The sequence below is a fragment of the Thermomonas sp. genome, from assembly GCF_041905325.1.
Taxonomy (GTDB): Bacteria; Pseudomonadota; Gammaproteobacteria; order Xanthomonadales; family Xanthomonadaceae; genus Thermomonas.
In genome coordinates this window covers 56,576-112,251 of sequence record NZ_JAYRLK010000002.1, presented here as the reverse complement: position 1 = coordinate 112,251, position 55,676 = coordinate 56,576, and the positions used below count along the sequence as shown (strand labels likewise).

Genomic DNA, 55,676 nt, shown 5'->3' with positions numbered 1-55,676 from the left:
TTGATGGTGGCCACCGCATTGATCAGCAGGTTGTTGAGCTCGTAGGTTTCGATCAGGTCCGAGTTCCACACCAGCGAGCGATCGGACACTTTCACGTCTTGGAACGAGTCGAACACCCGCGCCATCTTCTGGCAGCCTTCCTTCAGCGTCTGGCTGGTGCGGAACACCGCCGCATCGGCTTGCATGGTGCGCTGCATGTTGTCGCGGATGACCGCGGTGGGGGTGTCGCCGTTGGCGTGGCGCAGCTTGTCCAGCAGGCCCAGCGCCTTGTCGCAGGCATCACTGGCCAGCGTCTTGTGCGGCGCACCGGGCTTGATGGTGTCGGCGCAGCGGTTGGCCACCGCGCGGCCAAACACCACCAGGTCCAGCAGCGAATTGGAGCCGAGGCGGTTGCCGCCGTGCACCGACACGCAGGCCGCTTCGCCGATCGCGTACAGGCCCGGCACCACGGCGTCGTTGTCGCCGCCGACCTTGCGCACCACTTCGCCGTGGTAATTGGTGGGGATGCCACCCATGTTGTAGTGGACGGTGGGGATGACCGGGATCGGCTGCTTGTGCACGTCCACGCCGGCGAAGATCTTCGCGCTTTCGGCGATGCCGGGCAGGCGTTCGTCGATCACGCCGGGGCCGAGGTGGGTCAGGTCCAGCAGGATGTGGTCCTTGTGCTCGCCGACGCCGCGACCCTCACGGATTTCGATGGTCATCGAACGCGACACCACGTCGCGCGAAGCCAAATCCTTGTAATGCGGGGCGTAGCGTTCCATGAAGCGCTCGCCATTGCTGTTGCGCAGGATGCCGCCCTCGCCGCGCACGCCCTCGGTGATCAAACAACCCGCGCCATAGATGCCGGTGGGGTGGAACTGCACGAATTCCATGTCCTGCAACGGCAGGCCCGCACGCGCCACCAAACCGCCACCGTCGCCGGTGCAGGTGTGCGCCGAAGTGGCACTGAAATATGCGCGGCCGTAACCGCCGGTGGCCAGCACCACGCCATGGGCGCGGAACAGGTGCAGGGTGCCTTCGGCCATGTCCAGCGCCAGCACGCCGCGGCAGGCGCCTTCCTCGTCGAAGATCAGGTCCAGCGCGAAGTACTCGATCATGAACCGCGCATCGTGCGCCAGCGCCTGCTGGTACAGGGTGTGCAGCATGGCGTGGCCGGTGCGGTCGGCGGCCGCGCAGGTGCGTTGCGCCGACGGGCCCTCGCCGTACTTGGTGGTCATGCCGCCGAACGGGCGCTGGTAGATCCTGCCGTCCTCGGTGCGCGAGAACGGTACGCCGTAGTGCTCCAGCTCGATCACCGCCGGGATGGCCTCGCGGCACATGTACTCGATGGCGTCCTGGTCGCCCAGCCAGTCGCCACCCTTGACGGTGTCGTAGAAGTGGTAGCGCCAGTCGTCTTCGCCCATGTTGGCCAGCGCCGCCGCGATCCCGCCCTGCGCGGCCACGGTGTGGCTGCGGGTGGGGAAGACCTTGGTGATGCACGCGGTTTGCAGGCCTTTGGCGGCCAGGCCGAAGGTGGCGCGCAGGCCGGCACCGCCGGCACCGACCACGATCATGTCGAATTTGTGTTCCTGGATCTTGTAAGCGGCCATCGCGGATCAGCTCCCGAGTGCGATGCGCAGCACCGCAAGCACGCCGGCCACGGCCGCCAGCGCGCAAATGAAAAGATTGGCCAGATGCGCCACGAGGGCCGTCATCGGCGTGTGGATGTAGTCTTCGATGATGACCTGCAAGCCCAGCCGCGCATGCCAGAACATGCCGCAGAGGAACACCACCAGCACCGCGGCATTGACCGGGTCGGCCACCAGCCCGTGGATGATGGCGAACTCCGCGGTGCGCAAAGACAGCAACATCCCCAGCAGCCACAGCCCGGACAGGCCGGTGGCCACCGCGGTGACCCGCTGCCAGATGAAATGCTGGGTGCCGTCCTTCGCGCTGCCCAGCCCCAGCGCGCGCTTCATCGGCGTGCGCAGATCGTTCCCGTTGCCGCTCATACCTGCCCCCAATGCATCAGCACGATGCCCCAGCCCAGCGCGGTCAGCAGCACGCTGCCGATGACCGAGACCCAGCTGCTGCGCACGAAATCGGGAATGGCAAAACCATGCCCGGTGTCCTGCACCAGATGGCGGATGCCATTGACGAGGTGGTAGGCCAGCGCCCAGCTGACACCCAGCAACAGCAGCCGGCCCAACGGGCCGCCGAGGCAGGCGGTGAAGCCGTCCCAGCGCGTCTGCCCGGCCGCCAGTGCCGCCAAGCCGTAAACGAAGGCCAAGGCGCCGCCGGCGAGGATCACGCCGGTGATGCGGTGGGTGATGGACGTCATCATCTGCACCTGCTTGCGGTAGACCTGCAGGTGCGGTGACAGCGGACGTTCGCGAACGCGTGATTCAGGAGCAGCCATAAGCGGTGCGCTCTCCGGGAGTGGGCGGCTTGCGCCGGGGGACAACGACGGGGGAACTCAAAAATCGATGCAGCGGCCGTTCTTTTCCCAATCGCCGTAGCGGGTGGGATCCGGGCCTTCGCGCCCGCCGTATTCGGGCGCACGCGGTGCCGGCGATACCGGGGGCTGCCCGCTGTCGGCCGCGGGGCCGGAGGGCGGGGCCGGTTCCGGGGGCACGCCGGGTTGGCCTATCATCGACACGTTCATGATCCGGCAAGTTTACGACCCTCAAGCAATGCACGACAACCCGCACACCGCGCCCATGCACGAATTCCACCTGCCCGGGCACGCCGTGCTGGCCCTGCGCGGGCGCGATTCGGTCTCATTCGCGCAATCGCAATTCATGAATGACGTCACCGCCCTGGCCGACGGCCAGTGGCAATGGAATGGCTGGCTGAACGCCAAGGGCCGCGTGATCGCACTGTTTGCCCTGCTGCGGCTGGCCCCGGAGACCCTGTGGCTGCTGCTGCCGGATGCCGATGCCGCCACCCTGTCGGCACAACTCCAGCGCTATGTGTTTCGCAGCAAGGTGGCGCTGGAAGTGCTGCCGCAACGCATCCATGGGCGTTTCGGCCCGCCCGGCCATGCCGGCGGCGCAACGCTTGCCGTACTTGCCGACGGCACGGTGGAGCTGGACATGACCGCGAACGGCGGCCCGCGCACGCTCACGATCGGCAGCTCCTGCTGCTCCGATGACGCCGACGCCGTCGCACGCTGGCAGGCCTGCGACCTCCGGCACGGCCTGCCGCACCTGCCCGCGCCCCAGGTGGAACGCTGGACCCCGCAACAACTCTCGTTGCAGCACCTGCACGCCTTCAGCGTGAAGAAGGGCTGTTACCCGGGACAGGAAATCGTCGCCCGCACCCATTTCCTTGGCCAGGCCAAGCGTGGGCTGACGCTGCTGGAGGGCGAGGCCACGCTGGCCGCCGGGCTGGCGGTATGCGCCGATGGCCAGGCCCTGGGCGAAGTCGTGTCGGCCATGGGCGCCTGGGGGCTGGCGGTACTGCCCACCGAATGCACCGACCGGGCATTGCGGGCCGGGGACACCCCCGTTCGCGCACATTCGCTGGCGGACGGCCTCGCCCGCTGAGCGCACAATCGCGGCCTGCGTCGCAAATCCGCGCATTCATTCTCGCCACGACCGCCGATGGTGCCGTCTGTCGTGTAAATGTCTGAGGCTTCCAGCCGTTAACGCCTGAGGAACTGCCACCACGTGAATGCCGGAGGCCGCATGCGGGGAAGCTTGGGCTCGGTTGCCGGCCTGTGCGCGTTGCTGGCGTGCCTGCATCCGGCGCGGGCTGCCCCCGGGCAGGCGGTGTCCCCGTCCCCCCCCCTGCTGCGCGTGGTGGGCGACAACAGCTACCCGCCCTACATGTTCACCGATGCCGACGGCCGCCTGCAGGGCTACGAAGTCGACATGTGGCGGCTGTTCCAACGCCACACCGGGATACGGGTGGAACTGCTGCCCGCCAGCTGGGCCACCGCCCAGCGCGACGTGATATCCGGCCGGGCCGACGTGATCGGGATGATCTTCCGCACCCCCGACCGGGAAACGCTCTACGATTTCTCCGCGCCCTACTCCACCCTGCCGGTGGGCATCTACGTGGACCGCCGCATTCCCGGCGTGCATGACGTGGCATCGCTGAAGGGGCTGGCGGTCGGGGTCGAACATGGCGATGCCTGCGCGGACAAACTGCGCGAACAGGGCGTTGCCAGCCTGCAGGAATTCCCCGACTACCGCAGCATGATCAAGGCCGCCAGCAGCGGCCACCTGCGCATCTTCTGCTCCGAGGAAAACCCGGCCAACTACTACCTCTACCGGGACTCCTCGCTGGATCGGTTCGAACGGGCCTTCGTGCTCTACGAAGGGCAGTTCCACCATGCCGTGCGCAAGGGCAACACCCCCGTTCTGGCCACGGTCGAGCGCGGCATGGCCATGATCACCCCGCAGGAACGCCAGGCATTGCGGGAAAAATGGCTGGCTCGCCCGCGCATCTTCACATCATGGATGCGCATGACCGGCATCGCGGTGGGCATCGGGCTGGGCGTGCTGGTGCTCATGACGCTGTGGATCTGGGTGCTGGGGCGCAGCGTGCAGGCGCGCACCCGCGAGATCGCCGCGAGCGAAAACAAGCTGCGCGCCCTGTTCGACGCCAGCCCGGATGCGATGTGGGTGAAGGATTTGTCGGGCATTTATCGCGAATGCAACGACCGCACGCTGGACATCCTCGGCATCGACCGCAAGCAACTCATCGGCCAATCCGACCATGCGCTGTTCCCGCCCGAGGAATTGCCCGAGGTGCTGGGAACCGACCTGCAGGCCATCCAGACCGGCGAAACCCGGATCTTCTGCGCGAACAATACGGTGGCCGACGGCAGCCAGAAACACCTGGAGGTCATCAAGGTGCCGCTGAAGGGGGCCGATGGCGCGGTCATGGGCATCCTCGGCGTTGCCCGCGACATCACCGCCCGGGCCAGGATGGAGGACCAACTTCGCCTGTGGGCACACGCTTTCCAGTATGCCGCCTTCGGCGTGGTGATCTTCGACGCGCGCAGACAGCAGATCATGATGGCCAACCCCTCCTTCGCCCGCGATCGCGGCTACACGCAGGAGGAAATGGCGGGCATGCCGGTGGATGCGCTGTACCCACCCGACCTGGTGGAGGATCGGCGACGGGTGCGCCAGGAAATCAACGCCCAGGAACACACCGTGGTGGAAACCGAGCACATCGCGCGCGACGGGCGACGCTTCCCGGTGCAGCTGGACATCTCCATTTCGCGCGACGCCGAGGGGCAGCCGCAATACGTGATCGTCTACGCGCAGGACATCGGCCAGCGCAAGCAGGACGAAAGCGAACTGCGGCTGGCGGCGGTGGCCTTCCAGACCCTGGAAGCGATGCTGGTACTGGATGCCGGCGGCGTGATCCAGCGCGTCAACGCGGCCTTCACCATCCTCACCGGCTTCGAAGCGGAGGAAGCACTGGGCAAGGAGATGGCCAGCCTGCTGGACCCGCAGCAGGACAACGGCGCGCTGCAACGGCTGTGGGCGCAGGTGCGGCGCGAGGATTTCTGGCTGGGCGAGCAATGGGTGGCGGTCAAGCGCGGCCAGCCCAGGATCGCGCGACTGGAAATCTCCGCGGTCCCGGACGACAGCGGCAAGGCGATGCACTACGTCTGCGCGATGACCGACCTGACCAGCGAGCGCGAGGCACATGCCCGTGCCGAGCACATGGCCTTCTTCGATGCGCTTACCGACTTGCCCAACCGCAATTTCCTGACCGACCGCCTGCAACACGTGTTGATGGACGACACCGTGACCACCGGCGCGCTGCTGTTGATCGATCTCGATCACTTCAAGCGGGTCAACGACCTGCGCGGGCATGCCACCGGCGATCGCCTGCTGGCTTTCATCGCCCAGCGCCTGCGTGCGCTGCTGGGGGAAAACGACGTGCTGGGCCGTTTCAGCGGCGGCACCTTCGCGGTATTGCTGCCGTGCAAGGCACACCAGCCGGAACCTTGCGACACCTTCGCGCCACGCTTCGCCGAGCGCGTCCGCGAGGCCCTGCGCGAACCGTTCTGGCTGGGCAGCACCGCCCCCATTTCGATCACCGTCAGCATCGGCTGGACCAAATTGCATCCGCACCAGGGCACCGCCGATGCCGCGTTCAAGGAGGTGGAACTGGCGATGTACGCCGCCAAGACCGCCGGGCGCGACAAGGTGCAGCGCTTCGATCCGTCGATGCTGACGTCGCTGGAACACCAGGAAGCGTTGGCCAGCGAGCTGTTGAGCGCGGTGGCGGGCGACATCGGCGGGCTGGACCTGCACATGCAATTGCAGATCGACCGCGCCGGCCACGCGGTCGGGGCCGAGGCCCTGCTGCGCTTCACCCGCCCGGATGGCAGCCGGGTGCCGCCGGATGTCTTCATCCCGATGGCCGAACAAAGCGGCCTGATCCTGCCCTTGGGCGACTGGGTGCTGCAGCGCGCCTGCGAGCGGCTGGTGCAATGGTCCGGCAACGTGTTGACGCGGGAGCTGTCGCTGGCCGTCAACGTCAGTGCGCGGCAGTTCGCCCAGCCCGGCTTCGTCGATGACGTGCAGCATGCGCTGGCCCACAGCGGGGCCAACCCCGCCCGGCTCAAGCTGGAGATCACCGAAACCGCGATCATCGGTGACCTGGATGAAATCGCCGCCAAACTGCGCCAGTTGCGTGAAATGGGCATCCGCATTTCCCTGGATGACTTCGGTACCGGTTATTCCTCGCTGGCCTACCTCTCGCGGCTGCCACTGGACCAACTCAAGATCGACCGTTCCTTCATCAGCCGGTTGCCGGAAGAAGACAACGACGCCACCGTGTCGCAGACCATCATCGGCATGGGCCGGGGACTGGGCCTGGAAGTGATCGCCGAAGGCGTGGAAACCGAAGCGCAACGTGATTTCCTGGCCATGCACGGCTGCGATGCCTTCCAAGGCTATCTGTTCGCCCGCCCGTTGCCGTTGGCGGAGTTCGAGACCCTGCTGCTGCAGCACGCCCGCGCGGCCTGACCCGCGCGCCACATCGCGGCGAAAACCGCTATCGTGCCCTGCGCCGTACCATCCGGTACGTTGCCAACGACCTGGCTGGGAATCGCGGCATGGCAGCACTGCAAACGGACGTGGTGGTCATCGGCGGCGGCCTCGCCGGCATCGTGGCCGCGCTGGAAGCCCTGCGCGGCGGCCAGCGCGTGGTGCTGGTGGACCGCGACACGCCGGAGCGCTTCGGCGGGTTGGCGCTGTGGGCGTTCGGTGGCATGGCGCTGGTGGGCACGCCGCTGCAGGCGCGCAAGAAGATCGCCGACTCGCCCGAGCGCGCGTTCGCCGACTGGATGCGCTTCGGCGAACTCGACCCGTCCGACACCCACGCCACCGCATGGGCCCGCCATTACGTGGAGCGCTCGCGCCCCGACGTGCACGACTGGCTGCAGGCGCACGGCATCACGTTCATGCCGGCGGTGAACTGGGTGGAACGCGGGCGCGACGGCGACGGCAACTCCGTGCCGCGCTACCACGTGGTCTGGGGGACGTCGCGCGAACTCGCCCGACGGATGATCGCGGCGCTGCGCGAGGCCGGCGCGAGCGGCAAGCTCGTCCTGCTGCATCGCCATCGCGCCACCGCGCTGGAGACCGTCGACGGCCGCATGGCTGGCGTCCTAGCCGTCGATGAGGGCAGCGGCAGGGAAACCCGCATCGACGCACCGGTGGTGGTGCTGGCCACCGGCGGCCTCAACGGCGGCCATGCCGAAACGCGCCGCAACTGGCCGGCGGACCGTCCGCGGCCGGCGACCATGCTCAACGGCGCGCACCCGTTCGCCGACGGCGCCATGCACCACGCCGCCGAAACGCTGGGCGGGCAGATCGTCCGCGCCGGCGAGATGTGGAACTACGCCGCCGGCTTCCCGCATCCGTTCCCGCATTTCGAGGGCCACGGGCTGTCCGCGATCCCCTGCAAGTCGGCGCTGTGGCTGGACCACACGGGCCGGCGCATCGGCCCGGAGCCGCTGGTGACCGGCTTCGACACGCACTGGCTGTGCCAGCGGGTGGCCGAGCAGGAACGACCGTGGACCTGGCACCTGCTCAACTGGCGCATCGCCGCCAAGGAATTCGCGATCTCCGGGGCCGAGCACAACCCGCGCATCCGCGACAAGCAATTCCTGCGCTTCCTCAAGGAGACGCTGCTGGGCAACCACCGGCTGGTGCGGCAGATGCAGCGCGAGAGTCCCCACTTCCTGGTCGACGACACGCTGGCCGGGCTGGCGGACCGGATGAACGCCCTGACCTGCTCGCACGACGTCGACCCGGCCACGCTGCAGGCCACCGCCGATGCCTTCGATGCACACTTCGCACCGGGCGCGACCCCGGAAGACGACCCGCAGGTCCGCCGCATCCTGCACGCGCGCCAGTGGGGCCCGGACCGCCTGCGTACCTGCAAGCCCGCGCCGTTGCAGCAACCGGGTGCCGGGCCGTACATCGCCATCCACATGCAGCTGATCACCCGCAAGAGCCTGGGCGGGCTGCGCACCGACCTGCACAGCCGCGTGCTGGACGCGGACGGAGCGCCGATCCCGGGACTGTACTGCGTGGGCGAGGCCGCCGGCTTCGGCGGCGGCGGCGCCTGCGGCAAGCGTTCGCTGGAGGGCACCTTCCTGCCCGGCTGCATCCTCACCGCGCGCGCCGCCGCGCATGCCATCGTGACCGGAGCCTGAGCCATGAACGGCGCCCATGCCCTGATGAAGACCCTCGCCGACGCCGGCATCGAGGTCTGCTTCTCCAACCCCGGCACCAGCGAGATGCACTTCGTCGCCGCACTCGACGCCGAACCGCGCATGCGCGCGGTGCTGACACTGTTCGAGGGCGTCGCCACCGGCGCCGCCGACGGCTATGCGCGGATGGCCGGCAAGCCGGCCGCCACCCTGTTGCACCTGGGCTGCGGGCTGGGCAACGGCCTCGCCAACCTGCACAACGCACGCAAGGGCAAGGTGCCGGTGGTCAACATCGTCGGCGACCACGCCACCCACCACGTACCGTTCGACGCCCAGCTGCAGTCCGACATCGAGACCGTGGCGCGCAACGTCTCGCCCGGCTTCGTGCGCACCTCGCAGGACACGGCGTCGCTGTGCACGGATGCGGTGGACGCGATCCGCGCGGCGCGCGGCCTGCCCGGCCAGGTGGCGACGCTGATCCTGCCGGCCGACGTCAGCTGGGGCGACGGCGGCACGCCCTGCCCGCCGCCGCCGCCGCCCGCCCCATCGCCGGCGGACGACGCCACCGTGGCCGCCATCGCAAGCGCCATCCGCGGCGGCGGCAAGGCCGCGCTGCTGCTGGGCGGCCAGGCGCTGCGCGAACCGGCGCTGTTGGCCGCCGCGCGCATCGCCGCGCAGTGCGGCGTGAAACTGTTCTGCGAGGTCTTTCCGACCCGGCTGGAGCGCGGTGCCGGCCTGCCGGCGGTGGAACGCATCGCCTACCTGGCGGAACTGGCGACGCTGCAGTTGACCGGCATCGAGCACCTGATCCTGGTGGATGCCAAACCGCCGGTGTCGTTCTTCGCCTATCCCGGCAAGGCCAGCGACCTGGTGCCCGAGGGCTGCGCCCTACATGCGCTGGCGACGCCGGCGCAGGACGCCACCGCGAGTCTCGAGAAGCTCGCCGCCGCGCTGGGCGCCGTGCAGGCCGCGCCCGCGCTGCAACCCGCCGCGCGTCCCGCGCGCCCGCGCGGCCGCCTCACCGCCGCCAAGGTCTGCAAGGCCGTGGGTCACCTGCTGCCGGAGCGCGCCATCGTCATCGACGAGGCGATCACCTCCGGCCTGCTGCTCGGCACGATGACCGCCGGCGCGCCGCGCCACGACCTGCTCACCCTCACCGGCGGCGCCATCGGGCAGGCCCTGCCGAACGCGGTGGGCGCGGCCATCGCCTGCCCGGACCGCCCGGTCCTCGCGCTGGTCGGCGACGGCAGCGCGATGTACACGCTGCAGGCGCTGTGGACGATGGCGCGCGAGCGCCTCGACGTCACCACGATCCTCTTCAACAACGCCAGCTATTCGGTGCTCAACGTCGAACTGGAACGCGTGGGCGCCGACGCCGCGCCGGGCCCCAAGGCCCGCTCGCAGCTGGACCTGCACGGCCCGGTACTGGACTTCTGCCGGCTGGCGCAGGGCATGGGCGTGCACGCCGCCCGCGCGGACACGGCGGAGAGCTTCTGCAAGGCGCTGGAGTACGCGCTGGCGCATCCCGGCCCGCACCTCATCGAGGCCGTGGTGCCGGAGTCGCTGGGCGGCGCCAAGCGCCGCGTGCTGCCGTGGCTGCTGCGTTCACTGCCCGGCCTGCCCTTGCCGGTGGCAAGGGCGCTGAAGCGCAAGATCGCGCCTTGAAAAAAAAGTGCGGCACATCCCTGTGCCGCAGCGGAGCCGGTTCCTTCGACACCGCCTTTGAAAGCAACCCTGGGGATGAAGGGCTGAGCAAAGCCGTCCCGGCTTTGCTCAAGCCTCCAGACGTGACACCCGCAGCAACAAGACCTCGCCATTGCCATCCAATGCATAGCGGGTACGCTTCCCCGACCCCGGTTCCAGCACGGCGGTATCCCCCGCCTCCATCTCGCCCACGTGGGCCTCCATGCTGCACTGCATGGATCCGGCCAGCTGATGCACCACCCAGGTTTCACCGGGAGCCACGAACAGCACCATCGGCCCGACCAATGGACGCCGCCACAGCTGTGCGTCCACCGCGCCGCGCTTCCACATCACGTTGAAGTCGCGGGTGGGGCCATCCAGCAATTCGCCCACCAGTGAGCGATCCCCCGAGAAGTGCAGCGCGCCGTGCGGCTGCAGCAACTCATGCACCAGGCCATCATCGAAGCGCAGGCGCAAGCCATGCCCCCCCAGCAACACCAACTGCCGTTCCACGCCCGGGAAGACCGAAAAAGCGGCGTCGGTTTCGATGTCGGCAATCGACAGCCGCCAGTCCCAATCCTCGACATCCGGCACCCGCAGGATCTCCGATGTCTGGCCCGCGCCGTTCTTCCACCGCATCCTGCGGTAGTCGGCTGCGCGCAGGATGCGGAACGTGGGTGGCAGGGGGTCAATCATCGCGGCGACATGAGCAGGGGTCTTGCACATGGTATCCAGCATCGCGGCGTTCATCGGCGGGCCACCTGCTGGGTGGTCACCTGCAATGCGGCCCGGCCTTCCGGCTTCACCGCCGACCGCGGCGCACTGACCACGATGCGGTCGCGATTGCGCTCCACCGTCCGCAGGCCGATGCCCTTGACCATGGCCAACTGCTCGGGGCTGCGGAACGCACCATTGGCCTGGCGATAGTCGACGATGGCCTGCGCCTTGACCGGGCCGACATTCACCAACACCCGGTCCAGGGTGGCGGCATCGGCGGTATTGATGTTCACCGTCTCACCGGCAGCGGCATTGCCCGCCAGGGCCAGCAGCAGCACGAAAGTGGCAAACAGGAAGGTCAGGGGTTTCATGGCATTGCTCGCGGGGAGGTTGATCCGAGGCCGAGGCGTTGCATCTGCCCCGGTGTGCACAGGATGTTCCTGCCGATGGACACAGCCTATCGGGCAGTGCCCCATCCATGCGTCGGATTTTCACCCCGGTATCGGGTAGGAAAAATCTGATTCCACCTTCGAACAACCCCATGGATGGGGGATGACGGGGACGGGCGCTACAATCGCCGCCACCCATTCGCCAATCACAAGACAAGGCCGCCATGCACGCCACCCATTTCGATGCCAGCAAGCTCCGCACCTTCGTGGCCGCCAAATGGGATGCCGAGATCGTCCCGCAGCTGATCGAATACATTCGCATTCCCAACAAATCGCCGATGTTCGATGCCGATTGGGTGCAGAACGGCCACATGGATCGCGCGGTGTCGCTGATGGAAACCTGGGCGAAGGCGCAGGCCATCCCGGGCATGCAGGTGGAGGTGGTGCGCCTGGAAGGCCGCACGCCGCTGATCTTCATCGACATTCCCGCGGCCAACGGTGGCCGCAACGACGACTGCGTGCTGCTGTACGGGCACATGGACAAGCAGCCGGAGATGACCGGCTGGGACGAAGGCAAGGGCCCGTGGGTGCCGGTACTGGAAGGCGACCGCCTGTACGGGCGCGGTGGTGCCGACGACGGCTACGCGATCTTCGGCTCCCTCACCGCGCTCATGGCGCTGCAAGCACAGGGCGCGGCCCATGCGCGCTGCGTGGTACTGATCGAGGCCTGCGAGGAATCCGGCAGCAACGACCTGCCGTTCTACGTGGACCATCTGGCCGACCGCATCGGCAAGCCGTCGCTGGTGGTGTGCCTGGACTCCGGTTGCGGCAACTACGAACAACTGTGGTGCACCACCTCGCTGCGCGGCCTGGCCGGTGGCAACCTCACGGTGAAGGTGCTCAGCGAAGGCGTGCACTCGGGTGATGCGTCCGGCATCGTGCCGTCCAGCTTCCGCATCCTGCGCGACCTGCTCTCGCGCATCGAGGACGAAGACACCGGCCGCATCCTGATCGACGGCCTGTATGCGGACATTCCCGCCGACCGCCGGGCGCAAGCCGCAAAGGTGGCGGAAGTGCTGGGCGACGAAGTCTTCGACAAGTTCCCGTTCCTGCCCGGCATGGTGCCGATGGGCAACGACCGCACCGAACTGGTGCTCAACCGCACCTGGCGGCCGGCGCTGTCGATCACCGGCGTGGATGGCGTTCCGTCGCTGGCCTCGGCCGGCAACGTGCTGCGCCCGTTCACCGCCGCCAAGCTCAGCCTGCGCCTGCCGCCCACGCTGGACGGCAAGCGCGCCGGCGAATTGTTGCAGGACGTGCTGCTGCAGAACCCGCCGTACGGCGCGCAGGTCAGCCTGCACCTGGAAAAGGCCAGCACCGGCTGGAACGCCCCGGCACTGGCACCGTGGCTGGAAGGCGCGATCGAGCAGTCCAGCCAGGAATTCTTCGGCAAGCCGGCGATGTACATGGGCGAAGGCGGCACCATCCCGTTCATGGGCATGCTGGGCGAAAAATTCCCCGGTGCGCAGTTCATGATCACCGGCGTGCTGGGCCCGCATTCCAATGCCCACGGCCCCAACGAATTCCTGCATATCCCGATGGGCAAGGCGGTCACCGCCTGCGTGGCCCGCGTGGTGGCCGAGCATCATGCCGCCAGCCTGCGCGGCGAAACCACCGGCGTGGCCGCCACCGCCATCAACTCCTTTGCCGATACCCCCGGCGGGTGCTGCTGAACCTGTGCGCCCGTCTCCCGCTGCGCCCGACAAGCAGGCCGAGCACACCCCCCTGATGAAGCAGTACTTCGCCGCCAAGGCGGAGCATCCGGACGTGCTGCTGTTCTTCCGCATGGGCGATTTCTACGAGCTGTTCTTTGATGACGCCCGCAAGGCGGCACGGTTGCTGGACATCACCCTGACCCAGCGCGGGCAGTCGGCCGGCCAGCCGATCCCGATGGCCGGCGTGCCCTACCACGCCGCCGAAGGCTACCTGGCGCGGCTGGTGGCGCTGGGCGAATCGGTGGCCATCTGCGAGCAGATCGGCGACCCCGCGACCTCCAAGGGCATTGTGGAGCGCAAGGTGGTGCGCATCGTCACCCCCGGCACCGTCACCGACGAGGCGCTGCTGGACGAGCGCCGCGACACCCTGCTGCTGGCGATCAGCCGCGGCGGCGTGTCCAGCAAGGGCCGGGGCTACGGCCTCGCCTGGGCCGACCTTGCCAGCGGCCGCCTGCGCGCCAACGAGGTGGCCGGCGAGGATGCGCTGGAGGCCGAGCTGGCCCGCCTGCAGCCGGCGGAAACGCTGCTCGCCGACGAGGACGGCTGGCCCGCCTGCGCGCTGGAATCGCGCGGGCTGCGCCGGCGCCCGCCGTGGCTGTTCGATGCCGACTCCGGTCGCCGCCAGCTGCTGCAGTTCTTCGCCGTGCACGACCTCACCGCCTTCGGCCTGGAAGACCGCCCGCTGGCTGTCGCCGCCGCTGCGGCGGTTCTGGGCTACGTGGAGGAAACCCAGAAGCAGCGGCTGCCGCACCTGCGCGGCATCGCCCTTGAGACCAGCGACGACGCCATCGCGATGAACGCCGCGACGCGCCGCCACCTGGAGTTGGACACGCGCGTCGACGGCGATGTGAAGGCCACCCTGCTGGGCGTGCTGGACAGCACCGTGACGCCGATGGGTGGGCGGCTGCTGCGGCGCTGGCTGCACCGGCCGCTGCGCGACCGCCGCACGGTGGGCGAGCGCCACCATGCGGTGCAGGCGCTGCTGGACGCGCGCGCCGACGAAGCGTTGCGCGACGCGTTCCGCGGCCTCGGCGACATGGAGCGCATCCTCGCGCGCGTCGCCCTGCGCAGCGCCCGCCCGCGCGACCTGTCCACCCTGCGCGACGGCCTGTCCCTGCTGCCTGCGGTCCGCGACATCCTCGCCCCGCTGGACTCGCCGCGGCTGGCGGCGCTGCACGCCGAACTCGGCGAACACGAAGACACCGCGCGCATGCTGCGCGCCGCCATCGTCGCCCAGCCGCCGCTGCTGGCGCGCGACGGCGGCGTGATCGCGGAAGGTTTCGATGCCGAACTCGACGAACTGCGCCAGCTCTCGACCAATGCCGACCAGTTCCTGATCGACCTGGAAGCGCGCGAGCGCGCGGCCACCGGCATCGCCAACCTCAAGGTCGGCTACAACCGCGTGCACGGCTACTTCATCGAGATCAGCAAGGGCCAGAGCGACAAGGCGCCGGTGCACTACACCCGCCGCCAGACCCTGACCGGCGCGGAGCGCTACATCACCGAAGAGTTGAAGGCCTTCGAGGACAAGGTGCTGTCCGCGCGCGAGCGTTCGCTGGCGCGCGAGAAGCTGCTCTACGACGGCGTGCTCGACGCGCTCAACGCCATGCTGGAACCGCTGCGCCGCTGCGCGCTGGCGCTGAGCGAACTGGACGTGCTGGCCGGTTTCGCCGAGCGCGCGCAGGCGCTGGACTGGAACCGGCCGACGCTGCGCGACGACCCCGGCATCCGCATCGAACGCGGCCGCCACCCGGTGGTGGAGGCGCTGCGCGACGCGCCGTTCGAGCCGAACGACCTGGTGTTCGACGACGCCACCCGGATGTACGTCATCACCGGCCCCAATATGGGCGGCAAGAGCACCTTCATGCGCCAGAACGCGCTGATCGTGCTGCTGGCCTGCATCGGCAGCTTCGTGCCGGCGGCGAAGGCGGAGCTCGGGCCCATCGACCGCATCCTGACCCGCATCGGCGCCGGCGACGACCTGGCGCGCGGCCAGTCCACCTTCATGGTGGAGATGAGCGAAACCGCCTACATCCTCCACCACGCCAGCGAGCAGTCGCTGGTGCTGATGGACGAGATCGGCCGTGGCACCTCCACCTACGACGGCCTGGCCCTGGCCGACGCGGTGGCGCGGCAGCTGGCTGCCGGCAACCGCAGCTACACACTGTTCGCAACCCACTACTTCGAACTGACTGCGCTGGCCGAACCCGGCAGCGGCATCGCCAACCTGCATCTGGACGCGGTCGAGCATGGCGATGCGCTGGTGTTCATGCACGCGGTCCGTCCCGGCCCGGCCAACCGCAGCTTCGGCCTGCAGGTGGCGGCGCTGGCCGGCCTGCCGAAAGCCGCGCTGCAGCAGGCACGGACACGGCTGGCGGAGCTTGAGGCGCAGAGCCGCGACGCGCCGCATGTCCCGCTGAGCGCACCGGCACTGGATGCGCCGCAGCAGTTCGGCCTGTTCGCCCCCTCCAGCGCGGCGCTGGACGCGCTGGCCGGCATCGACCCCGACGACCTGACTCCGAAACAGGCGCTGGAAGCGCTGTACCGGCTGAAGGCGCTGGCATGAGCACCGTCGTCCTGCTCACCGGCACAGTGCGGCCCTGCACCCGCCCCGGCAGCCGCAGCGGCATTGCCAAGACGCCACGCGGGGACAAGGTCTGGATCAGCCCGATCGGGCTGGAAGGCGACGAACAAGGCGACCTGCGCGTGCACGGCGGGCCGGACAAGGCGGTGCACCACTATGCGTTCGACCATTACGCCGCGTGGCGCGACGAACTCGGCGCGCTGCCGCTGCTGGAGACGCCCGGCGCGTTCGGCGAAAACATCAGCACGCACGGGCTGACCGAAGCCGAGGTCTGCCTGGGCGACCGTTACGCGCTGGGCGGCGCACTGCTGGAAGTCAGCCAGAACCGGCAGCCGTGCTGGAAGCTCAACGACCGCTTCGGCGTGGCCGACATGGCGCGAAGAGTGCAGGACAGCGGCCGCAGCGGCTGGTATTACCGCGTGCTGCGCCCCGGGCTGGCGCAGGCCGGTGATGCATTGCGCCTGACCGAACGCCCGCATCCCGACTGGAGCCTGCACCGGCTGGGCATTTTGTTGTTCCGCCGGGTGCTCGACCCCGCCCAACTGGAGCCGGCACTGACGCTGCCGCTGGTGCCTTCGCATCGCAAACTGGTCGAACACCGTTTGCGGCTCTGCGCCGTGGAAGACTGGGAAAAGCGCCTGGCCGGCCCACCCCGCAGCTGACGCGCGTGCACGCCGCCATCGGGTCCCTGCGCCGCTCCTGACACGGCCATCACACAACGTCTATCATCCCGCCCGGGGATCCGGATCGAGGAATGGGCGTGAGTCATTGGCTGGGAAGGCTGTTCCAGAAGTTGTTTCGTTCCAGGTCACCGCGTGCGGGGGCACCGGCGATCTCGGGGGATGTGGACGCCGAGATGCGTGAAATCTTCCTGGCCGAGTTGGCCGACATCATCCAGAACATCAGCAAGGCGCTGGAAGTCTGGCGCACGGATTTTTCCAACCCCACGCAAACCCGTGCGATGGTGCGGGCCTTCCATACCTTGAAGGGCTCCGCTCCCATCGTGGGGGCAACCCCGTTGGCCGAACTGGGGCAGGCGGCCGAACATGCCGCCAAGCAAGCCATGCGCAAGCGCAACCCCGATGTGAATCTGATCCAGGCCATCGAAGCGGCCGTGGCCCTGCTGCCGGAATGGGCCGATGCGGTGCGCCGCAACCAGCCGGTGCCCGCGGAAACCCGCAACGTGATCAGCGCGCTCAAGCGTTACGCCAAGTAAGACCGCGCCAGATGCAAAGGCGCGGCGGCGCGGCATCACCGCAGCGCTTGCACCAGGTCATCCCACAGGTCTTCCACGTCCTCGATGCCCACCGACAGGCGCAGCAGGCCGGGGGTGATGCCGGTGGCGCGCTTCACGTCCTCGGGCACCATGCGGTGGGTGAGGCCGGCCGGATGCTGGATCAAGCTGTCGGTGGAGCCCAGGCTCACTGCCGCCGTCATCACCCGCACCTTCGCCATCACGCTCGCCGCGGCCGCGTGGCCACCGGCGACTTCGAATGCCATCAGCGCACCGGGGCCGGACATCTGCGTGCCCACCAGATGCCCGTTCACCGCACCGGGCAGCCCCGGATAGAACACCTTCGATACCGCCGGATGCTCCAGCAGCCGCTGTGCCAGTACCTGCGCGTTGGCCTGCGCCGCCTCCACCCGCAGCTTCAGCGTGGGCAGCCCGCGGTGCAGCAGGTAGGCGGCCAACGGGTGCAGCAGCGCGCCGGTGGCGGCACGCATGGTGCGCAGCGGCCCGGCGCGGGTTTCATCGCAGCACACCACCCCGGCGATCACGTCGCCGTGGCCGCCCAGGAACTTGGTGGCACTGTGCCAGACGTACGCGGCCCCGAACTCGGCCGGGCGCTGCAACACCGGCGAGGCGAAGGTGGAATCCACCAGCACCGGCACCGGGCCCGCCGCCTGCACCACCGCGCGGATGTCGATCAGGTTGAGCGTGGGGTTGGACGGGGTTTCGATGATGACCAGCGCGGTGTCCGCACGCAGGCGCGCGCCGATGTCGGCGGGGTCGGTCACGAACTCCGCCTCCAGCCCGCACACCCCGCTGTGCAGCAGGTGGTCCGAGGTGCCATACAGCGGGCGCACCACCAGCACATGCTTGCCGTGCTGGGCACGGTCCATCAGCACGGCCGTCAGCGCCGCCATGCCGGAGCCGAAGGCCACGCAGGCATCGGTGCCCTCCAATGCCGCGATCGCATTCTCCACCCGGGCCACGGTGGGATTGTGCAGGCGCGCATAGATCGGGTTTTCCGCATGCGCCTGGCCGCCGATCAGGGCGTCGAAGCTGGCGGTCCCCACGTCCAGGTCGGCGATGGGATAGGTGGTGGACAGGTCCAACGGCGGTGCATGCACGCACAGCTTGCCGAAATCGTCGCGTCCGCCGTGGACGGCCTTGGTCTGGAATCGCTGCATGGTCGCCTCGGATGCGATGGAATACCGCTATCCTAGAACCCTGTTCGATATGAAATCGTCATGTCGAATGATATTTTTCCGAGGCACCAAACCGCCATGCTGGATCGAATCGACTACGCCCTGCTGCGCCTGTTGCGGAAGAATGCGCGGCTGCCGAACAAGGACCTGGCGGAAAAGGTGGGCATCGCCCCGTCCACCGCGCTGGAACGGGTGCGGCGGATGCGCGAAGCCAGGATCCTGCTGGGCTACCACGCCGAAATCGCGCCGGAAGCGATTGGCGTGGGCTTGCAGGCGATGATTTCGGTGCGGCTGGCGAAGCATTCGCGGGCGCTGGTGGATGGCTTCCACCAGCACCTGCTGCACCTGCCGGAAGTGCTGGCCTGCTACCACGTCGCCGGTGCCGACGACTTCCTGGCCCATGTGGGCGTGCGTGACAGCGAGCACCTGCGCCAATTCACCCTCACCGCCTTGACCGAGCGCGAGGAAGTGGCGCATATCGAGACGCGGCTGATCTTCGAGTTCCAGCGCAATGTCGAGCTGCCGCCGCAGGCCGGGGCGGCGACCGCATGAGCCGGCTCACGCCCCCGCGGGCGGGTAGCGCGTGGCCAGCTCGGCATCGCGTGCCGCCGCGCGCAACGCCGCCGGACGCGCCGCATGGCGCTGCGCGAACGCGACGAAGGCGGGACGCGGCTCCAGCGCCCCTACCCGCATGAAATAGCCCAGCACGCCGGAGGCGTACAGGTCGACTGCGGTGAAATCGTCGCCGGCGAGGTGCGCCTTGTCGGCCAGCGCCAGTTCCAGCGTGCGCAGGATGTCGGCCTCGGTGCCGTAGCCGGCACTCATCGCCGGGGCCAGCGTGCCAGCCTGCTTGGCGGTCAACATCGCCTCCACCGGCCCCGCCAGGAACAGCAGCCAGCGGTAATAGCTGCCGCGTGCCTTCGACCCCGGCACGGGTGCCAACCGCAAGTCCGGCACCAGGTCGGCCAGATAGGCGCAGATGGCCGCGCCTTCGGTGATGACCACCTCGCCATGCCGCACCGCCGGCACCTTGCCCATCGGATTGATCGCCAGATACTCCGGCGTTTTCATCGCGCCGTCGAAGCCCAGGATCACCTCCTCGTAAGGCAACCCGGTCTCTTCCAGCATCCAGCGCGTCAAGCGGCCGCGCGAGCTCGGGTGCGTGTAGAACAGCAGGGTGTCGTCCATGGAGGTTCCTGGGTGGGTTGGGAGCGGGCAGTCTGCGCCGTGCCTGCTGCCAGATCCTGTCAGCAGTCTTCGCACGCAGGCGTTGGCGGAATGCCCTGCTGCCGCCGCCAGCGCCGCAACAACTGGTGCCGCGGATGCGGGCTGACCTCGCCGGTCGCTTCCAGTTGCTGCACGCGATCGGCACGGAAATGCCGGAACTCGCCGCGCAACTCGCACCACGCCGCGAACAGGCGCTTGTCGTCGAGAAAGGCCATCGCGAACGGCCATACCCTGCGCTCGCTGGCCTCGCCATCGCTGCGCGCATACACCATCCGCAACACCAGGCCCTCGCGAATGGCCTTGCGCAAGACCGGCAACCACGGCTCCGGCGGGCTGGCATTCCAATCCGGGGCGAACAGCCCGCTGGTTTCCACCTGCAAGCGCAACGGCTCCGGCAGCACACTGCCCACGCGCGCCACCGCTCGCCCGGCGGCGGCGGCCAACTCCGGGTCGGCATGCGCGGCCACCCAGCGCGCGCCCAGTGCCAGTGCTTCGAGCTCTTCGGCGGAAAACATCATCGCCGGCAGCAGGAACCCCGGTCGCAGGAGGTAGCCGACGCCCGGATCGCCGGCGATGTCCGCGCCCTGCCCCCGCAAGGTGTCGATGTCGCGGTACAACGTGCGCAGGCTGACGCCAAGCTGCTCCGCCAGACGCGCGCCCTGCACCGGCTTGCGGCGGCGGCGCAGCTCATCCAGCAATTGCAGCAGGCGACCGGCACGTACCGTCATCGCAATTCCATCGACTGGGCCGCGCAGGATAAGCCAAACCCCGCGCGCACCCCACCAACGTTCCGCACTGGCCATCGGTGATCGCCGGTGGACAATCAACCTTCACTTCCCCGGCAACGCCTTCATGCACGACCCCGCCAACCTCGAGTTTTCTTCCGCCGACATGCTGGCGATGGGTGACGCCGTGCTGCGTCGCGCGGTGGCGCACATCGACGCGCTGGCCACCGCCCCGGCCTGCGGCGATCTCGACGACATCGAAGCGCTGTGCCGCCGCCTGCGCGAGCCGGAACCGGCCACCGGCGTGCCGCTGGAGTCGCTGCTGGAGCCGCTGTTCAACGACTGGATCCCGCGCTCGTTCGGCACCCCGACCCCGGGCTACCTGGCCTACATCCCCGGCGGCGGCATCTTCCCGGCGGCGCTGGCGGATTTCATCGCCGACACCAGCAACCGCTACACCGGCATCTGGCAGGCGGCGCCGGCGCTGGTGCAATTGGAAGCCAACGCGCTGGAATGGATGCGCGAGTGGATGCAGTTCCCGGCGACTGCGCGCGGGCTGTTCACCACCGGCGGCTCGATGGCGATGTTCAATGCCATCGCCTGCGCCCGCGAAATCAAGTTGGGCACCGACATCCGCCGCGGCACGCTGTACGTGTCGTCGCAGTCGCACCATTCGATCACCAAGGCCGCCAAACTGGCCGGCATCGCCCACGACCGCGTGCGCACGATCGCGGTGGATGCGCACTTCCGCATGCGCGTGGACGCCCTGCAAGCGGCGATCGACGCCGACCGCGCCGCCGGGCTGCAACCGTTCATGGTGTTCTCCACCGCCGGCACCACCAACACCGGCGCGGTGGACCCGCTGGAAGCGGTGGCCGACCTGTGTACGCGCGAAGCGCTGTGGCACCACGTCGATGGCGCGTATGGCGCGTTCTTCCACATGGTGCCGGTGCTGCGCCCGCTGCTGGCGGGGCTGCCGCGCGCCGATTCGCTCACCCTCGACCCGCACAAGGGCCTGTTCCTGCCCTACGGCACCGGCGCGCTGCTGGTGCGCGACGGCGAGGCGCTGCGCGCGCTGCACGCCTCCGAAGCCGGCTATCTGCCGGACAACCAGAACGAATTCTACGACCCGGCCCAGTACGGGCCGGAGCTGTCGCGCGGCTTCCCGGGCCTGCGGGTGTGGTTGACGATGAAGCTGCTGGGTGCCGACCGCTACCGCGCCGCGCTGGCGGAAAAACGTGCACTGGCGTTGTGGGCGGCAGACGAAATCGTGAAGATCCCCGGCCTCGTGCTGGACGCGCCGCCGCAGCTGTCGCTGCTGGCCTTCCACCTCGAACACCCGGCACTGCCCACGCTTGCCGCGCAGAACAACGCCACCCGCGCGCTGATGCAACGCGTGACGGCGCGCGGCCGGGTGATGCTGACCGGCGCGCAGGTGGGCGAGCGTTTCCTCGGCCGGATCTGCGTGCTCAGTTTCCGCACGCGGCAGGCGCAGATGGAGGCCTGCCTCGAGGACATTGCGGAAGAAACCCATGCACTGCTGCGCAATGCCGGCACCTGACCGGCGGCGCGCAGGCGTTACTGGAACAAGCGGTAGGTACGGGTGCTGACTTCACTCATCCAGCGGTAGTAACTCACCCGCCAGCGCCGACCGACGTTCGGTTCCCACGGGTCATACACCATCAGGGTGGTGCCGCGCCCGCTGGCATCGGCATCGCCACGCACGCCCACCACCAGCGTCATGTGGCCGGGGCTGCCCTGGTAGCCGGAGGGAATGCGGCGCAGGTACCCTCCCGGGTTCCACAGGGTATCCACCATCACCGGCCCCTGCCGCACCATCGCGGCGAACGCCTGCGGGGTCCATGAGGCCGGTGGATACGAACGCAGGCCATGCACCCGCGCGTAACGCGCGGTCTGCGGCACCCAGTTGGCCACGTCGGACTGGTTGTAGAGGCCATTGGTGTCATCCCACATGTCGCTGGGCGTGGCCGCCTTCACCGCCGCCACGCTGCTGCGCTTGAGCATGGCGGTGGCTGCCGCCCAGCAGGTGCTGTTGGTGGGCTGCGGAATGAAGGGCCGTTGATGCTGCGCGGGGGGGTACGCCTCGGCATCGAACAACGCATTCTGCGTGCACTGGCCGGCTTCGCCATCCACCACCAGCCAGGCCTGGTCCTGGTAGCGACGCACGGCATTGAGCGTGTTGTTGCCGAAATCGCCATCCGGCGCCAACCGGCACCCCGGCAGCTTGCGATTCAATGCCTCCTGCAATCGACGCACTTCCGCGCCCTTCGAACCCAGTTTCAACACGGTGACCGCCATGGCCCAGCTCCTGATGATTGGGCGCATGGTGGCAAGCCGGCAAGCCGCCCGCCATTTGCTGGAAGCACTAGCCGCTGGCCGGATGGCTAGCACCTTTCGCCTAGCCCGCGGCCCGATGCATCAACTGACCTCGATGTCACCCAGCGCGCGGATCAGCCGGCGCGTGCGCTTGTCGGGCTTGGTATCCGGCGGGTGGTAGCCGGCGCGCTCGGCGGCACGCTGCGCACGGGCCAGCTCGCGCACGCGCCTGGAGTCCGCGGATTCGCGGTACAGCCCCTGTGCGATGCCCGCCGAACCGCGCACGGTGGCCAGTGCCAATACTTCGATGACGAAACATTCCTCCAGCCGCGTCACCCGCAACGCATCACCCACGCGCACGCTGCGGGAAGGCTTGGCACGCTGCCCGCCCAGCTCCACCTTGCCGGTCTCGATGGCCTGCTTGGCCAGCGCGCGGGTCTTGAAGAACCGCGCCGCCCACAGCCACACGTCCAGGCGCACGCCATCGTCGTCGTTTTCCGTCTTCATCATCGGTCACAAACGCAAACGGCCACCCGAAGGTGGCCGTCTTCGCGCAAACAGCGCGGCGATTACTGGGCGGCAGCTTCGGCGGCGGCCTTGGCGCGGGCCTTGGCATTGCCGGCCAGGTCTTCCTTGATGCGCGCCTTCTTGCCTTCCAGGCCGCGCAGGTAGTACAGCTTGCTGGCGCGCACGTCGCCACGGCGCTTGACTTCCACCGAGTCGATGGTGGCGCTGTGGGTCTGGAACACGCGCTCCACGCCGAAGCCGTGGGAAATCTTGCGCACGGTGAACGCGGAGTTCAGGCCGGCGTTCTTCTTGCCGATGACCACGCCTTCGTAGGCCTGCACGCGCTCGCGGTTGCCTTCCTTCACCTTGACGTTGACGATGACGGTGTCGCCGGGGCCGAAGTCGGGCAGCTTGCGCGCCACTTGGGCGGTTTCGAAATTCTGGACGAGGGTGTGGATCGAGGGCTTGTTCATGGAATCAACCTGTTGAGTCGTGTTGCGTGCATTCCGCACGCGCCTGTTGGAGTCGTTGTTGCGCGAGTGCACGTGGACCCGCGTCATGGCACTGTTGAAGCAAACCGGGCATGGCCCAGCCGCGCATTATAGCTGGAAATCCCGCCGCGTGCCCCGGTCAGGCATCTCCGCCCGCCGACGCCCCGCCGGCGTGCCGCCAGTCGGCACGGAACGCCTCCAGCAACGCGCGGTCGGCCTTCGACAACGCGGCTTCGTCCAGCAGGTCGGGACGCCGCAGCCAGGTACGGCCCAGCGATTGCTGCCGCCGCCAGCGCGCGATGGCGGCGTGATTGCCGGACAGCAGCACCTCCGGCACCGTGCCCAGCGCGTGCGTGACCGGGCGCGTGTAATGCGGGCAGTCCAGCAGGCCGTCGCCTTCGAAACTGTCCTGCACCGCCGATTCGGCATCGTTCAGGGCCCCCTCCTGCAAGCGTGCCACCGCGTCGATGAGCACCGCCGCCGCCAGCTCGCCGCCGGACAGCACGTAATCGCCGATCGAGATTTCCTCGTCCACCTCGGCCTGCAACAGGCGCTCGTCCACACCCTCGTAGCGGCCGCACAGCAGCGCAATGCGAGGCCTTGCGGCCAACTCCCGCACCTTGGCCTGGGTCAACGGACGCCCTTGAGGGCTGAGGTACACCACATGCGCGGACGCGGGATCGTCGTCGCGCATCGCCGCCAACGTCGCGCACAGGGGCTCGATCAGCATCACCATGCCCGGGCCGCCGCCGAACGGACGGTCATCGACCCGGCGGTAATTGCCCTCGGCGTGGTCGCGCGGGTTCCAGCCGTGGATCGACAGCAGCCCCCGCTCACCCGCGCGCCCCACCACGCCGTGCGCGGCGAGCTGGGCGACGAATTCCGGGAACAGGCTGATGATGTCGAAGCGCACCGGCATCGGCCTCAGAAATCCGCGTCCCAGTCCACCGTGATGACGCCGGCCTCGACATCCACCGCAGTGACGAAATCCGGTTGCACGAACGGGATCATGCGCTCGCGCTCGCCGTGCGTCACCAGCACGTCATTGGCCCCGTTGTTGAAGACGTGGGACACGGTGCCGAATTCCACACCGTCCAGGTTGACCACGCGCAGGCCTTCCAGATCCACCCAGTAGTATTGACCCGGCGCGGGTGCAGGGAGCACGGACCGCGGCACCAGCACCTCGACGCCCCGCAGGGCATCGGCGGCATCGCGATCGGCAATTCCAGGCACGCTGGCAACCAGGCCCTTGCCGCCCTCGCGCACCTTTGCGCCTTCGCACACGCGCTCGTTGCCGCGCGCATCGCGCAAGGTCCAGGGCTGGTAATCGGCGATGGCCCGCTCGGGGGCGGTGTAGCTTTCCAGCTTCACTTCCCCGCGCACGCCAAACGCACCGTGCAACCGGCCCACGGTGATCATCCGCTGGCTGGTCGACGATGCGTTCATCATGGCGAAGCGGGCCGTCTTGGGCGGCCCGTCGGCATCAGGCGGCCTTGGCGGCCTGCTTGTACAGCTCGGCGACCTTGTCGGTCAGCTGCGCGCCGTTGTCCAGCCAGAACTTCAAACGCGCGGTATCCAGTTCAACGCGCTTCTCGGCGCCCTGCGCCACCGGGTTGTAGAAACCCACGCGCTCGATGTTGCGGCCGTCGCGGGCACTGCGGCTGTCGGTGACGATGATGTGGTAGAAGGGGCGCTTCTTGGCGCCGCCACGGGTGAGGCGAATCTTGACCATTGCGGTTTCTCGGTGTTGCCCAGCGTCCGGGATGGACGGGTAAGCCGGCAAGTATAGCGGCAACTTCCAGCGCAATCAAAACCGACGCTGGCCGCGGGCGACGGTCGCGTGCCGCCGGTCATCCTGCCAGGACGGGTGCGCACTCGCCGGAATCGGCATCGAACGTGGCACGATCCCGCCCGTCCTGCTTGCTGCGGTACAACGCCGTGTCCGCACGCCCCAGCAAGGCCGCGACGGTCTCGTCCGGCAGCGCCACCGCGATCCCGATGCTGACGGTGACGGCACGCAACGGCCATGCATGCGCATGGAATGCGGACAAAATGCGCTTGGCCACCAGCCCGGCCTGCCGGGCATCGGCCTGCGGCAGCACCACCACGAACTCCTCGCCGCCATAACGCGCCACCAGATCCTGCGGCCGCACGGCGTCGCGCAGGAGCCGCCCGGTGTCGCGCAGGACATCATCGCCGGCCTGGTGGCCGAAATCGTCGTTGAAGTGCTTGAAATGGTCCAGGTCCAGCATCAGCAATGCGAACTCACCGGGTTTGCGCTCGTACTGGGCCATGGCCGCATCGAATGCACGCCGGTTCGCCACCTGGGTAAGTCCATCGGTATTGGCGTCCGCATGCAGGGCCAGCACGGTGCGACGCTGGCGCTCGACCCGATCCAGCAGCAGCGCCACCCACACCACCATCGCGGCCACCGCGCCACCGGTGGCGGAGGACGACAGCGCCAACACCAACGAACCCGGCAGCCCCAGCCACTCGCGCACGCGCTCCAGGATGAAGGTCAACACGACCGGCAACAGCAACACCGGCAGGATCAGGCGTCTGGCGAAGGTACCCCCCAGGCTGTCGGACACCGCCACCCGGGTCAAGCCGGTCGTGGGCACCAGCGACATCCACCCCAGTGCCAGCAGGAATTGCAGCAGCGCGGTCGACCCCGGGAGCTGGCTCAGCAATCCCGCGGAGTCGCCGGCCAACGCCTGCCCGTAGGTCGCCCCGGAAGCCAACCCGACGCCGATGACCGCCAGGGCCGCGGCTTCGCGCAACCAGACGATGCGCCTGCAAACCACCAGCAGGCCCACGCATCCCAATGCCATGAACGACATCGCCCCCAGCATCGTCATCCGTGCCGCGGGCCGCCCGGGCCAGGCCGGCAACAACTGCTCAAGCCAGTGCCGGTCCGCCGCCGGCAGCCACAGCTCCTGCGCGCTCAAGACCAGCAATGCCATGCTCCCGGCGAGGCTGGCGGCTGGCCAACGCCGCCCCATGAGCAGCGCCGCACCCGCCAGCATGCATCCCAGCGCAGCGGCGGCATGCACGATGGAGGGGGATGCCACCCATTCCCGCAGGATGCCCGTCCCCAGCCCCCACGCGGCAAGCACCAGCAGCCCCGTCAACAGCACCACCGCGCCTGCGACATGCGCAAACACGATGAAGCTGCGCACCACCGGATAATTGAAGCGAACGCCATCCATTCATCCGCCTCCGTTCAGCCGTACTCAGGGATTGCCCGGATGGGGGCTGACGTAATCCCCCACCACGGTGCGAAAGGCCACATTGAGGCGATTCCAGCCGTTGATGGCGATGATGGCCAAGGTCAGGTCCACCAGTTGTTTCTCGTCGAAATGCTGGCGGGCTGCCAGATAGACAGCATCCGGCACATCCTGTGCGTTGGCAAGCCGGGTCAGCGCCTCCGTCCACGCCAGTGCGGCGCGTTCGCGCTCGCTGTAGCAGGGGGCATCGTGCCAGGCGGCAAGCAGGTACAGGCGCTGCTCGGTTTCACCCTGCGCACGCGCGTCCTTGGTGTGCATGTCCAGACACCAGGCACAGCCGTTGAGCTGCGAGGCGCGTGACTTCACCAGTTCCAGCAGGGCCGGCTCCAGCCCGCTTTTGTGCACCTGGTGCTCCAGTTGCAGCAGGCCTTGAAGGCATCGGCGGACGCGGTCCTGTAATCGAGACGTTGCGACATCGACCCTCCCCTGGCTTCGTGCATCCCGCGCTCAGCGCATCGGCAGGCCGCCGCGGCCGCCCATCATCCCGGACAGGCCGCGCATCATGCCCTTCATGCCGCCGCGGCCCAGCTTGCCCATCATCTTTTCCATCTGCTGGTACTGCTTGAGCACCTTGTTGACGTCGGCCGGCGTCAAGCCGCTGCCGCGCGCCACGCGGGCGCGCCGCGAACCATTGAGCAGATCCGGGTTGCGGCGCTCTTTCTTCGTCATCGAATTGATGATGGCGATCATCCGCGGCACTTCCTTGCCGGTGACCTGCTGTTTCACCGCTTCCGGCAACTGGCCCATGCCCGGCAGCTTGTCCATCAGGCCGTGCAGGCCGCCCATGTTCTGCATCTGCTCGAGCTGGTCACGCATGTCGTTGAGGTCGAACTTCTTGCCCTTGGCGACCTTCTCGGCCAGCTTCCTGGCCTTGTCCTGGTCGACTTGCGACTCCACCTGCTCGACCAGCGACAGCACGTCACCCATGTCAAGGATGCGGCCGGCGGCGCGGTCGGGGTGGAACACGTCGAGGCCGTCGGGCTTCTCGCCAACGCCGACGAACTTGATCGGCTTGCCGGTGATGTAGCGCACCGACAGCGCCGCGCCGCCGCGGGCGTCGCCGTCGGTCTTGGTGAGCACCACGCCGGTCAGCGGCAGCGCCTCGCCGAAGTGCTTGGCGGTGACTGCGGCGTCCTGGCCGGTCATCGAATCGACCACGAACAGGGTCTCGACCGGGTTCACCGCGCCGTGCAGCGCCTTGATCTCGGCCATCATCGCATCATCGATGCTGGTGCGACCGGCGGTATCGACGATCAGCACGTCGGCGAAGGTTTTCTTCGCCTCGTCGATGGCGGCCTTGACGATGCCCTCTGGCTTCTGGGCGGCGTCGGACGGGAAGAACACCGCACCCACCTGCCCGGCCAGCGTCTGCAATTGCTCGATCGCGGCCGGGCGATAGACGTCGGCGCTGACCACCATCACCTTCTTCTTGCGCTTCTCCTTCAGGTGCTTGGCCAGCTTGGCCACCGTGGTGGTCTTGCCCGCGCCCTGCAGGCCGGCCATCAGGATCACCGCCGGGGCCGGTACGTTGAGGTTGAGGTCGGAGGCCTGCGCGCCCATCACCATGGCCAGTTCGTCGCGCACGATCTTCACCAGCACCTGGCCGGGACTGAGCGAGCGCATCACCTCCTGGCCCACCGCGCGCACCTTGATGCGCTGGATCAGCGCCTGCACCACCGGCAGCGCCACGTCGGCTTCCAGCAGTGCGATGCGCACCTCGCGCACGGCCTCGCTGATGTTGGATTCGGTCAGGCGGCCGCGGCCACGCAGGCGCTCGATGGTGCCGGACAGGCGCTGGGTCAGGGATTCGAACACGCAGATACACCGGAAAATGACGAATGCGCGATTATAGCGACAGCCATGCCTGCACCGGCCCTGCGCGTGAAAAGCTAGACTTTGCCCGCCTCCGATGGCGGGGCTGCAATGGAGACTTCCGCATGAAACGCAATTGGATTGCCGGGCTTTGGCTGGCCGCCACCGGCTGGCTGGGGCTGGCGGGCATGGTGCAGTCGGCAACCCCGCCGGCACCGGCGCAGGCACGCATCGCCGTGGCCGCCAACTTCGCCGACGCCGCCCGCGGGCTGGCCGCCGACTACACCCGCAAGACCGGGCACAGGATCGACATCAGCGCCGCGTCCACCGGCAAGCTGTATGCGCAGATCAGCAATGGCGCGCCGTTCGACGTGCTGCTGTCGGCCGACGCCGGCACCCCGCGCAAACTGGCGGCGGAAGGCCTGGCCGATCCCGCCACCCTGCACGACTATGCCGTCGGCCGGCTGGTGCTGTGGAGCCGCGACCCCGCGCAGGTGAAGGATGGCGAAGCATTGCTGCGCCGGGGTGCGATCACCCGGCTGGCGATCGCCAACCCGGAGCTGGCGCCCTATGGCGAGGCCGCGCGCGAGGCCCTGACCTATGTCCGCCGCTGGGAAGAACTCCAACCCAGGCTGGTGCTGGGCGAGAACGTCGGCCAGGCCACCCAGTTCGTGGTCACCGGTGCGGCACCGCTGGGCCTGCTGCCGCGTTCGCTGGTGTTGCAGGCGCGCCAGCATGGCACCCCGGGCTCCAGTTGGGAGGTGCCCGCAAGCTGGCATTCGCCGATCGTGCAAACTGCGGTATTGCTGGCCCACGGCCGCGGCAACCCGGCGGCACGCGGCTTCCTGCGGTACCTGCAAAGCCCGGCGGCGCAAGCGAAGATCCACGCCCTCGGCTACGACTGACCGCCCGTGGACGGCACCGCATCCACCTGGCTGCCCGCCCTCTGGATCACGCTGAAGCTGGCGGGGTGGACCACCCTGATCCTGCTGCTGGCGGGGATGCCGCTGGCGTGGTGGCTGGCGCATTCGCGCTCGCGCTGGCGCTTGCCGGTGGGCGCGGTGGTGGCGCTGCCGATGGTGCTGCCACCGACGGTGCTGGGGTTCTACCTGCTGCTGGGGCTGGCCCCGCATGGCCCGTTGGGCCGGCTGGCCGACATGGCGGGGCTGGGCACGCTGGCGTTCACCTTCAAGGGACTGCTGCTGGCCTCGGTGCTGTACTCGCTGCCGTTCGTGGTGCACCCGCTGCAAGCGGGCTTTGCCGCGATCCCGAAGGACACGCTGGAGGCCGCCGCCACCCTGCGCGCCGCGCCGCTGGACCGTTTCATCAGCGTGGTGCTGCCACTGTCGCGGCCGTCGCTGGTCACCGCCAGCTTGCTCGGCTTTGCCCACACCGTGGGCGAATTCGGCGTGGTGCTGATGGTGGGCGGCAACATCGAAGGTGAAACGCGCGTGCTGTCGGTGTTGCTGTACGACCAGGTGGAAGCGATGGCCTATGCCGATGCGCATGTGCTGGCGGCCTGCCTGCTGGGGTTCTCGTTCGCGTTGCTGTTGCTGATGCAGTGGCTGGGCCGGCGCACGGCGGTGCTGCATGGCGGATGACATCCGCATCATCCAGCGGCTGGTGCGTGGCAGCTTCCGGCTGGACGTGGACGTGGCCTTGCCTGCGCGGGGCGTGAGCGTGATCTTCGGCCCCTCCGGTTGCGGCAAAAGCACCCTGCTGCGCGCCATCGCCGGACTGGAGCCGGCAACCAGCGGGCAGCTGCACGTCGCCGGCGCGTGTTGGCAAGACGCCCGCCATCGCCTGCCCGCGCATCGCCGCGCCGTTGGCATGGTGTTCCAGCACAGCGCGCTGCTGCCGCACCTGTGCGTGGAAGCCAACCTGCGCTACGGCTGGAAGCGCGCGGGCGCCTCCGATGCCCTGCTGGAGCAGTGGATCGAACGCCTGCAACTGGCACCGCTGCTGGCACGCCGCCCGCAGTCCCTGTCCGGCGGCGAACGCCAGCGGGTCGCGCTGGCCCGCGCGCTGGTAACGGCCCCCAGGTTGCTGTTGCTGGACGAACCGCTGAGCGCGCTGGATGCCACGCGGCGCGCCGAGATCCTGCCGTTCCTGGAAGCGGTACGGCGCGAGGCCGGTGTGCCGATCCTCTACGTCACCCACGCCATCGAGGAAGTGGCGCGCCTGGCCGACCACCTGGTGTTGATGGAGGCAGGCCACTGCACCGCCAGCGGCAACGCGCTGGATCTGCTCAATCGCACCGACCTGCCACTGGCACTGCGCGAGGATGCCGGCGTGGTGTGGTCGGCGGAAGTCCGCGCGCGCGATGACCACGGCCTGCTGACGCTGGACACGCCTGCCGGCAACCTGTTCGCGCATGGCGAGGCGCACCCGGCCGGCACCCGCCTGCGGGTGCGCATCCAGGCCCGCGACGTCAGCCTGGCCTTGCACCGGCATGACGATTCCAGCCTGCTCAACCTGCTGGCGGCCACGCTGACGGCGCTGGAAGATGCCCCCGGCGGGCAGGTGCAGGCACGGCTGGACGCCGGCGGGTGCACCTTGCTGGCGCGCATTTCACATCGCTCGGTGCAGCGGCTGGGCCTGCACCCGGGCATGCCGCTGTGGGCGCAGATCAAGGCGGTGGCGCTGCTGGTGTGAGGCGGGCTTGATCCGGGTCAAACGGGCCCGCCGGCGCTGCGGTTAGGCTCGTCGGATCGCCTCCCCACGGCGCCGGCCCCTCTCGTCGCCCTCCCAGGGAGAACCCCCCATGCCACCCCTGTTGCAATACGTCCGCAACTCCACGGCCACCCTGTCGCCCGGTTATTTCAGCATGGTGATGGCCACCGGCATCCTGTCGCTGGCGGCACACCTGATGGGACTGCCGTGGCTGGCCAAGGCCCTGTTCGTGTTGAACTGGGGGTTGTTCGCCACCATCGGTGGCCTGGCGCTGCTGCATTTGTACTGGCACCCCAGGCGCGTGCTGGACGACCTGTTCAACCACCTCAATGCACCCGGCTTCTTCACCTTCGTCGCCGCCTGTTCGATCCTTGGCAGCCAGAGCCTGCTGATCGGTGGCAGCCTGCATCTTGCAACGCTGCTGGGTGGCATCGGCCTGCTGGCCTGGGTGGGCTTCACCTATACCATCTTCACCGTGCTCACGGTGAAGCAGGAAAAACCCGAGCTGGCGCGCGGCATCAACGGGGGCTGGCTGCTGGCGGTGGTGGCCACCCAGTCGATGGCGGTGATCGCCGCGCTGTGCTCGCAATACGTGGACCAGCCGCTGCGCATGGAGATGAACTTCTTCGCGCTGTCGATGTGGCTGTGGGGCGGCATGCTCTACATCTGGATGATGTCGCTGATCTTCTACCGCTACACCTTCTTCGCGTTCTCCCCCGCCGACCTGTCGCCGCCCTACTGGATCAACATGGGGGCAATGGCCATCTCCACCCTGGCTGGCTCGCTGCTGATCCTCAACACCCCGCACGCCCCGTTCCTGCACTCGATGCTGCCGTTCCTGAAAGGCTTCACGGTGTTCTACTGGGCCACCGGCACCTGGTGGATCCCGATGCTGGTAGTGCTGGCGATCTGGCGCCATGGCGTGCGCCGCTTCCCGTTCACCTACGACCCGATGTACTGGGGCGCGGTGTTTCCGCTGGGCATGTACGCGGTGAGCACCCTGCGGATGATGCAGGCGATGGAGCTGCACTTCCTCGGCATGCTGCCGCAGGTGATGTTCGGCATCGGCCTGGCCGCATGGGCCACGCTGTTCACCGGCCAGTTGCGGGCGCTGCACCGGCAATGGGTCGCCGCCACCCCCTGATCACCTCCCCCGCTTGATCCCGATCAAAAACGCCAGCCGGGCGCGGCGCTATTCTTTCCTCGCTATATACTTAAACTCATATCGAGGATATCCCATGAAACTCGCGCCCCTGCTGCTTGCCCTGCTGCTGTCCCCGCCCCTGCTGGCCACGCCGGCGCAGCCCGCCAAACCCGCCGCCGCACCGCAAATCCATGCCGTGGCAGGCACCCCCAGCACGTCGTTGCGCATCAGTGGCGCGGTGAAGGCGCCGGCCGACTTCGACGTGGCCGCACTGAAGAAGATGGTGCCGCGCAACACCGGGCCGATGGACGTGGTCTGCGCCTCCGGGGCAACGGTGGGCAAGGCCAACAATTTCCGCGGCGTGCGCCTGACCGACGTGCTGGACCGCGTCGGCATCGATGTCGGCGGCCACAAGGACGGCCGCCGCATGGTGGTGGTGGCGCGCGCCACCGACGGTTACGTGGTCACCTTCTCGTGGAACGAGCTGTACAACACCCCCATCGGCAGCCAGGTGCTGGTGGCCTGGGAAAAGGACGGCAAACCGCTGGAGGCCGGTGAAGGCCAATTGCTGCTGATCTCGGGCAAGGACACCAAGACCGGCCCGCGCCATGTGCGCTGGCTCAGCGAGATTGAAGTCGTCCGCATGAAATAAGCCTTGGCAGGGCACAGGGACGTGCCTCTTTTCCTGCCACATCCCATCCGGCAAGACCGCCCCGCAAACGGGTGGCGGCTTGCTGCACGCCCGATTCCCGCACATGACCACTTCAACGATGAAAAATTTTCCACGCATTCCCCTCACCCGCACCGCGCTGGCCTGCGCCATGCTTGCCTGCCTGGCCTCCGCGCACGCCGAAGACTCCCGCGACAAGACCGGCAAACCCTTCGAACTCGGCCGCGTGGTGGTGCACGGCAAGCAGGACGCGCAGCCTGCCGCCGGTGAAACCGCCGTCACCCGCGAACAGCTGGATCTGCTCAACCGCGACACCGTGGGCGACGCCGTCGCCATCGCGCCCGGCGTGGCGCTGTCCAACAACAGCCGCAACGAATCGCTGGTGTACGTGCGCGGCTTCGACCCGCGCCAGGTGCCGGTGTTCCTCGACGGCATCCCGCAATACGTGCCCTACGACGGCTACATCGACTTCGGCCGCTTCACCACCTTCGATCTGGCCGAAATCCGCGTCGCCAAGGGCGCGGCCTCGCTGCTGTACGGGCCGAACACGCTGGGCGGCGCGATCAACCTGGTGTCGCGCAAACCCGCAGCGCCGCTGGAAGGCGATGTGCGCCTCGGCGCGGGCAGCGGCGGCGAACGCAAGGCGGCGGCCAACCTGGGCATGCGCCACGGCGACTGGTATCTGCAGGCCGGCCTGTCGTGGCTGGATGCCGGCGGCTTCCCGCTGCCGGACGGTTTCAAGGACTACAAGGTCAAGCCCACCGACACCGGCAGTCATCGCCAGAACGCCGACCGCAACGACCGCCGCACCTCCATCAAGATCGGCTATGCGCCCAGCGAGCGCAGCGAATTCGCGCTGGGCTACGTGAAGCAGGACGGCCAGAAAGGCAACCCGGTCTACACCGGCCGCGCCAGCAGCGGCATCCGCTATTGGCGCTGGCCGTGGTGGGACAAGGAAAGCCTGTATTTCATCGGCAACGTCGGGCTGGGCGAGCACGGCAGCCTGAAGCTGCGCGCCTACGAAGATCGCTACGGCAACGGGCTGGAGGCCTACACCGACGGCAGCTATGCCACCCAGCTCAACACCACCAGCTTCCCCAGCGTGTATGCCGACAAGACCCGCGGCGTGAGCCTTGAATTCGCCACCCAGGCGCTCGCCCATCACGACCTGCACTTCGCGTTGCACTACAAGAACGACCGGCATCTGGAAACCAACCCGAAGTCACCGGACAAGGCCTACCGCGACGTCACCACCTCACTGGCGGTGGAAGACGGCATCACCCTCGGCGGCGGTTACGACCTGCGGCTGGGGGTGAGCCATGAACAGCGCGATGCCAAGCAGGTCTATTTCTGGCCCACCGGCAGCACCAGCGCCAACAACGCATTGATCGAACTGCAGCGCGACCTCGGCGAGCACGGGCGACTGTTCGCCAGCGTCTCCCACAAGACCCGCTTCCCGACCATCAAGGACCGCTATTCCGCGCGCATGGGCAGCGCCCTGCCCAACCCCGACCTGAAGCCGGAGGTGGCACGCCATTTCGAACTGGGCTGGCGCGGGCAGCCGTGGACGGGCGCGATGCTGGAAGCCAGCCTGTTCCAGAGCCGCATCGACGACCTGATCCAGGACGCGCTGGTCAGCTCCAACCAGTGCGGCAGCACCGTCTGCAACCAGGCGCAGAACATCGGCAGGGCGCGCAGCCGTGGCGTCGAGCTGACGCTGCAGCAGCACATCGGCGAACGCGGCCAGCTTGGCGCGGCCTACACCTGGCTGGACCGCGACAACCTCGGCAATCCCGCCGTGCGGCTGACCAACAGCCCGCGCCAGCGCCTGTTCGCGCACGCGCAGTGGACGTTCTCGCCGCAGTGGGAGGCTCTCGCCACCGTCGAGGCGGAACAGGGCCGCATCGTCACCTACACCGGACCGGGCAACCAGGGCGGCTTCCTGCGGCTGGACGGCTATGCGACGTTCGGCGCGAAGCTGGTGTGGTCGCCGCTGGACGGGCTCGACATCGAGGCCGGCGGGCGCAACCTCGGCGACAGGTGGTACGAGCTGGCCGAGGGCTATCCGATGCCGGGCCGCAGCTGGTTCGCCAACGTCAGCTACCGGTTCTGAGGGTGCTTGCCGCGCCCGTCGACACCATGCCGGCGGGTGCGTTCAGACCGTCACCGCCAGGATCACATGGGATGACTTGACCAATGCCAGCATCGGCGTGCCCTCGTGGATACCAAGATCACGCGCACTTTCGTTGGTGACGGTGGCGGTCAGTTGGCGGCCCCCCTTGAGCTGCAGCTGCACCTCGGCATTCACCGCGCCCTCGCGGCATGACACGACCGTGCCGGCGAGCGCGTTGCGGGCGCTGGTACGCACACCGGGCGCGGACAGCACCACGAACGAGGACTTGACCAGCGCGATCGCGCTGCCTCCCTCGCGCAAGCCCAGGTCGTCCACGCTGCGGTTGGTGACGATGGCGGTGATGCGGTCCCCGCCATCGAGGTCGAGGATGACCTCGCTGTTCACCGCACCGCGCTGGATGGCGTGGATGGTGCCTTCGAACTGGTTGCGCGCACTGGTCTTGAGCATGAGGTTACCCAGCCTTCCGAGCATGTGATCGAGGTTGCCTGCATCGCTAGCACCGGCCAGCAGGCGGTGCTGCAAGGCGGTCAATGCCTGATGGAAGGCCAGCACGCGCCGGCCCATGTCGGTCAGCCGCGCACCACCGCCGCCACTGCCGCCGGTTTCGGCCACCACCAGCGGCTGGCTGGTGAGCTGATTGAGTGCGGCAATCGCATCCCACGCCCCTTTGTAGCTCATCCCCACCGCACGCGCGGCGGCACTGATCGAACCATGTGCGTCCAGCGCCTGCAACAAGCGCGCCCGCTGCGGGGTCAGGCTGGTGCCGGCACCGCGCAGGCCGATCATGGGTTCCAGCAACGCTGTGGTCATGCGGAAAAATGCAGCAGGCGGCGTGGCAGGGTACGCCACGCCGCCCGCAGGCGTCGATCAACGCGCGTTCTTGGCGTCGATGATTTCCGGCAGGTCGGTTTCGCGGTCGATCTGCGGGAAGTGGCGGCGTTCCATGCGGCGAATGGCGAAGTGCATCCACAGCAACGCGGTGCCGACAAGGACGAACAGCAACATGAAGCAGCTGGTCCACACGCCGGTGAGGTCATTGAGGGCCCCGAAGGCGATCGGCAGGATGAAGCCGCCCAGGCCGCCGATCATGCCCACCACGCCACCCACCGAACCCACGTACTGCGGGTAGTACACGGGGATGTGCTTGTACACCGCCGCCTTGCCCAGCGACATGAAAAAGCCCAGCACGAACACCAGCACGGTGAACGGCACCACGCCGATGGCCAAGTGGAACACGATGTCGCCCTTGATGCCCTTCACCACGTATTGGGTGTCCGGGTAGGCCAGCAGGAAGCAGCAGACCACCGAGACGCCGAAGGTCCAGTACATCACCGTGCGTGCGCCCAGCTTGTCCGACATCCAGCCACCGACCACGCGGAACAGGCTGGCGGGAATCGAGTAGGCGGCTGCCAGCATGCCGGCGGTCTTCACGTCCATGCCATAGGCACCGATCATGTAGCGCGGCAGCCACAGCGCCAGCGCCACGAACCCACCGAACACGAAGAAGTAATACAGCGCGAAGCGCCACACCTGCAGGTTCTTCAGCGGCGCCATCTGCTCGGAGAACGGCATCGGCTTGACGCCGGCCTTGCGACGCTGCTCCAGCGACGGGTCTTCCTGCGACAGCAGGAAGTACAGGATGGCCATCACCGCCAGCCCCACCGCCCAGATCTTGGCGACCATCGTCCAGCCGGCCGCCACCATCACCATCGGTGCCAACAGCTTGGTGACGGCAGAGCCAATATTGCCGGCGCCGAAAATCCCCAGCGCGGTGCCTTGTTTCTCGGTCGGGAACCACTTGGAGACATAGGCCACGCCCACCGAGAACGAACTCCCGGCGATGCCCACGCCCAGCGCCGCCAGCAGGAACTGCGGGTAGGTTTCAGCGTGGGTGAGCATCCAGGTGGCCGCCGCGCCTGCCAGCATGACGGCGGTGAGCACCTTGCGCCCGCCCAACTGGTCGGCCCAGACGCCAAGGAAGATGCGCAGCAGCGAGCCGCTGAGCACGGGGGTGGCGATCAGCAAACCGAACTCGGTGTCGTTGAGCCCCAGATCCTTCTTGATCTGGATGCCGATGATCGAAAAGATCATCCACACCGCGAAGCAGGTGGTGAAGGCGATCGTGCTCAGCCAAAGCGCCCGCTGCTGGCGGGCGCTACTGATGGTCGAAAGGTCTTGCATGGGCTTGCTTCCGTTTCAGGTAATGAACCTTCGCCGCCGGCAAACCCGAGAACGCAATCAGGTTGCCCCGGCTTCAATCGCGTCCAGTCCGCGTACTTCGTAGCGCTCCTGCAAGCCTTGCAGGTATTGCTGGAGTTCGCGTTGCCGAACCTGCAACTCAAGATAGTCGGAAATGCGCTGGTGGACTTGATCGAACGCAAGTTCCTCGCCATTTTCCAGCGCATCCACCCAGACCACGTGGTACCCCCAGCGTGACTCCACCGGGAAGGCCGCCAGGCCTTGCCGCAGGCGGAATACCTGGCGGTCGAATTCGGGCGTGGCCTGCCCGCGTTCCAGCCAGCCCAGTTCCCCCCCCTCGTCCTTCGAGGGACAGTCGGAATGGCGCAACACGAAATCGGCAAACAAGTGCGGTTGCACCTTCAGCTCGGCGATGAGTTTTTCAGCCTGCTCGCGGGCCTGGAAGCGGCCATTGATGTCATCGGCCGGGGCACCCAGCAGGATGTGCCGCACCTTGATGCGGTCCGGCGCGTGGAAGCGCGTCGGGTTCTGCGCGTAATAGCGGCGGCAGTCGTCTTCGCTGGGCACGCGGTTTTCCACCTCGCGCTCCAGCAGCAGGCGAATGCTGGCTTCTTCCACGGCTTCGCTGCCGCCGTCCTGTACCGTCTCCTGCAGGCCAAGCCGCTGGATTTCCAGCCGCAGCAACTCGCGCACCACCAGCGCGCGCGCGGCATCGGCACGGGATTTCTCCGGCGTCATGGCGCGATGGAACTGCATCTCGCGGGCGATGTCGGCCTCGGAAATCACGGTCTCGCCCACGAACAGGTACGCGGGCGCGGCCTGGCCCAGGGTACGCGGGCCTTCATCGGCATGCTCGTGATGGTGCGCGCGCGCCTCCTCCGTCACCGACTTGCCGCTGTCGATGACGGTGATGGGCAGTTCGCGCAGACGCGGCTTGCTCTCTGCCACCGTTACGCCCTCGGCCCGTAGCGCAGTGCCGGCTGCCGGCGACGCACCACCTGATAGGGACGCCACAGGTAGCTCATCGGGATGCTCCACACGTGCACCAGGCGGGTGAACGGGGCCACCAGGAACAGGGTCAGGCCAAGGAAGATGTGCGCCTTGTACACCCAGTGCACGTCGCCGACGAAATCGGCCGCGCCGCCACGGAAGGTGACGATGTGCTGCGCCCATTCCGCCAACGCCATCATCACGCCGCCGTCCATGTGGTGGGTGGACTGCACGATGGTGTACAGGCCCAGCAACAGCTGCGCGAACAGCAGCAGCAGGATGACGGTGTCACCCGTGGTGCCAGTGGCCTTGACCCGCGGGTTGAACAGGCGACGCACGGTGAGGATGCTGATGCCGACCAGGCAAACCGCACCGAACACGCCACCCGCCACCATCGCCAGCAACTGCTTCTGCGGCGCGGTGATGACCGACGCATAAAGCGCATGCGGGGTCAGCAAGCCCACCAGGTGGCCACCCAGGATGGCGAGGATACCGAGGTGGAACAGGTTGCTGCCCACGCGCATGCCCTTGTCGGAGAGCAGCTGGCTGGAGCCGGTGCGCCAGGTGTACATCGATTTGTCGAAACGCACCCAGCTGCCGATGAAGAACACCGCCAGCGCGATGTAGGGATAGAGTTGGAAAGCGAATGTATTCAGATAGTTCATGGCTGCACCTGTTGGGTAGCGGCAGAGGATGAAACGGCTTTGAAGGAAGGGCGCGTGGCCGGTGCGCAGTCCTCGGACGGGGCCTCCGTACCGAAGCGCACCGCTTCCTCTTCCCACAGCTTGTCCATCACTTCGGGAGTGTCGTCGCGGGGCTCTTCGCTGGCACGCTTGCGCAGGGCGGACAGGTCGAGTTTGCCTTCGGCATATTCCACCAGCAGCTCCAGCAGCAAGGCATACGGGCTTTGCCGTTCGCCGGCACGCGCAGCCAGCAGGCCGATGATGTGGCTGACGTGGTGCAGCCAATCACGTGCTTCCACCTCCGGCCGCAGGCTGAGGTATTCCAGCAGCAGCGGCAGGTAATCCGGCAACTCCTTGGCGGACAGCTCGTAGCCGTTCTTGCGGTAGGCTTCGATCAAATCGACCATGGCCTGGCCACGGTCGCGCGATTCGCCGTGGATGTGCTCGAACAGCAGCAGGCTCATGGCGCGACCACGGTCGAAGGTTTGCAACCAGCGATCCTGAGCTTCCAGCGCGTCGCAGGCGAGCAATTCGCCCACGAAGCCCGCCAGTTGCGCGCGCCGGGCCTGCGGCAAGCCGCAGGCCTCGACCGCCGCCAGCAATTCGTCGCCGTGCTGCCACATGCCATCCTGCGGATAGTCCAGCAGCACGCCGACGAGCTTGAGCAAGCTCATTCGACCACCTCGAACTTCTCCTGCCGGTTCGGGTGCACCGCATAGCTGGTGGTCTTGCGCTGACTGAACAGGTCGGCCGGCGAATCACCGCTGCAACCATTGCCGAAGGTGAAGCCGCAACCGCCACGCTCACCGAAGGTGTCGTTGGCGTATTCGCGGTGCGCGGAGGGCACCACGAAGCGATCTTCGTAGTTGGCAATGGCGAGGTAGCGATACATGTCCTCGGCCTGCGCCACGGTCAACCCGGCCTGCTTCAGCACCGCCAGGTCTTCCACGCCGTCCACGTTCTTGGCACGCCGCCAGGCACGCATCGCCATCATCCGCTCCAGCGCACGGATCACCGGCGCTTCATCGCCGGCGGTCAGCATGTTGGCGAGGTAGCGCACCGGGATGCGCAGCGAACCCACGTCCGGCAGTTCGCCGTTCATGCCCACCCGGCCGCGCTCGGCGGCGGACTGGATCGGCGACAGCGGCGGCACGTACCACACCATCGGCAGGGTGCGGTATTCCGGGTGCAGCGGCAACGCCAGCTTCCAGTCAATGGCCAGCTTGTAGGTCGGCGAGTGCACCGCCGCTTCCAGCCAACTGTCGGGAATGCCTTCCTTGCGCGCGGCCTCGATCACCTTGGGATCGCTGGGGTCGAGGAAGATGTCCAGGTGCGCCTGGTACAGATCCTTCTCGGCCGGCACGGAGGCGGCTTCCTGGATGCGATCGGCGTCGTACAGCAGCACGCCGAGGTAGCGGATGCGGCCCACGCAGGTTTCCGAGCACACGGTGGGCTCGCCCATCTCGATGCGCGGATAGCAGAAGATGCACTTCTCGGATTTGCCCGACTTCCAGTTGTAGTAGATCTTCTTGTACGGGCAGGCCGACACGCACATGCGCCAGCCGCGGCACTTGTCCTGGTCGATCAGGACGATACCGTCCTCCTCGCGCTTGTAGATCGCACCCGACGGGCAGGCGGAGACGCAGGCCGGGTTGAGGCAGTGCTCGCACAGCCGTGGCAGGTACATCATGAAGGTCTTCTCGAACGCGCCGTAGATCTCCTTCTGCACGTTGTCGAAGTTCTTGTCCTTGCTGCGCTTGGCGAACTCGGTGCCGAGGATTTCTTCCCAGTTCGGGCCCCAGTGGATCTTCTGCATGCGCTGGCCGGAGATCAACGAACGCGGGCGCGCGGTCGGTTGGTGCTGGCTGTCCGGGGCTTCGTGCAGGTGCTGGTAGTCGAAATCGAACGGCTCGTAGTAGTCGTCGATCTGCGGCAGGTCGGGGTTGGCGAAGATCTTCGACAACATGCGCCAGCGCCCGCCGGCGCGCGGCACCAGCTTGCCGGCGGCAGTGCGTACCCAGCCGCCGTTCCACTTGTCCTGGTTTTCCCACTCCTTCGGATAGCCCACGCCGGGTTTGGTCTCGACGTTGTTGAACCAGGCGTATTCCACGCCTTCACGGCTCGTCCACACGTTCTTGCAGGTGATGGAACACGTGTGGCAACCGATGCACTTGTCCAGGTTCAGCACCATCGCGATCTGTGCACGGACTTTCATTACACCACCTCCTGAGCATTGGCAGGCACGGCCTCGCCATCCAGCCAATCAACCTTGTTCATCTTGCGCACGATCACGAATTCGTCACGGTTGCTGCCCACCGTGCCGTAGTAGTTGAAGCCATAGGCGAACTGGGCGTAGCCGCCGATCATGTGGGTGGGCTTGAGCACCACGCGGGTGACCGAGTTGTGGATGCCGCCACGGGTGCCGGTGATTTCCGAGCCGGGCACGTTGATGATGCGTTCCTGCGCGTGATACATCATCGCAATGCCGTTCATCATGCGCTGGCTGACCACTGCACGCGCAGCGATCGCACCATTGACGTTGAACAGTTCGATCCAGTCGTTGTCCTCGATCCCGGCATCGCGAGCGTCGTCCTCGCTGAGCCACACGATCGGGCCGCCGCGCGACAACGTCTGCATGATCAGGTTGTCGGAATAGGTGCTGTGGATACCCCACTTCTGGTGCGGGGTGATCCAGTTCAGCACGATTTCCTTGTTGCCGTTGCCACGCTTGTTGTGCAGCGGCGCGATGGTCTTGGTGTCCACCGGCGGGCGGTACTGCATGAAGCCTTCGCCGAAGGCCAGCATCCATTCGTGATCCATGTAGAACTGCTGGCGTCCGGTGACGGTGCGCCACGGAATCAGCTCGTGCACGTTGGTGTAGCCGGCGTTGTAGCTGACGTGTTCGTCTTCCAGACCGGACCAGGTGGGCGAGGAAATGATCTTGCGCGGCTGCGCCTGGATGTCGCGGAAGCGGATGGCTTCATGCTCCTTGCCCACGGCCAGGTGGGTGTGGTCGCGACCGGTGAACTCACCGAGCGCCTCCCACGCCTTCACTGCGACATGGCCATTGGTTTCCGGCGCCAGATGCAGCACGCATTCGGCCGCATCGATGGCGGTCTGGATGTTGGGACGGCCCTGGCTGACGCCTTCCTCGCGCACGCGATGGTTGAGATCGCCGAGGAAGTGCACTTCATCCTTGGTATCCCAATTGATGCCCTTGCCGCCATTGCCCTGCTTGTCCAGCAGCGGGCCCAGCGAGGTGAACTTCTTGTACAGGTTCGGGTAGTCGCGCTCGACCACCGCGATCGTCGGCATGGTCTTGCCGGGGATCGGGTCGCACTCGCCCTTCTTCCAGTTGGTGACGCCCAGCGGCATCGCCAGCTCCCCGGGGGTGTCGTGCAGGGTGGGCACCAGCACCACGTCCTTCTCGACGCCCAGCACGCCGGGCGCCATCTCGGACACGGTCTTGGCGATGCCCTTGAAGATGTCCCAGTCGCTGCGTGCTTCCCACGCCGGATCCACCGCCTTCGACAGCGGGTGGATGAACGGGTGCATGTCGGAGGTATTGAGGTCGTTCTTCTCGTACCAGGTCGCGGTGGGCAGCACGATGTCGCTGTACAGCGCGGTGGTGCACATGCGGAAGTCCAGCGTCACCAGCAGATCGAGCTTGCCTTCCGGCGCTTCGTCGCGCCACTTGATTTCTTCCGGCTTGGTGGCACCGCGCTCGCCCAGATCCTTGCCCTGCAGGCCGTGGCGGGTCCCCAGCAGGTGGCGCAGCATGTACTCGTGGCCCTTGCCGGAACTGCCCAGCAGGTTGGAGCGCCAGATGAACATGTTGCGCGGGAAGTTCTGCGGTGCATCCGGGTCGGCGTAGGCGAAATCCATCGCCCCGCTCTTGAGCTGGCTGACCACGTAATCGGCCGGCGAGGCGCCTGCGGCCTCGGCATCCTTCGCAATCTGCAGCGGGTTGCGGTCCAGCTGCGGCGCGCTGGGCAGCCAGCCCATGCGGATCGCCTGCATGTTGAAGTCGGCCTGGCTGCCGCTGTACTTGGCCGGGTCGGCCAGCGGCGACAGCAGCTCCTTCATCTCGACCTTCTCGTAACGCCACTGGTCGGACATGAAGTAGAAGAACGAGGTGCCGTTCATGTGGCGCGGCGGCTTGCTCCAGTCCAGCCCGAATGCGATCGGCTGCCAGCCGGTCTGCGGGCGCAGCTTCTCCTGGCCCACGTAATGCGCCCAGCCACCACCGGTCTGGCCTACGCAGCCGCACATCATCAACATGTTGATGAGGCCGCGATAGTTCATGTCGTTGTGGAACCAATGGTTCATCGCCGCACCGACGATGATCATGCTGCGGCCATGGGTCTTGGCGGCAGTGCTGGCGAACTCGCGGGCGATCTCGATCACGTCGTGGCGCGGCACGCCGGTGATTTTTTCCTGCCATGCGGGCGTGCCCGGCACGTTGTCGTCGAAGCTCGACGCCACGTTGCCGCCACCGAAACCGCGATCGACGCCGTACTGCGCCAGCAGCAGGTCATAGACGGTGGCGACCATCCATTCCTTGCCGTCGGCCAGTTGCAGGCGCTTGACCGGAATGTTGCGCTCCAGGATGTCGTCGAACTTGGAGGCCGTCCACTTGCCGTGCTCGATGCCGCCGAAGTACGGGAAGCTGACCGACGCCATGCCGTCGTTGCCATCCTTGAACGACAGCCGCAGGCGGGTTTCACGGCCGGCGCTGTCCTTCTCCTCGATGTTCCATTTGCCCTTTTCGCCCCAGCGGAAACCGATCGAACCGTTGGGAACGGTGATTGCACCGGTGATCTCGTCGAATGCCAGCGTCTTCCACTCGGGGTTGTTGGTTTCGCCCAGGCCACCCAGATCGGAGGCACGCAGGAAACGCTCCGGCACCAAGCGCCCGTCGGCACGCTTTTCCAGCCGCACCAGCATCGGCATGTCGGTGGTCTTGCGGCAGTAATCGACGAAGTACTCCGTGGCCTTGTCGACGTGGAATTCCTTCAGGATCACATGCCCGAACGCGAACGCCAGCGCCGCATCGGTGCCCTGCTTGGGGTGCAGCCAATGGTCGGTGAGCTTGGCCACTTCGGAATAGTCCGGCGTGATCGACACCGTCTTGGTGCCGTTGTAGCGTGCCTCGGTGAAGAAGTGCGCGTCGGGCGTGCGGGTCTGCGGGACGTTGGAGCCCCACGCGATGATGTAGCGGCTGTTGTACCAGTCGGCCGATTCCGGCACGTCGGTCTGCTCGCCCCACACCTGCGGGCTGGACGGCGGCAAGTCGCAATACCAGTCGTAGAACGACAGGCAGGCACCGCCGAGCAGCGACAGGTAGCGCGCGCCGGACGCATAGGAAATCATCGACATCGCCGGGATCGGTGAGAACCCGATCACGCGGTCGGGCCCGTACTTCTTCACGGTGTAGAGGTTGGCCGCCGAGATGATTTCGTTGACCTCATCCCAATGCACGCGGGCGAAGCCGCCCATGCCGCGACGGGTCTTGTAGCTCTTGGCCTTGGCGAGGTCCTCGACGATGCTGGCCCATGCGTCCACCGGCGCCTTGCCCTTGCGGGCTTCGCGCCACAGCTTCAGCAGTGCGCCGCGCACCAACGGGTACTTCACGCGGTTGGCGCTGTACAGGTACCACGAATAGCTGGCACCGCGCGGGCAACCGCGCGGCTCGTGGTTGGGCAGGTCCGGACGCGTGCGCGGATAGTCGGTCTGCTGGGTTTCCCAGGTCACCAAGCCGTTCTTGACGTAGATCTTCCAGCTGCAGGAGCCGGTGCAGTTCACCCCGTGGGTGGAACGCACGATCTTGTCGTACTGCCAGCGCGCGCGGTAGCTGTTCTCCCACTCGCGGGTTTCGGTCTTGGTGACGCCGTGCCCGTCGGCAAACTCTTCCGGATTGCGCTTGAAGAATTGCAGGCGGTCAAGGAAATAACTCATGGGAACATCCTCTTGGCAGGTTGGCGCAGATCCAGCGCCCACATCTGTTCTTTGAAGGCGGCAATATCGGCCGCCACGTTTTCATTGTCCAGCAATCAGCACGGCGTCTCGGCACCGCGGCGGAAATACCACCACCACGTCACCACCAAGCAGGTGGCATAGAAGGCGACGAAGCCGTACAGCGCCATCTCCGGGCCGCCGGTCCAGGCGATCGACGAGCCGAAGCTCTTGGGGATGAAGAAGCCGCCGTACGCGCCGATCGCCGAACTGAAGCCGATCACCGCCGCCGATTCGATGCCGGCCTGGCGTGCCGCAACCGCCTTGTCTTCGGCCTTGCCACTGGCCGTCCAGCGCTCGTGCAGGGTGCGGAAGATCACCGGGATCATGCGGAAGGTGGAGGCGTTGCCGATGCCGCTGAGCACGAACAACCCCAGGAAGCTGCCGAGGAAGCCGTAGAAGTTGCCGCCCTGGCCGTTGTGGTCGGGCAGGAAGTGCAGCACGCAAAACACGCCCACGATCATCAGCGCGAACACCCAGAAGGTCAGCAACGCGCCGCCCAGTTTGTCCGACAGCCAACCGCCGGCCGAGCGCATCAGCGCACCCACCAGCGGGCCGAGGAAGGCGTAGGTCATCGGGTTGACGTCGGGGAACTGGGTCTTGGTCAGCATCGGGAAGCCGGCCGAGAAGCCGATGAACGAACCGAAGGTACCGATGTACAGCCAGCACATCAGCCAGTTGTGCTTGCGCTTGAAGATCACCGCCTGTTCCGCGAACGAGGAGCGCGCCGCCGCCAGGTCATGCATGCCGAACCACGCCGCCACGGCAATGATCAGCAGGAACGGCACCCACACGAAACCGGCGTTCTGCAGGAACAGATCCTTGCCTTCCGCCGTCAGCTGCGGGCCACCCACGATCCCGCCGAACAGGCCGAGGGTGATGACCAGCGGGATCACGAACTGGGTGGCAGAGACGCCCAGGTTGCCCAGCCCCGCGTTCATGCCCAGCGCGTAACCCTGCTTGGCCTTCGGGTAGAAGAACGAGATGTTGGACATCGACGAGGCGAAATTGCCGCCGCCGAAGCCGCACAGGATGGCGATGGCGACGAAGTGCCAGTACGGGGTGCTGGTGTCCTGCACCGCGATGCCCAGCCATATGGCGGGGATCAACAGCGAGGCAGTGGCAATGGCGGTCCAGCGGCGGCCACCGAACATCGGCACCACGAACGAATAGAAGATGCGGAAGGTGGCACCGGACAGCGCCGGCAGTGCCGCCAGCCAGAACAACTCGTTGGTGTCGAACTTGAAGCCCACCTTCGGCAGGCTGACGGTCACCGCCGAGAACATCTGCCAGATGGCGAATGCCAGCAGCAGTGCGGGGATGGAGATGGCGAGGTTGCGGTTCGCGATGCGGTTGCCGGTGCGCGCCCAGAACGCGGCGTCCTCCGGATGCCACTCGTGGATCACGGAACCGACGCTGATGGGCTTTTCTGCCATTTGCGCGCTCATGAGTCGTACCTGCAGGTTGGGAACCGGTCGTGAGCAGTGCGCGCCCCTTGCGGGGCAGCGCTTCCGCCACCATGCGCTTATGGTGAAGCGCAGGGTTCACCGGCGATTTGACTCCAGTCAAATCCCGCCGGATACCCTACTCCCAACTTGACGCAGGTCAACCACGCACCACCCTGCCGCAATCAGCGCTTGTGCGGGCCCCGGCTGCGGACACTGTCGCGCACGTCCACCTCGAACTCCACGTCGAGACGGTCCTCCCCGCTTGCCGGCAGTTGGACGTGCAAGCCCTCCCGGCAGGGCAGCCGTGCCACATAGGGCTCCAGCAGGCTGCGCGGCAAGTGGAAACTGAATTGACCGTGCGCGCCCACCAGCGCCGGCTCCATTTCCGCAGTCAATCGCACCTGCATGCCGAATGCGGCGCCCGGCAGCAGCCGGGTCTGGCTGCCGACGTCCTGCCCTGCCAGCAGGCTGGCCAATTCGGCCTCGTCCAGCCGCAACCGCAGGGCTTGCCCTTGCAACTGCACCTTCACCGGTGGGCCTCGTGCGCATGGCCGTGCCCGTGCCCGCCCGTTGCCGCATGGCCGTGGCCGTCATCGCACAGCGAGCATCCCTCGCTCCAGACGCTGTCACCGTCGACGTAGTGCTCCTGCTTCCAGATCGGGCTGGTGTGCTTGACCGCCTCCACCACCTGCCGGCAGGCGCGGAAGGCTTCATCACGGTGGGGGGTACCGGCGGCCACCACCATCGCCAGGTCGCCAATTCCCAACCGCCCCTTGGCGTGGCCGATGTAGAGCTTGAGCTTGCCGCCGAAGTCGCGCTCGGCCTGCGCAGCGATCTCGGCGAAGCCGTTCAGCGCCAGCGGCACGAACATGTCGTAGCTGATGCCGGTCACGTCACGGCCATGGTTCAGGTCGCGCACGCGGCCGACGAACATCGTGATGCCGCCGAAACCGGGGTCGGAGACGAACTCCAGCGCGGCGGCCGGGTCCAGCCGGCCCTCGGCGATCTCGGCAACGGTCAGATGATGGCGATCCATGCTCAACCCCCGCTCACCGGCGGCAGCACCGCCATGCCCACGCCCGACGGCAGCGGCTGCGCATCGCGCAGTACTGCGGTGTCGCTGGCGAAAGCGGAACGCGCCAGCAGCGCCGGGTTGAAGTTCGGCCAATGCGCGCGGCCATGTGCCTCCAGCGCGGCGCGCAGATCGGCCACGCGGGCACCCTCGGCCAGCGTCAGCACCACTTGCGGTTCCGGCTGGCAGTCGCGGAACGCCCCGAACAGCTTCACTTGCACGTCCATCACGCTTGTCCCTGCAGTTGCAGCCCGAGCAGGTGCCCGGGCGGGTAGACATCCACCAGCGCGCCCTCCGCCAGATCGCCGGCGGCGGCATCGACCACGACCCACGCATTGCTGAACGCCAGCGGCGCGACCCGGAACGATTCCTGCCCCGGCAGTACCCGCGCCTGCAACCGGCCATCGCCATCCAGCGCCACGTGACCCTTGAGGTGGAAGCGCAGCGCGTGGCGCTTGCGGTAGCCGCCCAGCAGCGGCAGCCGCAGCGGGCGCTCCGGCACCAGCCCCAGCAGCGCCCGCAACGCCGGCTCGACGAAGAAGCGCAGCCCCACGGCGCTGGAGGCCGGATTGCCCGGCAGCCCGAAGAACAGCGCGCCGTTGGGCAAGGTGGCAAACAGCAGCGGCTTGCCGGGACGGATCGCCACCTTGTGGAAATGGAAGGTCGCGCCGAGCTTGCGCAGCGCATCGGGGATGAAGTCGTAGCGGCCCATCGAGACCGCACCGGTGCTCAGCACCAGTTCCGCGCCGGCCGAGCGCGCCTGCTCCATCGCGATGAAGAACGCTTCGGCATCGTCGCTGACGGTCTGCCGCAGCACCACCTCACCACCCGCCTGCTCGATCCGTCGGGCCAGGTACGGGCCATTGCTGTTGCGGATCTCGCCGGAGCCCAGCGCCTGCGCGGGATCGTCCACCAGCTCGCGCCCGGTATTCAGCAGCGCCACCCGCGGAGCCGCACGCACGCTCACCTCGGCCACGCCCAGCGCCGCCAACAGCATCAACTGCGGGGCATCCAGGCGGGTGCCGGCGGCGAGGAAACGGTCGCCCCTGCGCACGTCCTCGCCATGCCGGCGGACATGCTGGCCGGGCGGCACATCGGCCTGCAGGCGGACGCGGGCGGGCTTGCCGTCGCCATCGCGGGCCAGCACCTCGACCTGCTCGACCGGGATCACCGCATCCAGCCCGTCCGGGATGCGCGCGCCGGTCATGATTTCCCACGCCCCACCCTGGGCGGTGGCCTGCGCGTCGCCTGCGGCCTGCGCGCCCAGCACGTCGAACTCGGCGCCCGCCGCCGCGCCGGCATCGCCCACCCGCAGGGCAAAACCGTCCATCGCGGAATTGTCGAACGGCGGCAGGTCTTCGCTACTGTGCACCGGCTCGGCCAGCACCTGTCCCGGCACCGGCGTGCGGGGCACCACCGGCAGCGGCTTCGCCTCGCGCTGGATGAGCGCCAATGCCTCGTCGTAGCCGATCATGGGTGCGGCCTGCCATCGAGCATCGCCAACGCGTGCGCCAGCAGCGGCTGCAGCATGTCCATGCACTGCTGCGCCGCGCGCGGGCTGCCCGGCAGCGCGAACACCAGCATGCCGCCCAGCTGCACCACTTCGGCGCGGCTGAGCCAGGCCAGCGGGGTGTGCTTGGCGCTTTCGCTACGCAGCATTTCTGCCAGCCCTTCCACCGGTCGGTCGGCCACCCGCCGCAGCGCTTCCGGCGTCACGTCGCGCGGCCCCAGGCCGGTGCCGCCGCTGCACAGGCACAGGCGCACGCCCTTGGCGGCCAGCGCGTGCAGGCGTTCGGCCAGCGGGTCGATGCCGTCGGGCAATACTTCGATGTGGCCGATTTCGGCGCCCAGCTTGCGCAGCCCTTCCACCAGCACCGGGCCGGAGCGGTCTTCGTACGCGCCCACACTTGCGCGGTCGCTGAGGGTGATGACCGCGCACGGCACGCCGTCGAGGCGGGCCAGGCCACGCGGCTGGTAGTGCGCGCGCTCGTCCTCCGTGATGCCGTCGGGGTGCACCCACAGCCCCTTCTTGCCGCCTTCCTTGAACAGCAGGCGCACGCCGTTGATGGCAAGCGCCGGCTGCACCGGCTTGGTCAGATCGTAAAGCGTGAGCAGGGCCGCGTTGACGCCGGCCAGCGCTTCCATTTCCACCCCCGTGCGGGCTTCAAGCGCGCATTCGCAGTAGACCCGGATGGCGTGGCGCTCCGGCACCGGCACACAGCGCACGCGCACCAGCTCCAGCGAAATCGGGTGACACAACGGCATCAGCATGGAGGCCATCTTCGCCCCCTGCAGACCGGCGATTTCCGCCATCACCAGCGCGTCGCCCTTGGGCAGGCGGCGCTCGATCACGGTGGCATAGGCTTCCGGGCCGGGCAGGAATTCGCCCACCGCCACTGCACGGCGGCGGGTCGGGCGTTTGCTGCGGATATCGGCCATGTAAAAGGCCGCGTCACGTTGTGTTGTCATGGTTCAGCCGCCAATCGAGGCCAAATGCGGGGTGATGCCGGTGTTGCCCTGATGCAGGCCGTGGCCGGCGGCTTTCAAGCCGAGCTGGGTAGCGATGCGTGCCACCAGCGCGTCGTGGTCTTCATCCGCCTGCAGCAGCGGCCGCAGCGGAATGCCGAAATCGCCGAACAGGCACAGCCGCAGGTCGCCGCGGGCGGTCACCCGCAGGCGGTTGCATCCGGCGCAGAAGTCCTTCGAATACGGGGCGATGATGCCGATCCGCCCGCGATAGCCAGGGTGCGCGTACTCGCGCGCCGGGCCGGCATCGGCGGCGCGCGGTCGGAGCGCCCAGCCGGCATCCACCAACTGCTGTTCCAGCGCCTCGGCGCGGTAATGGTGGCGTTCGAAATAGGCCTGGTTGTCGCCGGTGCGCATCAGCTCGATGAAGCGGATCGACACGTCGCGGTCGCGCAGGAAGTCCATCCACGCCGGCAGCTCGTCGTCGTTCAGCCCGCGCAGCAGCACCGCGTTGAGCTTGACCGCATCGAAGCCGAGGCCCTGCGCGATCTCGACGCCCTCCATCACCTCGTCGAAGCGGTCATGACCGGTGATGGCGGCGAAACGCGCCGATTGCAGGCTGTCCAGGCTGACGTTGAGCGCGGTCAGCCCGGCTTCGCGCCACAGCCGCACATGCCGGGGCAGCAGGCAGCCATTGGTGGTCAGGGCGATCTTCTGCACGCCCGGCGTCGCCGAGACGGCGGCGATGATCGACGGCAGGTCCTTGCGCAGGCTGGGCTCGCCGCCGGTCAGGCGGATCTTGCGCATGCCCACCGCCGCGAAGCCGCGCACCAGCCGCTGGATTTCCTCCAGCACCAGGAAGGTGGGGCGTCCATCGGCTTGGTAGCCATTCGGCAGGCAGTAGCTGCAACGGTAGTTGCAGGCCTCGGTGAGCGAGAGCCGCAGGTAGGGGAACGTGCGGCCGAAGCCGTCGATGAGGGTTGCCATCTTGTTGCTCCAGTCCAAACACGGGAGGCCGGCCCGTTTCCGCTGCCGACCCGGTGGCCCGGTCTGTTGACCCGGACCACGGCCCCGCCGCCATATTCACGATGAACCCAGGCAGTGGGGCTTGGAGATGCCACGCGCAACAGCTTAGCCCCGGCAGGGCCGCCCGTGCTTGATTGCAATCAATATCGGCCCGATTTGCCCGCCGAAAGGCCTCCACCGGACGGACAGGCGTGTAAGCTGCGCCCCCATCGCCCTACCCCACGACGCCACCGCCATGAGTCTCGCCAGCTTCCAGGACCTTCTCGACGCCGCCCAGCAGCAACCCGAGCCGCAGCGCTTGTTGTTCGTGTTCGCCAAGGTCGAGCTGCCGCAAAATGCCACCGCCGAGCAGCGCGAGCGCTTCGAGAACCGCGAAGGCGGCACCCTGACCCCCAGCCTGTGCGTGGACAAGGCACCGGAAGACATCGCCAGCTTCGAGGCGCTGGCCGAGGAATCCCGCCACACCGGGCAGGAATGGGACATGGTGTTCGTGGGCAGCCTGTCCGGGCGTGCCGGGGTTGCACCCAGCGCCGACGAGGCGGCGCAGCCGTTGCGCTTCATGGTGAATGCGATCAACAACGGCCAGGTGGCGCAGTTCGCCACCTTCGACCGCCACGGCAGGGTGCTGCAGTTCGGCTGAGCGCCGTCAGCCGACTACCAGGTGGCGCACCATCTGCAGGCCGAGGAAGAAGGCGATCAGCACGGCATTGATGGCCCACACCACGGTGAGGGCTTGCGCCATCACGCCGTAGCGCGAATCCTTGACGTTGGGGGATGCCTTCCACACCGCTGCCACGATCCACGCGGTGTAACCCAGCAGGAATACCAGCAGGCCGAGGGTGGCACCCCACAAGCCTTCCTGTTCCAGCAACCACGCCACGGTTGCCCACAGCAGGTTGCTGGGCAGCACGCCATAGAGCCAGAACACTTTCCAGAGCGGGCTGCGCTCGGGCAGATAGGTTGCGTGCGTCGCCTGCATGGAACTCCCCCGGAGTATGGTCGAGACACCGGCATAGTACGCCCTCCCACGTGGCAGGCAAGCGCGGCTGTGCGACACTTCGACGCATGATCCTGCTTGCCGCCACCGTGCTGTCGTACCTGGCCGCCGCTGTCTGGCTGGGGCTGGGCGTGCAGCGCCCGGAACCCGCTCCCGCGCGCGGCTGGCTGCTGCCTGCCGGGCTGGCCGTTGCGCTGCATGCCACGCTGCACTGGCTGAGCTGGCGGCAGACCGGCAGCACCGACCTGCACTTCTTCGCCGCACTCTCGCTGGTCAGTCTGGGCATGGCGGCACTCACCACCCTCGCCGGCATGGGGGGATGGATGCGGGCATTGGGCGTGGTGGTCTTCCCGCTGGCGGCGGTGCTTGCACTCGTCTATGGCCTGTACGGGCACGTGCAACAACAGGAACCGCTGGGCTGGCGCCTGCTGCTGCATGCGTGGCTGGCGCTGCTGGCCTACGCCACGCTGGCGCTGGCGGCCTTGCTGGCCGTATTTTCGTGGGCGCAGGAACGTGCCCTGCGGCGGCGCGAATTCCACCCATGGTTGCGCGCGCTGCCGCCGCTGACCGCGCTGGAAGCCCTGCTGTTCCGCAGCATTGGCGTCGGTTTCGTGTTGCTTACCGCCACCTTGCTGACCGGTGTGCTGTTCGTCGACAACCTGCTGGCCCAGCATCTGGTGCACAAGACCGTGCTCAGCCTGCTGTCATGGCTGGTATTCGGCGGCCTGCTGCTGGGCCGCTGGCTGCGCGGCTGGCGCGGCAGCAAGGCGGTGCGCTGGACGCTGACCGCCATGGCGCTGCTGGTGCTGGCCTTTTTCGGCAGCAAATTCGTGCTGGAGTTGGTGTTGCACCGGGTAGGCTGACGCTTTTGATTGCTGATGCAATGTTTGCATTGACAACAATTGCATGGGCCGGCAAAATGCCGCGCCATGCATCCGCCCATCTCCAATTCCGAGGCTTGCACTGGCTCCGCGCTGGGGCTGCTGTTCCGCCAGACCCGCGATGCCATGTGGGCGCGGATGGAGCGCGAGCTGGCAGCCGCCGGCCATGAACTGACGTTCAGCCAGTTCATGGCCATGAAGAAACTGACGCTGGGCATCGCCAGCGTCACCGACCTGGCCCGCGCCGCCGACCTCAACCCCGGCGCAATGACCCGCCTGCTGGACAAGCTGGAAGCGCGCGGGCTGCTGGTGCGCGTGGCCGATCCCGGCGACCGCCGCGCCCTGCATATCCATCTCACCGAAGCCGGTCGCACGATGTGGCGCGACATCGATCAGTGCGGCCAGCGCGTGCGCGAACGCGCCCTGCACGGGATGGACGAAGCCACCCGCACCCATTTGACCCGCCTGCTGGAGCAGGTGCGCGACAACCTGCTGTCCCAGGATTGACCCCATGCCTCGAATGAAACTCCTCGTCTCCGCACTGTGCGGCGCGCTGCTGCTGGGTGGCTGCGCCGGCAACGCCGGCCTGGTGCCGCAAGGCCAACTGCGTGATGCCGGTGCGTTGCAGGCAAGCCGCGCACTGGCCGGCAGCCCCCTCACGCCGGCGGCATGGCCAAGCGACCAGTGGTGGACCCGTTTCGGCGACCCGCAATTGAATGCCCTGGTCGAGGAGGCGCTGGCCGGTGCACCGTCCATCGACGCCGCCGATGCCCGCGTGCGCAAGGCCACCGCGCAGGCCGGGCTGGCCGACGCCGTACGCCATCCCAGCGTGGGCGGCGGCGCGCAGATCGCCGGTTTGCAGATTCCCGACACCCTGGCCCCCGACCCGGTGGGCGGTACATTCAACCTTGCCTATCTGCTGACCCTGAGCCTGAAGTACAACCCGGATCCGTGGGGGGCTTCGCGCAGCAAATGGCAGGCCGCCGTGGGGAGCGCCCATGCCACCGAAGTGGACGCCCAGGCCGCGCGCCTGACGCTGGCGGCCAACGTGGCCCGGACCTATGTGGCGCTGGGCCAGGCATTCGATGCCCTGGATGCGGCCACCGCCGAGGTCGACCGCAGCAACGCGCTGGCGACGCTGGCCCGCCGTCGCCAACAGGCCGGGCTGGACAACGGCATCGGCCTGCACCAGAACGAAAGCGCCGCTGCCGCTGCCCACCAGCAGCAGCAAGCGGCGCAGCAACAGATCGACGCCCTGCGCAATGCGCTGGCGCTGCTGGCCGGGGCCGGGCCGGACCGCGGCCTGGCGATCCAGCGCCCGCACCTGGCCATGCCGGAGATCGGCCTGCCCTCGCAACTGCCCAGCGATCTGCTGGCCCGCCGCCCCGACGTGGTGGCGGCACGCTGGCGGGTGGAAGCCGCGCAACACGGCATCGCGGCGAGCAAGGCGGCGTTCTATCCCAGCATCAACCTGAGCGCGCTGGTCGGGCTGGGGGCAGGCCACCTGGGCGACGTGTTCGGCAGCAACGCCCTGCTGATCAACGGCGGCCCGGCACTGAGCCTGCCGATTTTCGAAGGCGGCGCATTGCAACAGCAGTTGCGTGGCAGCAATGCCGATTACGACCTGGCCGTGGCCAATTACAACCAGACCCTGCTGGCCGCGATCCGCGAGGTGACCGACGCCGTGCAAGCGGCACGCACGCTGGAGGCCCGCATCGCCAGCACCACCCAGGCGCGCACCGCCGCCAACACGGCGTACACGCAGGTACAGGCACGCCAGCGCGCCGGCCTTGCCAGCAAGTTGGACCTGCTGGCCGCGCAGAAACCGCTGCTGCAACTGGACCTGCAACTGGCCACGTTGCAAGCCGAACGCCGCACCGCCGGCATCAACCTCGATCAAGCCCTGGGCGGCGGCATCACCGCTGATGCCCCGTCCACCACCGCGTCCAAGTGATTGCCCATGACCACTGAAACCACCCCCAACACCTCCACCGGTCCGGCCACCCCGCTGCCGGCTTCGCAAAGCAGCGCACCCCCGGCCAACGGCAAGCGCCGACGCGCCTTGCTGACCGTGCTGACGATCGCCGTCGTGGCCGGCCTGGCCTGGATCGCGTACTACCTGCTGGTGGCGCGCTGGCACCAGGACACCGACGATGCCTATGTGCAGGGCAACGTGGTCAGCATCACCCCGCAAACCCTGGGCACGGTGGTGGCGATCAGTGCCGATGACGGGATGAAGGTGCACGCCGGGCAAGTGCTGGTGCAACTGGACCCCAACGACGCCAAGGTGGCACTGGAACAGGCGCAAGCCAACCTGGCCGCCACCGTGCGCCAGGTGCGCGGGCTGTACAGCAGCGTGGATTCGGCGCAGGCCGACATTGCCGCGCGCGAAGTGGCGCTGGCGCAGGCGCGTGCCGACGTGGCACGGCGCAGCGGGCTGGTGGCCAGCGGCGCGGTATCGGCCGAGGAACTGGCGCATGCGCAGGCCCAACTGCAGGTGATGGAAGCGGCGCTGGCCGGTTCGCGCGGACAGCTGGCACGTACCCACGCACTGGTGGATGCCACCACTGTCGCCAGCCAGCCGCAGGTGCAGGCAGCGGCCGCGCAATTGCGGCAGGCCTATCTCAATGCGCA

54 protein-coding genes and 1 riboswitch (2 of these 55 running past the window's edge) are annotated in these 55,676 nt (G+C 67.7%); of the genes, 21 read left to right on the top strand and 33 right to left on the bottom strand.

All coding sequences use genetic code 11. The annotated features are described in order from the left end of the window. The 4 genes in view from sdhA to ACE3OK_RS02695 are tightly spaced (at most 57 nt apart) and all read right to left on the bottom strand, a layout consistent with a single transcriptional unit that may run on beyond the window. Positions 1-1,592, bottom strand: partial view of a succinate dehydrogenase flavoprotein subunit gene (gene sdhA, locus ACE3OK_RS02710; RefSeq protein WP_374248001.1) — the 5' portion only. It extends 199 nt beyond the left edge of the window; 1,592 of the gene's 1,791 nt are visible here — the first part of the coding sequence; its start codon is at positions 1,590-1,592; its stop codon lies off the left edge, out of view. A 6-nt stretch (positions 1,593-1,598) separates the two neighbouring features. Continuing rightward, complete coding sequence (sdhD, locus tag ACE3OK_RS02705) at positions 1,599-1,994, bottom strand: succinate dehydrogenase, hydrophobic membrane anchor protein (protein ID WP_374248000.1); 396 nt, start codon at positions 1,992-1,994, stop codon at positions 1,599-1,601. Further along, positions 1,991-2,401 (bottom strand): succinate dehydrogenase, cytochrome b556 subunit, encoded by a 411-nt coding sequence (gene sdhC / locus ACE3OK_RS02700; protein ID WP_374247999.1) that lies wholly within the window; start codon positions 2,399-2,401, stop codon positions 1,991-1,993. The genes sdhD and sdhC overlap by 4 nt, the downstream gene beginning before the upstream one ends. Positions 2,402-2,458: 57 nt before the next feature. Next, positions 2,459-2,635, bottom strand: coding sequence for a DUF1674 domain-containing protein (locus tag ACE3OK_RS02695; protein WP_374247998.1), 177 nt, complete (start codon positions 2,633-2,635; stop codon positions 2,459-2,461). A gap of 40 nt (positions 2,636-2,675) precedes the next feature. Here ACE3OK_RS02695 and ACE3OK_RS02690 point away from each other — a divergent pair, with 40 nt between their 5' ends. The 4 genes from ACE3OK_RS02690 to ACE3OK_RS02675 all read left to right on the top strand — a co-directional run bounded on the left by ACE3OK_RS02690 (position 2,676) and on the right by ACE3OK_RS02675 (position 10,342). Next, positions 2,676-3,530: a folate-binding protein YgfZ gene (locus ACE3OK_RS02690; protein ID WP_374247997.1), complete on the top strand. Its 855-nt coding sequence runs from the start codon at positions 2,676-2,678 to the stop codon at positions 3,528-3,530. A gap of 141 nt (positions 3,531-3,671) precedes the next feature. Continuing rightward, on the top strand, positions 3,672-6,983 hold the full coding sequence (locus ACE3OK_RS02685) for an EAL domain-containing protein (protein WP_374247996.1): 3,312 nt from the start codon (positions 3,672-3,674) through the stop codon (positions 6,981-6,983). An 89-nt stretch (positions 6,984-7,072) separates the two neighbouring features. Then, positions 7,073-8,680 (top strand): FAD-dependent oxidoreductase, encoded by a 1,608-nt coding sequence (locus tag ACE3OK_RS02680; RefSeq protein ID WP_374247995.1) that lies wholly within the window; start codon positions 7,073-7,075, stop codon positions 8,678-8,680. 3 nt (positions 8,681-8,683) lie between these two features. Beyond that, entirely contained in the window at positions 8,684-10,342 is a 1,659-nt protein-coding gene (locus tag ACE3OK_RS02675; protein WP_374247994.1) for an acetolactate synthase large subunit, read from the top strand. 108 nt (positions 10,343-10,450) lie between these two features. On the opposite strand, the gene ACE3OK_RS02670 is transcribed toward ACE3OK_RS02675, so the two are convergent. Continuing rightward, positions 10,451-11,056 carry a HutD family protein gene (locus tag ACE3OK_RS02670; RefSeq protein WP_374248286.1) on the bottom strand — a complete coding sequence of 202 codons (606 nt, stop codon included), beginning with the start codon at positions 11,054-11,056 and terminating at the stop codon, positions 10,451-10,453. 50 nt (positions 11,057-11,106) lie between these two features. Continuing rightward, the gene (locus ACE3OK_RS02665; RefSeq protein ID WP_374247993.1) at positions 11,107-11,448 is read right to left on the bottom strand and encodes a ComEA family DNA-binding protein; all 342 of its coding nucleotides are present in this window, start codon (positions 11,446-11,448) and stop codon (positions 11,107-11,109) included. Between the two features lie 242 nt (positions 11,449-11,690). Here ACE3OK_RS02665 and ACE3OK_RS02660 point away from each other — a divergent pair, with 242 nt between their 5' ends. From ACE3OK_RS02660 to ACE3OK_RS02645, 4 genes are all read left to right on the top strand, one after another. Further along, positions 11,691-13,199 (top strand): M20 family metallopeptidase, encoded by a 1,509-nt coding sequence (locus tag ACE3OK_RS02660; protein WP_374247992.1) that lies wholly within the window; start codon positions 11,691-11,693, stop codon positions 13,197-13,199. A 55-nt stretch (positions 13,200-13,254) separates the two neighbouring features. Further along, positions 13,255-15,807 carry a DNA mismatch repair protein MutS gene (mutS, locus tag ACE3OK_RS02655; protein ID WP_374248285.1) on the top strand — a complete coding sequence of 851 codons (2,553 nt, stop codon included), beginning with the start codon at positions 13,255-13,257 and terminating at the stop codon, positions 15,805-15,807. Continuing rightward, complete coding sequence (locus ACE3OK_RS02650; protein WP_374247991.1) at positions 15,804-16,487, top strand: MOSC domain-containing protein; 684 nt, start codon at positions 15,804-15,806, stop codon at positions 16,485-16,487. Before mutS ends, ACE3OK_RS02650 begins: the two co-directional genes overlap by 4 nt. Positions 16,488-16,585: 98 nt before the next feature. Further along, positions 16,586-17,041, top strand: a complete 456-nt coding sequence (locus tag ACE3OK_RS02645; RefSeq protein WP_374247989.1) for an Hpt domain-containing protein — start codon at positions 16,586-16,588, stop codon at positions 17,039-17,041. Between the two features lie 35 nt (positions 17,042-17,076). On the opposite strand, the gene ACE3OK_RS02640 is transcribed toward ACE3OK_RS02645, so the two are convergent. Beyond that, complete coding sequence (locus tag ACE3OK_RS02640; protein WP_374247988.1) at positions 17,077-18,240, bottom strand: PLP-dependent aspartate aminotransferase family protein; 1,164 nt, start codon at positions 18,238-18,240, stop codon at positions 17,077-17,079. A gap of 96 nt (positions 18,241-18,336) precedes the next feature. Between ACE3OK_RS02640 and ACE3OK_RS02635 the strand changes: the two genes are divergently transcribed. Further along, a complete protein-coding gene (locus ACE3OK_RS02635) occupies positions 18,337-18,810 on the top strand; it encodes an Lrp/AsnC family transcriptional regulator (protein ID WP_374247987.1) in 474 nt (157 codons plus the stop codon). Between the two features lie 6 nt (positions 18,811-18,816). Here ACE3OK_RS02635 and ACE3OK_RS02630 read toward each other — a convergent pair whose 3' ends face one another. Together ACE3OK_RS02630 and ACE3OK_RS02625 are read right to left on the bottom strand one after the other, a co-directional pair. After that, positions 18,817-19,446, bottom strand: a complete 630-nt coding sequence (locus tag ACE3OK_RS02630; RefSeq protein WP_374247986.1) for a glutathione S-transferase family protein — start codon at positions 19,444-19,446, stop codon at positions 18,817-18,819. A gap of 59 nt (positions 19,447-19,505) precedes the next feature. After that, positions 19,506-20,213: a helix-turn-helix transcriptional regulator gene (locus ACE3OK_RS02625; protein WP_374247985.1), complete on the bottom strand. Its 708-nt coding sequence runs from the start codon at positions 20,211-20,213 to the stop codon at positions 19,506-19,508. A 124-nt stretch (positions 20,214-20,337) separates the two neighbouring features. Here ACE3OK_RS02625 and ACE3OK_RS02620 point away from each other — a divergent pair, with 124 nt between their 5' ends. Then, positions 20,338-21,771, top strand: coding sequence for an aspartate aminotransferase family protein (locus tag ACE3OK_RS02620; RefSeq protein ID WP_374247984.1), 1,434 nt, complete (start codon positions 20,338-20,340; stop codon positions 21,769-21,771). A gap of 17 nt (positions 21,772-21,788) precedes the next feature. On the opposite strand, the gene ACE3OK_RS02615 is transcribed toward ACE3OK_RS02620, so the two are convergent. From ACE3OK_RS02615 to ffh, 9 genes are all read right to left on the bottom strand, one after another. Next, positions 21,789-22,529 (bottom strand): peptidoglycan-binding protein, encoded by a 741-nt coding sequence (locus tag ACE3OK_RS02615; RefSeq protein ID WP_374247983.1) that lies wholly within the window; start codon positions 22,527-22,529, stop codon positions 21,789-21,791. Between the two features lie 120 nt (positions 22,530-22,649). Further along, positions 22,650-23,054, bottom strand: a complete 405-nt coding sequence (locus tag ACE3OK_RS02610) for an RNA-binding S4 domain-containing protein (protein WP_374247982.1) — start codon at positions 23,052-23,054, stop codon at positions 22,650-22,652. A 62-nt stretch (positions 23,055-23,116) separates the two neighbouring features. Next, positions 23,117-23,527 (bottom strand): 50S ribosomal protein L19, encoded by a 411-nt coding sequence (gene rplS / locus ACE3OK_RS02605; protein ID WP_374247981.1) that lies wholly within the window; start codon positions 23,525-23,527, stop codon positions 23,117-23,119. 157 nt (positions 23,528-23,684) lie between these two features. Continuing rightward, entirely contained in the window at positions 23,685-24,458 is a 774-nt protein-coding gene (gene trmD / locus ACE3OK_RS02600; protein ID WP_374248284.1) for a tRNA (guanosine(37)-N1)-methyltransferase TrmD, read from the bottom strand. Positions 24,459-24,469: 11 nt separating this feature from the next. Further along, positions 24,470-24,991, bottom strand: coding sequence for a ribosome maturation factor RimM (gene rimM / locus ACE3OK_RS02595; protein WP_374247980.1), 522 nt, complete (start codon positions 24,989-24,991; stop codon positions 24,470-24,472). Between the two features lie 37 nt (positions 24,992-25,028). After that, the gene (gene rpsP, locus ACE3OK_RS02590; protein ID WP_374247979.1) at positions 25,029-25,277 is read right to left on the bottom strand and encodes a 30S ribosomal protein S16; all 249 of its coding nucleotides are present in this window, start codon (positions 25,275-25,277) and stop codon (positions 25,029-25,031) included. Positions 25,278-25,395: 118 nt separating this feature from the next. Then, positions 25,396-26,754, bottom strand: a complete 1,359-nt coding sequence (locus tag ACE3OK_RS02585; RefSeq protein ID WP_374247978.1) for a diguanylate cyclase — start codon at positions 26,752-26,754, stop codon at positions 25,396-25,398. 24 nt (positions 26,755-26,778) lie between these two features. Then, positions 26,779-27,177, bottom strand: a complete 399-nt coding sequence (locus tag ACE3OK_RS02580) for a carboxymuconolactone decarboxylase family protein (protein WP_374247977.1) — start codon at positions 27,175-27,177, stop codon at positions 26,779-26,781. Between the two features lie 102 nt (positions 27,178-27,279). Then, positions 27,280-28,647, bottom strand: a complete 1,368-nt coding sequence (ffh, locus tag ACE3OK_RS02575) for a signal recognition particle protein (protein ID WP_374247976.1) — start codon at positions 28,645-28,647, stop codon at positions 27,280-27,282. A 122-nt stretch (positions 28,648-28,769) separates the two neighbouring features. On the opposite strand from ffh, the gene modA reads away from it, so the two are divergent. From modA to ACE3OK_RS02545, 6 genes are all read left to right on the top strand, one after another. Then, positions 28,770-29,549, top strand: a complete 780-nt coding sequence (gene modA, locus ACE3OK_RS02570; RefSeq protein ID WP_374247975.1) for a molybdate ABC transporter substrate-binding protein — start codon at positions 28,770-28,772, stop codon at positions 29,547-29,549. Positions 29,550-29,555: 6 nt separating this feature from the next. Then, positions 29,556-30,245, top strand: coding sequence for a molybdate ABC transporter permease subunit (gene modB, locus ACE3OK_RS02565; RefSeq protein ID WP_374247974.1), 690 nt, complete (start codon positions 29,556-29,558; stop codon positions 30,243-30,245). Then, the gene (gene modC / locus ACE3OK_RS02560; protein ID WP_374247973.1) at positions 30,235-31,299 is read left to right on the top strand and encodes a molybdenum ABC transporter ATP-binding protein; all 1,065 of its coding nucleotides are present in this window, start codon (positions 30,235-30,237) and stop codon (positions 31,297-31,299) included. The genes modB and modC overlap by 11 nt, the downstream gene beginning before the upstream one ends. A 109-nt stretch (positions 31,300-31,408) precedes the next feature. Next, positions 31,409-32,461, top strand: coding sequence for a tellurite resistance/C4-dicarboxylate transporter family protein (locus ACE3OK_RS02555; RefSeq protein ID WP_374247972.1), 1,053 nt, complete (start codon positions 31,409-31,411; stop codon positions 32,459-32,461). Positions 32,462-32,555: 94 nt separating this feature from the next. Further along, positions 32,556-33,113, top strand: a complete 558-nt coding sequence (locus ACE3OK_RS02550; protein ID WP_374247971.1) for a molybdopterin-dependent oxidoreductase — start codon at positions 32,556-32,558, stop codon at positions 33,111-33,113. A 118-nt stretch (positions 33,114-33,231) separates the two neighbouring features. Beyond that, complete coding sequence (locus tag ACE3OK_RS02545; protein ID WP_374247970.1) at positions 33,232-35,244, top strand: TonB-dependent receptor plug domain-containing protein; 2,013 nt, start codon at positions 33,232-33,234, stop codon at positions 35,242-35,244. Between the two features lie 42 nt (positions 35,245-35,286). On the opposite strand, the gene ACE3OK_RS02540 is transcribed toward ACE3OK_RS02545, so the two are convergent. The 14 genes from ACE3OK_RS02540 to moaA form a co-directional block, all read right to left on the bottom strand. Further along, positions 35,287-36,075, bottom strand: coding sequence for a TOBE domain-containing protein (locus ACE3OK_RS02540; RefSeq protein ID WP_374247969.1), 789 nt, complete (start codon positions 36,073-36,075; stop codon positions 35,287-35,289). Between the two features lie 57 nt (positions 36,076-36,132). Then, the gene (locus ACE3OK_RS02535; protein ID WP_374247967.1) at positions 36,133-37,446 is read right to left on the bottom strand and encodes a nitrate/nitrite transporter; all 1,314 of its coding nucleotides are present in this window, start codon (positions 37,444-37,446) and stop codon (positions 36,133-36,135) included. A 57-nt stretch (positions 37,447-37,503) separates the two neighbouring features. Continuing rightward, complete coding sequence (locus ACE3OK_RS02530; protein WP_374247966.1) at positions 37,504-38,412, bottom strand: peptidylprolyl isomerase; 909 nt, start codon at positions 38,410-38,412, stop codon at positions 37,504-37,506. Positions 38,413-38,414: 2 nt separating this feature from the next. Continuing rightward, on the bottom strand, positions 38,415-39,119 hold the full coding sequence (gene narI, locus ACE3OK_RS02525; protein ID WP_374247965.1) for a respiratory nitrate reductase subunit gamma: 705 nt from the start codon (positions 39,117-39,119) through the stop codon (positions 38,415-38,417). Then, on the bottom strand, positions 39,116-39,811 hold the full coding sequence (narJ, locus tag ACE3OK_RS02520; protein ID WP_374247964.1) for a nitrate reductase molybdenum cofactor assembly chaperone: 696 nt from the start codon (positions 39,809-39,811) through the stop codon (positions 39,116-39,118). Before narJ ends, narI begins: the two co-directional genes overlap by 4 nt. Next, positions 39,808-41,352 carry a nitrate reductase subunit beta gene (gene narH, locus ACE3OK_RS02515; RefSeq protein ID WP_374247963.1) on the bottom strand — a complete coding sequence of 515 codons (1,545 nt, stop codon included), beginning with the start codon at positions 41,350-41,352 and terminating at the stop codon, positions 39,808-39,810. The genes narJ and narH overlap by 4 nt, the downstream gene beginning before the upstream one ends. Beyond that, entirely contained in the window at positions 41,352-45,095 is a 3,744-nt protein-coding gene (locus tag ACE3OK_RS02510; protein ID WP_374247962.1) for a nitrate reductase subunit alpha, read from the bottom strand. The genes narH and ACE3OK_RS02510 overlap by 1 nt, the downstream gene beginning before the upstream one ends. Before the next feature lie 95 nt (positions 45,096-45,190). Then, positions 45,191-46,588 carry a NarK family nitrate/nitrite MFS transporter gene (locus ACE3OK_RS02505; RefSeq protein WP_374247961.1) on the bottom strand — a complete coding sequence of 466 codons (1,398 nt, stop codon included), beginning with the start codon at positions 46,586-46,588 and terminating at the stop codon, positions 45,191-45,193. A gap of 194 nt (positions 46,589-46,782) precedes the next feature. Further along, positions 46,783-47,130 carry a hypothetical protein gene (locus ACE3OK_RS02500; RefSeq protein WP_374247960.1) on the bottom strand — a complete coding sequence of 116 codons (348 nt, stop codon included), beginning with the start codon at positions 47,128-47,130 and terminating at the stop codon, positions 46,783-46,785. Further along, positions 47,127-47,636 (bottom strand): molybdenum cofactor biosynthesis protein MoaE, encoded by a 510-nt coding sequence (locus tag ACE3OK_RS02495; protein ID WP_374247959.1) that lies wholly within the window; start codon positions 47,634-47,636, stop codon positions 47,127-47,129. Before ACE3OK_RS02495 ends, ACE3OK_RS02500 begins: the two co-directional genes overlap by 4 nt. A gap of 2 nt (positions 47,637-47,638) precedes the next feature. Continuing rightward, positions 47,639-47,899, bottom strand: coding sequence for a MoaD/ThiS family protein (locus tag ACE3OK_RS02490; protein WP_374247958.1), 261 nt, complete (start codon positions 47,897-47,899; stop codon positions 47,639-47,641). Beyond that, positions 47,899-49,146, bottom strand: a complete 1,248-nt coding sequence (glp, locus tag ACE3OK_RS02485; protein ID WP_374247957.1) for a gephyrin-like molybdotransferase Glp — start codon at positions 49,144-49,146, stop codon at positions 47,899-47,901. The genes ACE3OK_RS02490 and glp overlap by 1 nt, the downstream gene beginning before the upstream one ends. Next, positions 49,143-50,141, bottom strand: a complete 999-nt coding sequence (gene moaCB / locus ACE3OK_RS02480; RefSeq protein WP_374247955.1) for a bifunctional molybdenum cofactor biosynthesis protein MoaC/MoaB — start codon at positions 50,139-50,141, stop codon at positions 49,143-49,145. Before moaCB ends, glp begins: the two co-directional genes overlap by 4 nt. Before the next feature lie 3 nt (positions 50,142-50,144). Then, a complete protein-coding gene (gene moaA, locus ACE3OK_RS02475) occupies positions 50,145-51,125 on the bottom strand; it encodes a GTP 3',8-cyclase MoaA (RefSeq protein ID WP_374247954.1) in 981 nt (326 codons plus the stop codon). Continuing rightward, positions 51,117-51,264, bottom strand: a riboswitch (molybdenum cofactor riboswitch). Its footprint overlaps the gene before it by 9 nt. A gap of 135 nt (positions 51,265-51,399) precedes the next feature. Between moaA and ACE3OK_RS02470 the strand changes: the two genes are divergently transcribed. After that, on the top strand, positions 51,400-51,804 hold the full coding sequence (locus tag ACE3OK_RS02470) for a ribonucleotide reductase subunit alpha (protein WP_374247953.1): 405 nt from the start codon (positions 51,400-51,402) through the stop codon (positions 51,802-51,804). 6 nt (positions 51,805-51,810) lie between these two features. On the opposite strand, the gene ACE3OK_RS02465 is transcribed toward ACE3OK_RS02470, so the two are convergent. Continuing rightward, complete coding sequence (locus ACE3OK_RS02465; protein WP_374247952.1) at positions 51,811-52,143, bottom strand: hypothetical protein; 333 nt, start codon at positions 52,141-52,143, stop codon at positions 51,811-51,813. A gap of 86 nt (positions 52,144-52,229) precedes the next feature. Between ACE3OK_RS02465 and ACE3OK_RS02460 the strand changes: the two genes are divergently transcribed. The 4 genes from ACE3OK_RS02460 to ACE3OK_RS02445 all read left to right on the top strand — a co-directional run. Beyond that, entirely contained in the window at positions 52,230-53,024 is a 795-nt protein-coding gene (locus ACE3OK_RS02460) for an inner membrane protein YpjD (RefSeq protein ID WP_374247951.1), read from the top strand. A 66-nt stretch (positions 53,025-53,090) separates the two neighbouring features. Then, positions 53,091-53,549: a MarR family winged helix-turn-helix transcriptional regulator gene (locus tag ACE3OK_RS02455; protein ID WP_374247950.1), complete on the top strand. Its 459-nt coding sequence runs from the start codon at positions 53,091-53,093 to the stop codon at positions 53,547-53,549. 13 nt (positions 53,550-53,562) lie between these two features. Next, positions 53,563-54,996 carry an efflux transporter outer membrane subunit gene (locus ACE3OK_RS02450; RefSeq protein WP_374247949.1) on the top strand — a complete coding sequence of 478 codons (1,434 nt, stop codon included), beginning with the start codon at positions 53,563-53,565 and terminating at the stop codon, positions 54,994-54,996. Between the two features lie 6 nt (positions 54,997-55,002). Continuing rightward, positions 55,003-55,676, top strand: the 5' portion of a protein-coding gene (locus tag ACE3OK_RS02445) for an efflux RND transporter periplasmic adaptor subunit (RefSeq protein ID WP_374247948.1). The gene runs 544 nt beyond the window's last position; the window shows 674 of its 1,218 coding nt (coding positions 1-674); the start codon lies at positions 55,003-55,005; the stop codon falls past the right edge of the window.

What these genes read in the sequence shown, in the direction of transcription:
- ACE3OK_RS02635 (WP_374247987.1), top strand. Translation starts at nt 18,337, where the DNA reads ATGCTGGATCGAATCGACTACGCCCTGCTGCGCCTGTTGCGGAAGAAT.
- ACE3OK_RS02505 (WP_374247961.1), bottom strand. Translation starts at nt 46,588, where the DNA reads ATGGCAGAAAAGCCCATCAGCGTCGGTTCCGTGATCCACGAGTGGCAT.
- ACE3OK_RS02450 (WP_374247949.1), top strand. Translation starts at nt 53,563, where the DNA reads ATGAAACTCCTCGTCTCCGCACTGTGCGGCGCGCTGCTGCTGGGTGGC.
- ACE3OK_RS02460 (WP_374247951.1), top strand. Translation starts at nt 52,230, where the DNA reads ATGATCCTGCTTGCCGCCACCGTGCTGTCGTACCTGGCCGCCGCTGTC.
- ACE3OK_RS02690 (WP_374247997.1), top strand. Translation starts at nt 2,676, where the DNA reads ATGCACGACAACCCGCACACCGCGCCCATGCACGAATTCCACCTGCCC.
- sdhD (WP_374248000.1), bottom strand. Translation starts at nt 1,994, where the DNA reads ATGAGCGGCAACGGGAACGATCTGCGCACGCCGATGAAGCGCGCGCTG.
- sdhC (WP_374247999.1), bottom strand. Translation starts at nt 2,401, where the DNA reads ATGGCTGCTCCTGAATCACGCGTTCGCGAACGTCCGCTGTCACCGCAC.
- ACE3OK_RS02680 (WP_374247995.1), top strand. Translation starts at nt 7,073, where the DNA reads ATGGCAGCACTGCAAACGGACGTGGTGGTCATCGGCGGCGGCCTCGCC.
- ACE3OK_RS02490 (WP_374247958.1), bottom strand. Translation starts at nt 47,899, where the DNA reads ATGGACGTGCAAGTGAAGCTGTTCGGGGCGTTCCGCGACTGCCAGCCG.
- ACE3OK_RS02640 (WP_374247988.1), bottom strand. Translation starts at nt 18,240, where the DNA reads ATGCAGCGATTCCAGACCAAGGCCGTCCACGGCGGACGCGACGATTTC.
- mutS (WP_374248285.1), top strand. Translation starts at nt 13,255, where the DNA reads ATGAAGCAGTACTTCGCCGCCAAGGCGGAGCATCCGGACGTGCTGCTG.
- ACE3OK_RS02555 (WP_374247972.1), top strand. Translation starts at nt 31,409, where the DNA reads ATGCCACCCCTGTTGCAATACGTCCGCAACTCCACGGCCACCCTGTCG.
- ACE3OK_RS02670 (WP_374248286.1), bottom strand. Translation starts at nt 11,056, where the DNA reads ATGATTGACCCCCTGCCACCCACGTTCCGCATCCTGCGCGCAGCCGAC.
- ACE3OK_RS02535 (WP_374247967.1), bottom strand. Translation starts at nt 37,446, where the DNA reads ATGCAAGACCTTTCGACCATCAGTAGCGCCCGCCAGCAGCGGGCGCTT.
- ACE3OK_RS02625 (WP_374247985.1), bottom strand. Translation starts at nt 20,213, where the DNA reads ATGACGGTACGTGCCGGTCGCCTGCTGCAATTGCTGGATGAGCTGCGC.
- ACE3OK_RS02615 (WP_374247983.1), bottom strand. Translation starts at nt 22,529, where the DNA reads ATGGCGGTCACCGTGTTGAAACTGGGTTCGAAGGGCGCGGAAGTGCGT.
- ACE3OK_RS02495 (WP_374247959.1), bottom strand. Translation starts at nt 47,636, where the DNA reads ATGGATCGCCATCATCTGACCGTTGCCGAGATCGCCGAGGGCCGGCTG.
- ACE3OK_RS02465 (WP_374247952.1), bottom strand. Translation starts at nt 52,143, where the DNA reads ATGCAGGCGACGCACGCAACCTATCTGCCCGAGCGCAGCCCGCTCTGG.
- ACE3OK_RS02650 (WP_374247991.1), top strand. Translation starts at nt 15,804, where the DNA reads ATGAGCACCGTCGTCCTGCTCACCGGCACAGTGCGGCCCTGCACCCGC.
- ACE3OK_RS02470 (WP_374247953.1), top strand. Translation starts at nt 51,400, where the DNA reads ATGAGTCTCGCCAGCTTCCAGGACCTTCTCGACGCCGCCCAGCAGCAA.
- modC (WP_374247973.1), top strand. Translation starts at nt 30,235, where the DNA reads ATGGCGGATGACATCCGCATCATCCAGCGGCTGGTGCGTGGCAGCTTC.
- ACE3OK_RS02585 (WP_374247978.1), bottom strand. Translation starts at nt 26,754, where the DNA reads ATGGATGGCGTTCGCTTCAATTATCCGGTGGTGCGCAGCTTCATCGTG.
- narJ (WP_374247964.1), bottom strand. Translation starts at nt 39,811, where the DNA reads ATGAGCTTGCTCAAGCTCGTCGGCGTGCTGCTGGACTATCCGCAGGAT.
- ACE3OK_RS02695 (WP_374247998.1), bottom strand. Translation starts at nt 2,635, where the DNA reads ATGATAGGCCAACCCGGCGTGCCCCCGGAACCGGCCCCGCCCTCCGGC.
- moaA (WP_374247954.1), bottom strand. Translation starts at nt 51,125, where the DNA reads ATGGCAACCCTCATCGACGGCTTCGGCCGCACGTTCCCCTACCTGCGG.
- ACE3OK_RS02685 (WP_374247996.1), top strand. Translation starts at nt 3,672, where the DNA reads ATGCGGGGAAGCTTGGGCTCGGTTGCCGGCCTGTGCGCGTTGCTGGCG.
- ACE3OK_RS02545 (WP_374247970.1), top strand. Translation starts at nt 33,232, where the DNA reads ATGAAAAATTTTCCACGCATTCCCCTCACCCGCACCGCGCTGGCCTGC.
- rimM (WP_374247980.1), bottom strand. Translation starts at nt 24,991, where the DNA reads ATGAACGCATCGTCGACCAGCCAGCGGATGATCACCGTGGGCCGGTTG.
- ACE3OK_RS02510 (WP_374247962.1), bottom strand. Translation starts at nt 45,095, where the DNA reads ATGAGTTATTTCCTTGACCGCCTGCAATTCTTCAAGCGCAATCCGGAA.
- rpsP (WP_374247979.1), bottom strand. Translation starts at nt 25,277, where the DNA reads ATGGTCAAGATTCGCCTCACCCGTGGCGGCGCCAAGAAGCGCCCCTTC.
- moaCB (WP_374247955.1), bottom strand. Translation starts at nt 50,141, where the DNA reads ATGACAACACAACGTGACGCGGCCTTTTACATGGCCGATATCCGCAGC.
- ACE3OK_RS02455 (WP_374247950.1), top strand. Translation starts at nt 53,091, where the DNA reads ATGCATCCGCCCATCTCCAATTCCGAGGCTTGCACTGGCTCCGCGCTG.
- modA (WP_374247975.1), top strand. Translation starts at nt 28,770, where the DNA reads ATGAAACGCAATTGGATTGCCGGGCTTTGGCTGGCCGCCACCGGCTGG.
- rplS (WP_374247981.1), bottom strand. Translation starts at nt 23,527, where the DNA reads ATGAACAAGCCCTCGATCCACACCCTCGTCCAGAATTTCGAAACCGCC.
- narI (WP_374247965.1), bottom strand. Translation starts at nt 39,119, where the DNA reads ATGAACTATCTGAATACATTCGCTTTCCAACTCTATCCCTACATCGCG.
- ACE3OK_RS02665 (WP_374247993.1), bottom strand. Translation starts at nt 11,448, where the DNA reads ATGAAACCCCTGACCTTCCTGTTTGCCACTTTCGTGCTGCTGCTGGCC.
- ACE3OK_RS02660 (WP_374247992.1), top strand. Translation starts at nt 11,691, where the DNA reads ATGCACGCCACCCATTTCGATGCCAGCAAGCTCCGCACCTTCGTGGCC.
- ACE3OK_RS02675 (WP_374247994.1), top strand. Translation starts at nt 8,684, where the DNA reads ATGAACGGCGCCCATGCCCTGATGAAGACCCTCGCCGACGCCGGCATC.
- ACE3OK_RS02620 (WP_374247984.1), top strand. Translation starts at nt 20,338, where the DNA reads ATGCACGACCCCGCCAACCTCGAGTTTTCTTCCGCCGACATGCTGGCG.
- glp (WP_374247957.1), bottom strand. Translation starts at nt 49,146, where the DNA reads ATGATCGGCTACGACGAGGCATTGGCGCTCATCCAGCGCGAGGCGAAG.
- ACE3OK_RS02630 (WP_374247986.1), bottom strand. Translation starts at nt 19,446, where the DNA reads ATGGACGACACCCTGCTGTTCTACACGCACCCGAGCTCGCGCGGCCGC.
- ACE3OK_RS02550 (WP_374247971.1), top strand. Translation starts at nt 32,556, where the DNA reads ATGAAACTCGCGCCCCTGCTGCTTGCCCTGCTGCTGTCCCCGCCCCTG.
- narH (WP_374247963.1), bottom strand. Translation starts at nt 41,352, where the DNA reads ATGAAAGTCCGTGCACAGATCGCGATGGTGCTGAACCTGGACAAGTGC.
- ACE3OK_RS02610 (WP_374247982.1), bottom strand. Translation starts at nt 23,054, where the DNA reads ATGAAGACGGAAAACGACGACGATGGCGTGCGCCTGGACGTGTGGCTG.
- ACE3OK_RS02540 (WP_374247969.1), bottom strand. Translation starts at nt 36,075, where the DNA reads ATGACCACAGCGTTGCTGGAACCCATGATCGGCCTGCGCGGTGCCGGC.